At 38.9% G+C, this 57,671-nt stretch carries 39 protein-coding genes (2 of these 39 cut by a window edge); 1 reads left to right on the forward strand and 38 read right to left on the reverse strand.

Annotation, left to right across the window (positions count from 1 at the left end; all coding sequences use genetic code 11):
* The 16 genes from J4Q03_RS04535 to J4Q03_RS04610 form a co-directional block, all read right to left on the reverse strand.
* Nucleotides 1-418: the beginning of a SusC/RagA family TonB-linked outer membrane protein gene (locus J4Q03_RS04535; RefSeq protein WP_426047019.1), read on the reverse strand. Its footprint begins 2,912 nt before the window's first position; the window shows 418 of its 3,330 coding nt (coding positions 1-418); it begins with the start codon at nucleotides 416-418; its stop codon lies off the left edge, out of view.
* Nucleotides 419-424: 6 nt separating this feature from the next.
* Nucleotides 425-3,007 (reverse strand): zinc-dependent metalloprotease, encoded by a 2,583-nt coding sequence (locus J4Q03_RS04540; RefSeq protein WP_426047020.1) that lies wholly within the window; start codon nucleotides 3,005-3,007, stop codon nucleotides 425-427.
* A gap of 112 nt (nucleotides 3,008-3,119) precedes the next feature.
* Nucleotides 3,120-4,706, reverse strand: a complete 1,587-nt coding sequence (locus tag J4Q03_RS04545) for a histidine kinase (protein WP_426047021.1) — start codon at nucleotides 4,704-4,706, stop codon at nucleotides 3,120-3,122.
* Between the two features lie 533 nt (nucleotides 4,707-5,239).
* Nucleotides 5,240-6,157, reverse strand: coding sequence for a helix-turn-helix domain-containing protein (locus tag J4Q03_RS04550; protein WP_426047022.1), 918 nt, complete (start codon nucleotides 6,155-6,157; stop codon nucleotides 5,240-5,242).
* Between the two features lie 48 nt (nucleotides 6,158-6,205).
* Nucleotides 6,206-6,955: an SDR family oxidoreductase gene (locus tag J4Q03_RS04555; protein ID WP_426047023.1), complete on the reverse strand. Its 750-nt coding sequence runs from the start codon at nucleotides 6,953-6,955 to the stop codon at nucleotides 6,206-6,208.
* 179 nt (nucleotides 6,956-7,134) lie between these two features.
* Nucleotides 7,135-7,602, reverse strand: a complete 468-nt coding sequence (locus J4Q03_RS04560) for a DinB family protein (RefSeq protein WP_426047024.1) — start codon at nucleotides 7,600-7,602, stop codon at nucleotides 7,135-7,137.
* 119 nt (nucleotides 7,603-7,721) lie between these two features.
* The gene (locus tag J4Q03_RS04565; protein ID WP_426047025.1) at nucleotides 7,722-8,519 is read right to left on the reverse strand and encodes an HAD family hydrolase; all 798 of its coding nucleotides are present in this window, start codon (nucleotides 8,517-8,519) and stop codon (nucleotides 7,722-7,724) included.
* An 82-nt stretch (nucleotides 8,520-8,601) separates the two neighbouring features.
* The gene (locus J4Q03_RS04570) at nucleotides 8,602-9,651 is read right to left on the reverse strand and encodes a UDP-glucose--hexose-1-phosphate uridylyltransferase (RefSeq protein WP_426047026.1); all 1,050 of its coding nucleotides are present in this window, start codon (nucleotides 9,649-9,651) and stop codon (nucleotides 8,602-8,604) included.
* Complete coding sequence (galK, locus tag J4Q03_RS04575) at nucleotides 9,635-10,819, reverse strand: galactokinase (protein WP_426047027.1); 1,185 nt, start codon at nucleotides 10,817-10,819, stop codon at nucleotides 9,635-9,637. The genes J4Q03_RS04570 and galK overlap by 17 nt, the downstream gene beginning before the upstream one ends.
* A gap of 97 nt (nucleotides 10,820-10,916) precedes the next feature.
* The gene (fsa, locus tag J4Q03_RS04580; RefSeq protein ID WP_426047028.1) at nucleotides 10,917-11,570 is read right to left on the reverse strand and encodes a fructose-6-phosphate aldolase; all 654 of its coding nucleotides are present in this window, start codon (nucleotides 11,568-11,570) and stop codon (nucleotides 10,917-10,919) included.
* 115 nt (nucleotides 11,571-11,685) lie between these two features.
* Nucleotides 11,686-13,719 carry an alpha-glucuronidase gene (locus J4Q03_RS04585; protein ID WP_426047029.1) on the reverse strand — a complete coding sequence of 678 codons (2,034 nt, stop codon included), beginning with the start codon at nucleotides 13,717-13,719 and terminating at the stop codon, nucleotides 11,686-11,688.
* Nucleotides 13,720-13,826: 107 nt separating this feature from the next.
* Entirely contained in the window at nucleotides 13,827-14,795 is a 969-nt protein-coding gene (locus tag J4Q03_RS04590; protein ID WP_426047030.1) for a glycoside hydrolase family 43 protein, read from the reverse strand.
* A gap of 181 nt (nucleotides 14,796-14,976) precedes the next feature.
* On the reverse strand, nucleotides 14,977-16,098 hold the full coding sequence (locus J4Q03_RS04595; protein ID WP_426047031.1) for an endo-1,4-beta-xylanase: 1,122 nt from the start codon (nucleotides 16,096-16,098) through the stop codon (nucleotides 14,977-14,979).
* 179 nt (nucleotides 16,099-16,277) lie between these two features.
* Nucleotides 16,278-17,723: an MFS transporter gene (locus tag J4Q03_RS04600; RefSeq protein ID WP_115981992.1), complete on the reverse strand. Its 1,446-nt coding sequence runs from the start codon at nucleotides 17,721-17,723 to the stop codon at nucleotides 16,278-16,280.
* 33 nt (nucleotides 17,724-17,756) lie between these two features.
* On the reverse strand, nucleotides 17,757-19,661 hold the full coding sequence (locus tag J4Q03_RS04605) for a sialate O-acetylesterase (protein WP_426047032.1): 1,905 nt from the start codon (nucleotides 19,659-19,661) through the stop codon (nucleotides 17,757-17,759).
* Nucleotides 19,662-19,942: 281 nt separating this feature from the next.
* Complete coding sequence (locus J4Q03_RS04610; protein ID WP_426047033.1) at nucleotides 19,943-22,342, reverse strand: beta-L-arabinofuranosidase domain-containing protein; 2,400 nt, start codon at nucleotides 22,340-22,342, stop codon at nucleotides 19,943-19,945.
* A 525-nt stretch (nucleotides 22,343-22,867) separates the two neighbouring features.
* On the opposite strand from J4Q03_RS04610, the gene J4Q03_RS04615 reads away from it, so the two are divergent.
* Entirely contained in the window at nucleotides 22,868-23,554 is a 687-nt protein-coding gene (locus J4Q03_RS04615; protein WP_426047034.1) for an NUDIX hydrolase, read from the forward strand.
* Here J4Q03_RS04615 and J4Q03_RS04620 read toward each other — a convergent pair whose 3' ends face one another.
* From J4Q03_RS04620 to J4Q03_RS04725, 22 genes are all read right to left on the reverse strand, one after another.
* Entirely contained in the window at nucleotides 23,555-25,462 is a 1,908-nt protein-coding gene (locus J4Q03_RS04620; RefSeq protein ID WP_426047035.1) for a DUF294 nucleotidyltransferase-like domain-containing protein, read from the reverse strand.
* A gap of 4 nt (nucleotides 25,463-25,466) precedes the next feature.
* Nucleotides 25,467-26,111, reverse strand: coding sequence for an exonuclease domain-containing protein (locus J4Q03_RS04625; protein WP_426047036.1), 645 nt, complete (start codon nucleotides 26,109-26,111; stop codon nucleotides 25,467-25,469).
* A 312-nt stretch (nucleotides 26,112-26,423) separates the two neighbouring features.
* Nucleotides 26,424-28,151, reverse strand: a complete 1,728-nt coding sequence (locus J4Q03_RS04630; RefSeq protein WP_426047037.1) for a sodium:solute symporter family transporter — start codon at nucleotides 28,149-28,151, stop codon at nucleotides 26,424-26,426.
* Nucleotides 28,152-28,154: 3 nt separating this feature from the next.
* Nucleotides 28,155-29,312, reverse strand: a complete 1,158-nt coding sequence (locus tag J4Q03_RS04635) for an aldose epimerase family protein (RefSeq protein WP_426047038.1) — start codon at nucleotides 29,310-29,312, stop codon at nucleotides 28,155-28,157.
* Between the two features lie 21 nt (nucleotides 29,313-29,333).
* Nucleotides 29,334-30,830 carry an L-arabinose isomerase gene (gene araA, locus J4Q03_RS04640; RefSeq protein ID WP_426047039.1) on the reverse strand — a complete coding sequence of 499 codons (1,497 nt, stop codon included), beginning with the start codon at nucleotides 30,828-30,830 and terminating at the stop codon, nucleotides 29,334-29,336.
* Nucleotides 30,831-30,982: 152 nt separating this feature from the next.
* Complete coding sequence (locus J4Q03_RS04645) at nucleotides 30,983-31,681, reverse strand: L-ribulose-5-phosphate 4-epimerase (protein ID WP_426047040.1); 699 nt, start codon at nucleotides 31,679-31,681, stop codon at nucleotides 30,983-30,985.
* Between the two features lie 263 nt (nucleotides 31,682-31,944).
* Nucleotides 31,945-33,642 carry a ribulokinase gene (locus J4Q03_RS04650; protein ID WP_426047041.1) on the reverse strand — a complete coding sequence of 566 codons (1,698 nt, stop codon included), beginning with the start codon at nucleotides 33,640-33,642 and terminating at the stop codon, nucleotides 31,945-31,947.
* A 231-nt stretch (nucleotides 33,643-33,873) separates the two neighbouring features.
* Complete coding sequence (locus J4Q03_RS04655; protein WP_426047042.1) at nucleotides 33,874-35,847, reverse strand: alpha-L-arabinofuranosidase C-terminal domain-containing protein; 1,974 nt, start codon at nucleotides 35,845-35,847, stop codon at nucleotides 33,874-33,876.
* A 154-nt stretch (nucleotides 35,848-36,001) separates the two neighbouring features.
* Complete coding sequence (locus tag J4Q03_RS04660; RefSeq protein ID WP_426047043.1) at nucleotides 36,002-38,629, reverse strand: glycoside hydrolase family 3 C-terminal domain-containing protein; 2,628 nt, start codon at nucleotides 38,627-38,629, stop codon at nucleotides 36,002-36,004.
* A gap of 196 nt (nucleotides 38,630-38,825) precedes the next feature.
* Nucleotides 38,826-41,567: a T9SS type A sorting domain-containing protein gene (locus J4Q03_RS04665; RefSeq protein WP_426047044.1), complete on the reverse strand. Its 2,742-nt coding sequence runs from the start codon at nucleotides 41,565-41,567 to the stop codon at nucleotides 38,826-38,828.
* Nucleotides 41,568-41,713: 146 nt separating this feature from the next.
* Nucleotides 41,714-44,242 (reverse strand): glycosyl hydrolase 115 family protein, encoded by a 2,529-nt coding sequence (locus J4Q03_RS04670; protein WP_426047045.1) that lies wholly within the window; start codon nucleotides 44,240-44,242, stop codon nucleotides 41,714-41,716.
* Between the two features lie 177 nt (nucleotides 44,243-44,419).
* Complete coding sequence (locus J4Q03_RS04675) at nucleotides 44,420-46,363, reverse strand: glycoside hydrolase family 97 catalytic domain-containing protein (RefSeq protein WP_426047046.1); 1,944 nt, start codon at nucleotides 46,361-46,363, stop codon at nucleotides 44,420-44,422.
* 6 nt (nucleotides 46,364-46,369) lie between these two features.
* Complete coding sequence (locus J4Q03_RS04680; protein WP_426047047.1) at nucleotides 46,370-47,734, reverse strand: glycoside hydrolase family 43 protein; 1,365 nt, start codon at nucleotides 47,732-47,734, stop codon at nucleotides 46,370-46,372.
* 15 nt (nucleotides 47,735-47,749) lie between these two features.
* Nucleotides 47,750-48,643 carry an alpha/beta hydrolase gene (locus tag J4Q03_RS04685; RefSeq protein WP_426047048.1) on the reverse strand — a complete coding sequence of 298 codons (894 nt, stop codon included), beginning with the start codon at nucleotides 48,641-48,643 and terminating at the stop codon, nucleotides 47,750-47,752.
* Between the two features lie 91 nt (nucleotides 48,644-48,734).
* Nucleotides 48,735-50,354 (reverse strand): glycoside hydrolase family 43 protein, encoded by a 1,620-nt coding sequence (locus J4Q03_RS04690; protein WP_426047049.1) that lies wholly within the window; start codon nucleotides 50,352-50,354, stop codon nucleotides 48,735-48,737.
* Nucleotides 50,355-50,652: 298 nt separating this feature from the next.
* On the reverse strand, nucleotides 50,653-52,368 hold the full coding sequence (locus J4Q03_RS04695; RefSeq protein ID WP_426047050.1) for a glycoside hydrolase family 43 protein: 1,716 nt from the start codon (nucleotides 52,366-52,368) through the stop codon (nucleotides 50,653-50,655).
* A 59-nt stretch (nucleotides 52,369-52,427) separates the two neighbouring features.
* A complete protein-coding gene (locus tag J4Q03_RS04700) occupies nucleotides 52,428-53,702 on the reverse strand; it encodes an MFS transporter (protein WP_426047051.1) in 1,275 nt (424 codons plus the stop codon).
* The gene (locus tag J4Q03_RS04705; protein ID WP_426047052.1) at nucleotides 53,703-54,338 is read right to left on the reverse strand and encodes a bifunctional 4-hydroxy-2-oxoglutarate aldolase/2-dehydro-3-deoxy-phosphogluconate aldolase; all 636 of its coding nucleotides are present in this window, start codon (nucleotides 54,336-54,338) and stop codon (nucleotides 53,703-53,705) included.
* Nucleotides 54,335-54,700 carry a PfkB family carbohydrate kinase gene (locus J4Q03_RS04710; protein WP_426047053.1) on the reverse strand — a complete coding sequence of 122 codons (366 nt, stop codon included), beginning with the start codon at nucleotides 54,698-54,700 and terminating at the stop codon, nucleotides 54,335-54,337. Before J4Q03_RS04710 ends, J4Q03_RS04705 begins: the two co-directional genes overlap by 4 nt.
* Nucleotides 54,701-54,834: 134 nt before the next feature.
* On the reverse strand, nucleotides 54,835-55,650 hold the full coding sequence (locus J4Q03_RS04715; protein WP_426047054.1) for an SDR family oxidoreductase: 816 nt from the start codon (nucleotides 55,648-55,650) through the stop codon (nucleotides 54,835-54,837).
* A gap of 58 nt (nucleotides 55,651-55,708) precedes the next feature.
* The gene (uxuA, locus tag J4Q03_RS04720) at nucleotides 55,709-56,881 is read right to left on the reverse strand and encodes a mannonate dehydratase (RefSeq protein ID WP_426047055.1); all 1,173 of its coding nucleotides are present in this window, start codon (nucleotides 56,879-56,881) and stop codon (nucleotides 55,709-55,711) included.
* Between the two features lie 81 nt (nucleotides 56,882-56,962).
* On the reverse strand, nucleotides 56,963-57,671 hold the 3' portion of the coding sequence (locus tag J4Q03_RS04725; RefSeq protein WP_426047056.1) for a RagB/SusD family nutrient uptake outer membrane protein. 1,241 nt of this gene lie beyond the right edge of the window; the window shows 709 of its 1,950 coding nt (coding positions 1,242-1,950); its start codon lies off the right edge, out of view — the gene reads right to left on this strand; the stop codon is at nucleotides 56,963-56,965.

Below are 57,671 nucleotides of genomic sequence, written 5' to 3' on the forward strand. Positions count from 1 at the left end.
CGGCAGAGGTCTGTTTGCGTTTTTCAATTTTCTGGTATCCGGTAATGATGACTTCCTGAATTTTATTTTTGTCCGAAACTTCAGGAATCAGTCTTACCGTATAGTTAGTCTTGTCTTCACTGATCTGAATGATCCGGGATTCATAACCGGGATAGCTTATCAGTACAGATTTGGTATCTGCCGGAATTTCAAGGATAAATTTTCCGCTTTTATCGGTTACCGTACCTACGGATACACTTTCAATAATTCCTTCAAGGTCGGTTTTGGTGGAAACAGACTGTGTTTCTATTTTTACGGACGCTCCTACAATAACACCGGATGTATTTTCGTCTTCAATTTTTCCTGTAATGGTTTTCTTTTCCTGGGCCAAAGCAATCTGAGCCGCCAAAAGAGGTAAAAGTATTAGAGTTTTTTTCATAGCTGATTATTTGTTTAAAGCCTCTTTTATCCGGATGATCAAGTCTGCATAATGAGCCCTGGAAGCTTCATCTCCTTTATTGTTAGTTTTATATAGTAAATTCAGTACTTTTTGCAGTTCCGCTCTTTTATACGTGGTTACTTCGGATACTCTTTTCATGGATGAATAGTTGATATTCCTGAGACTGTGATCTTCTTCATGGAAGTTGCAGATCATCGGAACGTTCAGTGTATTTTCAACTTTTAAAGCTTTGACTGCTGTTTTTTCAAATAATTTATTGACGGAAACAATTAAAGCATCTACATAGTTTTTCTGGGTCATCTTTTCAAGGATAGTTAAACTCCCTTTTTTGCTGAAAATGGCTTCACGAACCTGGTTGAATAAATTTTCTACGGTGTAGATTTCTTCTTTTGAGCCGGAAACTTCATGTTTTAATTCATTTTCGATCATTCTGAGCAGTCGGTCATCCATCAACAGGGAGTAAATATTCCCGTACTGCATTCCTCTTGCTAAAGTATACGGAGTCTGCTCGAATGGCCCCATCGGGGAATTTTTAACCGGATAGGTTTTCTCTGAAATCGGATTGAAAAACAACCATTCCGGAAGTTCTATTGCATTTTTAATCAGATAATCTACCGCTCTTTTCTGAGTTTCAGCAGGTACTGCCTCATAGGCTTTTTTATTGCTCCCAAAAACCGTCTGGTTCAGGTAAATGCCTCCTACATTGGCCATGACATGACCTGTGTAGAGATCCCACTGCCCTATTGCTCCCAGATAGAGCTTTCCGGCATCTGTATAGCTTTTTCCGTCTTCATAAGTCCATGTCAAAAGATTCTTTACAACGGTCTTTAAGTTTTTGATCCCGTATTCACCGGCTTTCATGGCATCATCGCCCAGATCTTCAGACTGTGAGCGTGGGTCTATAGTTTCCAGATAATTCTGCTGCTCTCCATAGAAGTACATGGGATCATCCTGATGCTTTTCTATTAAATTCCTGAGTGCTTTTTTCTCGGATATCCCGTCCGGATACCAACGGTAGCCCCATTCAATAGCATATTTATCGTAGACTCCGATTTTTGGAGTGATCGCTGTAACTCCATCTTCCGGCTGAGCAACGTAATTGTACCGTGCATAATCCATAATGGAAGGCGCAGTGCCACCCATTTTATCAGTGAATTCTTTTGAACGAAGTGACTCTACAGGAAATGCGAAGGACGCTCCCATATTATGTTTAAGTCCGAAAGTATGCCCTACTTCATGGGAGGATACAAAGCGGATCGCTTCACCCATATGCTCATCACTGAACTTATTCCCTCTGGCTTTCGGGTCTATTGGTCCTGTCTGAATTCTCATCCATTCCTGAAGAGAAGTCATCACATTATGCCACCATATGATATCCGATTCAATGATTTCACCACTTCTCGGATCCACTACCGACGGCCCCATCGCATTGGCCTTAGGTGAGGCAGCATATGTGATCACAGAATATCTTACATCATCAATATCAAAATCTTCATCTTTTTCATCAGGCATTTTGGCGATAACGGCATTTTTAAAGCCTGCCTTTTCAAAAGCGGCCTGCCAGTCATAGACACCCGCTATGATCTTTTCACGCCATTGTTTTGGTGTTGATGGGTCTATATAATAAACAATCGGTTTTTTGGGTTCTACCAGCTCACCTCTTAAGTATCTTTCTTTATCTTCATCTCTGGGTTCTAGCCGCCATCTGGTAATGAGCTGCTTTTCATCCATTTTCTGCTGACGGTCGTTGAATGTCCAGTGCTTTTCACTGAAAAACCCCACTCTTGAATCGGCTGTCCTTGGCTGCATCGGTATTTTGGAAAGCAGAACAAGATTGGTAGTTACCCCAAGAGTTACCGGAAGATCCACACCTCCTTCATTGACGGATGTTGTCAGTTGAGACTTCACCACAAGGTTCTGGGGAAAGGTTTTTACTTTTTCTATGTAGGAAAGGTTTGATTTTACGGATCCTCCAAGGCCTACATTGGCCAGAACATCGTTGAAACTTTTCTGATTCCCGTCAAAAATTTTGTTGACCTTAATGGCTACAGAGGTAGAATCGTTGTTCTGGGCCTCAATATCAAAAACCTCAATCACAGATTCTGAAAAATTATCTTTAACAGATCTTGTAATGGCATCGTTTTCAGGTGATGAAACCTGTGGAACCACTGTTTTCACCCAAATCTTCCTGGCTACTGTATCGCGGTGAAATGAAATGACTTTGTTTTCATAGTTCATTCCTTTATTCAATCCGGCTTCGTTTACCTGCATAGGAACCTGTGACAGTTTATTGACTACCAGAAACTGACGTCCCATCAGGCTGTCAGGAATTTCGAAATATACATCAGTTTTTACCTGAATGGTATTAAGAAGGCCTTTTTTGTAAGTTCCTTTTTTGATCAGATCATCAATTTTCTTTGTCTTCTTTGATGAAGAATCTGTTTTCTCAGATTTTTCCTTATCTGTTTTTAAGGTGTCTTTTTTCTGTGCAAGTGCTGCCGGTGAGGCTAAAGCGAGTCCTAAGTACAGTGCCAGCCTGTAGTTCTTCATTAAAATAGTCCTATTCATTCCAAATTATTAGATTTCCCAGTTTCTGCCCGCAAAACTATAGGTAAAGAAATAATATCAACATTAATAGGGAGTGAGAGGTGTATTTTTGGGAGTGAGTGGATTTCATTTTTTATTCCAATAAGGGCAAAAAGCATATGAAATATTCACCATCTACTGAAATATTAACAGAATTATTTTTAAAATAATCATAAACCTGATTCAAATAATCAATTCCGAATTTCTCGCCCTGCACATTTTCTTCTGTCTTTGGCTGCCATGTATTTTTAATACTGATTCCATTATGTTCCACGGTAATGACTATGTCTAAAGGATGATCTATGGTAGCAATATTGTGCTTAATAGCGTTCTCCACCACCATCTGAAGGGATAAATACGGAATCCGCTTTTCCAGACTTTGGGAATCATTGATGATCAGATCAAAAGTAAGTTCCTCATCAAACCTGCTTTTCAAAAGGTCCATATACTGTTGAATAAAACTGATTTCCTGGGCAACAGGAACTATATTTTCTCTTGGAGGTACAATAAGATATCGGTAAATCCTGGAAAGGTTCATGGTAAATTTCTGTGCATTCTCTTTATTGATCCCGATGAGCATATAAAGGGAATTCAGCGAGTTGAACAGGAAATGGGGATTGATGTTATTTTTAAGCTGCTGAAGCTGGTTCAGGGCTTCTGCTTTATGCATTTTCTCGTTTTCAATCAACAGGAAATTTTTTTCAGACTGCATTTTTTCCTTTTCCCGGTACGCCAGAGCCGTAGATCTTTGAAACAGTATAAAAACAGTCACAATAAGAAAAAGAGCGGCCAGAAAGATGTAGATGGTGTAGGTCTTTGTTTTGTTAACACTTTCATCGATCAGGAAATTCACATGGTTTACCACTGTATATCCATCAAAGTTATCGGTCTTTAACGGCTTTATGAAGCGGGTTACATCTACATTCAGATATTCGGAGACCGTATTTCCTTCTGTATATCCTGCTTTTGTGTTACCTGCTAAGGTATCTTTTGGTTTGATGTTGGTAAACTCAAAAATATTTCTGCCTAAATATTTCTTTTCAGGATGCGTAATGCAGATCCCTTCTTTGGTGAAAACATAGGCATAATTATTCGGTGTTTTATCTAGATTAATGAAATATTCGTGAAGATCGTCCAGGCTTACCGCAGAGCCGTAATAAAGCCGGTCTTTACTGGGGAGCATAAGAGAGTCATAGCTTATCCAGTACATGCTGTCTTTACGGGTAGTGAGAAAATCGCTGAAATGTCCGGAGCCCTTATTTTCTATCCTTACATATTTCCCTTCTTTTTCTTTCTTTCTGAAGAGGTAAGATAAAGGGCTGCTGCTCTCAAATTTCCCGGAAGTATGGTCATAATAGGAATACCAGCTGTAAGGCAGCAGGTTCCGTTTTCTATTAAGATCATTTAAAACGGAGGAATATTCTTTATAGTTTTTCAGACCGTCTTTCTGAATCAAAGCTCTAAGCAGGTACTGATAGTCTTCTATGTTCCTGAATTCTTTTTCTATGGTTTCATATTTCCGAAAAAAAGTTTTCCGTGCAAATTCTTCATTATTTTTCCGGCTGTCATGAGTAATGAGAACGCTCAGAACGGCAAATGCGGCGGCGGCAATTAAACAGGTAGACAGAACTGCTATATAAATAGATTTCTGAGATACTATGTGCTTAAAATTAATATTCAATTCTTATGATTATTTTTATACTATTGATTTAATAATCATATTAATATTTGTTGGTTTCTGTTTTAAACGAAGACTGCTGTTGATCCGAGTAAACAAATTTTATTTGATGGTCTTTTTTGAAGCTCTCAATTTCACTGCGGATTCCTTTTAAGAATATAGGGTACGAGCAGCAATATAAAAAAGTAGTTCCATTAGAATTCTAACGGAACTATTTGACAGCTTTGGTTTCGCAATGCAAATATAAGAAATGATTATGAAAGGTTTACTTTTAAATAATGTCCTCAATAATTAATCTGAATTTGAGATAGAAAATACCTGAAACACCACTGTATTCTTAAATCACAAAGGCAAGCAAAGTAGATTTTTGGGTATGTTATTAAGGAAACAAGGGCATCTCATTCAGCAAGGTAAGACCATATATTTTCCTGTATTGCTTACCAATAAGTGAAACAGCTCTGTTTATCTTCAACCGAATGCTTTAAAGCTTTGTTGATCCTTGCGTTTATTTAATCCTTATCCTGAATTCAGGTTAACTAATCAAAAGACTTACGGAATTTCAGTGGACTCTGTTCGGTTTTTGTTTTAAATAATTTACTGAACGATTGAGGATGTTCAAAACCCAGTCCGTAAGCAATTTCACTTACTGATAAATCCGTAGTTGATAATTGATCTTTTGCTTTTGAAATTAATTTTTCGTGGATGTAGTGCTGTGTATTCTGACCTGCCGTTGAGCGGAGCATATCACTAAGATAACGAGGAGAAACATTCAGTTGTTCCGATAGGTACTGGACACTTGGCAGTCCTTGGGCTAATGCAGTTTCTTTGTTAAAATAGTCTTCCAGCAGGTTATCCAATTTCGCAATCATTTCATTATTTATCACTTTTCGGGTAATAAACTGCCGATTGTAAAAGCGGTTACTGTAATTCAATAACAGATCTATCTGGCTTACCAATACATCCTGGGTATACTGGTCAATATTATTATTGAGTTCTGATGCGATACTTTCGAATAAACCATCAATGACCTTCTGTTCCTTGTCTGAAAGAAATAGTGCTTCTGAAACCGAATAAGAAAAGAATCCGTATTGATTAATAACTTTCGCCAATGGATAATTCCTGATAAAATCGGGATGAAAATAAAGTGAATATCCTTCATATCCGCCTGCATCATCAGAAGAAATAACTATCTGTTGTGGTTTCAGGAAGGCTAAACCACCGCCTTGAAAATCATAATGCCCCTGACCGTATTTTACCTGACCGGTAAAACTTGTTTTAAATGAGATTTTATAAAAATCAATCGCAATTTTCTGTTGGCTACTGAAAGGCTTTACTGCCACATCATCATAGTTCACCAATGCAATAAGTGGATGCGATGGCGACGGCTGCTGAAGGTAATACATCAGCTCGGATATGTTTTTAAAATTCAGCACTGTTGAGCTTATTGGTTTCATTTCGTTATATAAATTTACAATTTATATCGTTGAATACATTTGGCAGCATTAATTTTGTCTGCTGGGACGAATAACAATATCACCAATTTCTACATCAGAAGGCTGTTCCATTGCATATATTACAGCATTGGCTATTGCAACAGGGCTTATGGCCAGTTTCTCCATATTGTCTTTAATAACGCTTTTCATCTGGTCATTTTTAATGCCATCGGCAAAATCTGTTTTTACAACGCCAGGAGAAATACCTGTGATGCGGATCTCTCCGTTCGACTCTTGACGGAAAACTTCTGCAATGGTTCGTACTGCATTCTTTGTACCGGCATAAACTCCCTGCATGGGTACTATTTTCATGCCCGAAGTTGAAATGATATTGATGATATGACCTGTTTTTTGTTGTTTAAATATCGGAATTGCAGCTGCCATTCCATACAGTACGCCTTTAAGGTTGATATCAATCATCTCATCCCAACCTTCAATATCTAAGTCATCAATTCTGCTCAGCTGACTGACGCCCGCATTGTTTATGATTACGTCCACTCTGCCAAAAACATCGGCTGCCTTTTGAACCAATGTGACCAGGTCCCTGGATTTGGTAACATCCGTTATGGAGTATTCTACATGATTATTCGATTCTTTAATCTTAGCAGCAAGCTCTTCCAGTTTATCTTTTCTTCGGGCACCCAACATCACTTTGGCTCCCTGCCCGGCAAGCGTTAATGCAATACAGGCTCCAATTCCACTGCTTGCTCCTGTGATTACCACTACTTTTCCTTCAATTTTTTCTTTAATTGTTTTCATATTCCAATTTTTATAATGAAATACAAAAATCACCTATTGCTCTTGACCAAATGTAGCCGAAATGGAATATTTTGTAGCCTAAGCAGGATCATCCTATTTTATAGAATACACCGTACTTTATCATGAACTGTGAAAGTCAATACCCGTTCCTTGTGAATCTTATCTGCTATGTTTTTTGCTTAATCCCAGATAAAAGGTCTTTGCACTCCCATAGCTCTCAGATAATATAGAAACTGTCCTGCATGTACAGATTCATGGTACGCAATTCTCAGAAGATAGTCGCCGAGAAGCTTTTTTGTACCGTTTCCGGGATGAATAATGATGGTTTCGGAGAGTTCTTTTTCAGAGAATTTCTCTACGCTTTGTAAAAAATTCTGGCGGTAAGGTTCTGCAAATTCAATTTCATCTTCAACACTGCTGTAGGGGCGGTCTTCCCAGGGTGTACGATAATTGCTCATATCTTCTTTATTGATGATCATATTCCAGCCATAGTCAGCCTGCAGAACATGTCTTATCATCTGAAGAGCAGTCGTGGCATCAGAATCCGGTTTCCAGTCATAAAAGTTCTCAGGAAGCCCATTCCATAAGAGTATACTGCGTCTTCTGGTTTCATTAAGATGATCGGTGATCAGTTGATTGCGGGTCATGGAAAAAGTTTAAAGCTAAATTAATCTTTTAATTGAATCTCCCTTTAAAAACCTGAGTCTGAAAGATAGCAGATGTAATTACTATTCTGCAGTTTGCTACTTTATGTGTAATAATGAAATCAGATTTTTAAATATTCACTAATCGTTTCTAAAACTCCAAAATCGTCATTTGAAAGAGTAGAAAAGCTGGCGGCAACCTTTACGGAAGGATGGGCATTTTCCATTGCGTAAGAATATTTCGATTTTTCCAGCATGGTAATATCATTCATATAATCTCCGAAAGACATAGTTTGGGATGGCGAAATATTCAGAAGATTCTGCAGCTTTTCCAGTGCATTCCCTTTATTGATATCTTTATTCATAATATCAAGCCAGTATTTTCCTGATACCACCACTTCCAGATTATTATCCCGGAACTTTTTCAGGAAAGGATAAAGATTCTTTTCAGAACCTTCAGAATGATAAACTGCGATCTTAAAGGCATCATCATTTACTTCTTCCCCCAGATCATTTACTTTTTGATTTTCAGTATAATATTTTGTAAAATAATCAACAAATTGCTGATCTTCACTTTCATAATAAGCCTTCTTTTTTGCAGACAAAACCGCTCTGGCACCCGGAATTTCCCGGACAGCCGCTGTGATATCAACAATAACCTGATGGTCTAATTTATCAGCGAAAAGCTCTTTATTTTTGTAAATAACATATCCTCCATTTTCTGCAATAAAGCCGATATCATTCTTAATGTCTTCAAAATATTGGGTAATACCCGGCATTTGTCTTCCGCTTGCAGGCACAAACAGGATATTTCTTTTTTTCAGCTCTTTAAAAACAGCAGAAAATTTGGGGCTTACTTCATAATTGGAATTGAGAAAAGTGCCATCCATATCTGTGACAATCAGTTTAATATCTGTCATAATAGTATTCTTTACCAAAATTCAAATGGAATCTTTGATTGTAATTCAATTAAATTTACAGTGCAAAGTTAAGCTCTTTTATTTATACATTTTTATAATGCTCCACTGAAATACCCTGCAATATTTCTGCACTCTGTTCTGGGGTGATGTCGCGCTGCGGTTCTGCCAGCATTTCGTAGCCGACCATAAATTTTTTCACTTCGGCGCTTCGCAGCAAAGGCGGATAAAAATGCATATGGAAATGCCATTCAGGATGTGGTTTCCCATCCGTTGGAGACTGATGAATTCCTGCTGAATAGGGAAAAGAAATCTCAAAAAGATTGTCATATTTTGTGGTTAAATCTTTCATTATTCCTGCTAAAGAAAACTTTTCGGAATCAGAAAACTGCAGAACATTTTCAGCTTTTCTTTTGCTGACAATCATCGTTTCGTAGGGCCAAACCGCCCAAAACGGAACTAAAGCCACAAAATCTTTATTTTCAAGAACGATTCTTTCTTTAAGCTCTAATTCTTTTTTAACGTAGTCTTCTAAAAGTGACCTTCCGTTCTTTCCAAAATATTTTTTCAGATTTTCCTGCGTTCTCAAAACCGTTGACGGAATAGAAGACTGTGCCCATATCTGCCCGTGCGGATGCGGATTGCTGCATCCCATCACACTGCCTTTATTTTCAAAAATCTGAACATGACTGATGTAATCTTCAGCTCCCAGTTCTTCATATTGCTGCTGCCAGACGTCTACAATTTTTTTGATATCATTCACTTCCATTTCCGGTAAAGTAAGGCTGTGATTTTCCGAGAAACAAATGACCCTGTTAATCCCGCGCTCAGGTTTTAATAAAAAAAAATCCGGCTGCTCATCAGAAAATCCGACATCTTCTTTCATCAGAGAACCAAAATCATTATCAAAAACATAAACACCTTTATAATCAGGATTCCTTTCACCATTGACTCTCAGATTTCCGGAGCATAAGTAACAATCGGGATCATGAGCCGGAAGTTTTTCTTCGGTAACTTTTTCGGTTTGTCCTTGCCAGGGACGGTTGGCTCTTTGCGGAGACACCAGAATCCATTCATCCAAAAGAGGATTGTATCTTCTGTGAGGATGCTTTTTCTGATTAAATGATAATTTCATTTCTTTTGTATTCATAGATTCCATCCGATATTTTTACACGATACACTTTCATTTCAATGTCGAAATCCGTCTTGTATTTTGCACTGATATTTTTAATGACTTCATCTACATTTTCATCTTTAATAAGATTGATGCTGCATCCTCCAAAGCCGCCACCCATTATTCTTGCCCCTGCAACATCTCTTTCCTTCAAAGTTTCCGCTACCATAAAATCAAGCTCTTCGCAACTCACTTCAAATTCAGTAGAAAGTCCGGAATGTGTTTCGGTAAGAAGCTCCCCAAGATATTTTACGTCACCTTCCGACAAAGCTTTTGCGGCTTTTTCAACCCTTTTGATCTCCTTTAAAAGATAAAGGCATCTTTTATAAGGTGTTTCTCCTATTTCGGCTCTCACTTTATCCAGCATTGAAAAACTGAAATCTCTGAACTTCTCTATTTCGGGAAACTTTTCCCACAATATTTTTTTCCCTTTATCAACATCTTTTCTCCTGTCATTATAGCCGGAAGTGAGATGCGTATGTTTTATGCAGCTGTCGAAAAGTACCAGACTGTAATCGTCCAGGTTAGCTTCGAAATACTGATGTTCCAGAGAATTGCAGTCCAGCATGATCACCTGATGTTCTTTACCGAAAACAGAGGCAAACTGGTCCATAATTCCACAGTTCACACCAACAAAGGTATGTTCGGATTTCTGGCCAATGAGTGCCAAATCTTTCTTTGTCAGATTTAAATCAAAAATATGGTTGAGAATAAAGGCAAATCCGCATTCTAAAGCCGCTGATGACGATAAACCGGAGCCCATCGGAATGGTACTGCTAAAAGCAATCTCTAAACCACCGACTTTTTTTCCACTTTCCTGAACAGCATTAAATACGCCCAGTAAATAATTTACCCAGACCTGTGAAACCGGAGTTTGCTTCTGGTTGATATTAAAACTAAAAGAATCGTCGAAATCTTTAGCAAAAAAGCTACAGGTTTCCGGATCATCCGCTTTTTTTACAGCAAAACAAATATGCTTGTCAATAGCCGCGGGAAGCACAAAACCATCGCTGTAATCGACATGTTCACCAATAATATTAATTCTTCCCGGAGCCAGAAAAATATGTTCCGGTTCTGAGTGGAAGGCCAATCGGAATGCTTCTGTTGTGTAATTGATAAGTTTCTCCATTATAGATGACTGCAGTTTTGCTTTTTGATGAATTGAGTCTTAAAATTTAATTTAGTTTGTTGTCAGGAATATTTTCGCAAACGTATGCGGCAAATAATTATTTCATTTTTTGTGAATCTTTGATAAACTGCTCCAGACCGCTGTCTGTTAACGGATGTTTCAGCAATGACAAAATCGGAGGCAACGGACAGGTAACGACATCTGCACCTATTTTTGCGCAATTGATGATATGCATACTGTGTCTTACGGAAGCTGCTAAAATCTGTGTCCCAAATCCGAAATTATCATAAATGGTTCTGATTTCTTCAATTAAATTTAAACCGTCTGTAGAAACATCATCCAGCCTGCCAAGAAAAGGAGAAACATAGGTTGCTCCTGCTTTTGCAGCCAGAAGAGCCTGTCCGGCAGAAAAAATTAAAGTACAATTGGTTCGGATTCCTTTTTGGGAAAAATATTTGATCGCCTTGATGCCGTCTTTAATGATGGGAACCTTTACCACGATCTGAGGATGCAGTGCAGCCAGCTCCTCTCCTTCTTTGATCATTTCATCATACGTAATTCCGATTACTTCGGCACTTACATCACCCTCTACAATATCGCAGATTTTAAGGTAATGATTCAGAATATTCTCCTTTCCGGAAATCCCTTCTTTTGCCATAAGAGAAGGATTGGTCGTAACGCCATCTAAAATACCCAAAGCATTGGCTTCTTCGATCATAGCAAGATTGGCTGTGTCTATAAAAAACTTCATAAAATATCGTGTTAAATTATTTAAGTGTCAAAATTCATTTATTAAACGATTTTTCTCTACTTATTTTAGAATAAAAACCGGGAAATAAGAAAGTAAGTGGGTCTAGTTAAGCATTTTAATTATGATGTCCCATATTCAGTTTAATCTTCTTTAAATCTTCCAGTTTGTGAACCGGTCTCTCAATGTCATAAGGAATCGGCATTTTCGAAAAAGTCTGGAAATAAAGCAGGCAGGCGTCTTTCCACCAGATAGCATCTTTTACCTGAATTTTTAATTTTGACTGAACGTTTTGAAATCTTTCTTCATCTACATAAGGCTGCATTTTATCCCAGACTTTCTGGTATTCGCGTACATTTTTTACGCCTATATCGTATTTGTAAGATAATCCTTCCCACAAAGTCTTTCCGTCTTTCATCTGATAATCCCACGGAACATGATGAAACCACAAAAGCAAGTTTTCCGGGCAGGTTTTGATATTTCCATAAATTTCATTTAACGGAGGAAAATAATCAGAAACGGCATTGCTTCCGGATTTTGTACGGTCAAAGCCAATTCCCTGGGCATTTGCCTGATGGTAATACACTGGCGACCAGTCGGGTCTTCCGCCTTTGTAATCTCCCCATGGCTCCGGACCGTAATGATGTCCCGATGCAAAAATATGGTGCAAACCAAGAGGCATCATATAATCCACTGCTGTTTCCCTTGAAGTGAGCATTATTTCTTTTACAGGACTGATGAATTTTTCATTATCCGTAAATGTCATTTTAATCCATTCATCGGCAATCTGCTCGGAAGTCAGATCATGATTCCAGGCCAAACGTCCGAAGGCGTACCAATTGGCTTGTGCAAAATGATGTCCCGTCCAGTTTTTATCTTCTCCAATGTTGGAAACTGCTGAGATCGCCGAAATCTTTGCCGGTCTTAAAGTTCCGTCCGTAATTTTAGCAATTGTAGAACCTTTTCCGTCGGAATAAGTATCACTGTCAAGTGTTTCCTTAAATAACGGAGCGAGATAAACGAGATGATTTGAGAATCCTAAATACTCCTGGGTAATTTGAAATTCAACCATTTCAGAAGTTTTTTTCAAGGCTCCAAAAAGTGGATTAAATGCTTCACGGGGCTGAAAATCAACGGGTCCGTTTTTGATCTGAATGATGACATTATCTCTGAATTTCCCGTCAAGCGGAACAAATTCCAGATAAGCCTGTTTTGCACGGTCTTCTTTACTTGGACTATACACAAAAGCTCTCCACATCACAATTCCGCCATAAGGTTTCAGAACATCCGCCATCATATTGGCTCCGTCTGCGTGGGTTCTTCCATAATCCTGCGGACCGGGTTGTCCCTCGGAATTCGCTTTCACCAAAAATCCTCCGAAGTCAGGAATTAATTTATAAATTTCAGAAGCTTTATCTTTCCACCATTTCTGAACATCTTTATTCAAAGGATCGGAATTCTGCAATCCACCCAAAACTTTTGGCGATGAGAAATTAACGGAAAGATAGACTTTGATTCCGTAAGGTCTGAAAATGTCTGCCAGGACTTTTACTTTTTCCAGATAATCTTTTCTGAGCATATTTGGAGAGGCATTCACATTGTTGAGAACAGCCGCATTAATTCCAATCGAAGCATTGGCTCTTGCATATTCTTCATATCTGGGCGAAATTGTTTTGGGTAAATCTTCCCATTTCCAAAGCGAATGTCCGGCATACCCACGCTCAATAGTTCCGTCCAGATTATCCCAATGGTTGAGAATTCGAACATCATACGAAGGTTTTTCGGTAATATTAAGATTTGTTACCGCTGATTTTGTCTGCTGCAATCGTAAAATATGATAGACTCCGTAAAGCAATCCGATTTCTTTTTCGGCGGAAATAACCAATTTGTTCTGAACCGATTTTATTGTATAACCGTCTTTTAAATTTTTTAATGATTTATCCTTGCGCAGTTCAATTTCCTGACCCTGCCAATGATTCATTAACTCTTTTTTGGCAATATTCAACGTCGGACTGTTTCCTTTAGAGATAATTTTATCTGCTGAAACTCCATTCTTCGCAGGAAACCGAAGCCAAAGCTGACTTCCGTCCTCGGCCAAAACCGTTAACGGAATCATTAAAAATAATAGGATGTATAATCGGAAATTTTGCATTGGTAAATGTTTCAAGTTGATTAAGTTTTGGCTAAGCCAAATTGTATATTGCATTTTAAACGGGCCCCTTCGACTCCGATCAGGATGACATTGCCCGTTCCTATTGATTATCCCTCTAGCCCTTCAATGGTTTTAATTTTACCATCTCCGTCATATTCAAGTTCAATGACCTTCATGCTTCTGAGCCATGTTTTTCCTTCACTCGGAACACAATCATGGAAGAACAGATACCATTTCCCTTTAAACTCCACAATACTGTGATGGGTTGTCCATCCAACGACAGGTGTCAGAATTTCTCCCTGAAAAGTAAATGGCCCATAAGGATTGTCTCCCGTTGCATAACATATCAAATGGGTGTCGCCGGTAGAGTATGAAAAATAATATTTACCGTTGTATTTATGCATCCACGAAGCTTCAAAAAAGCGGTGTTTGTCGCCGTGAAGCAAAGGATTTCCATTTTCGTCAAGAATCAGAACGTCTTTAGGCTCTTCCCCGAATTCCAGCATATCACCGCTCAAAACAGTAACCTTTGAAGGAATTGCCGGTTCATTTTCATTAGGAAGAATCGCAGATTCCAGAGCCTTATTGTTTCTGTAACGTTGTAATTGTCCACCCCAGATTCCGCCGAAATACATATAATGTTTTCCGTTTTCTTCGAAAATACAGGGATCGATGCTGTAACTTCCCATCATCGGATGTTTCTCCGGAACAAAAGGTCCGTAAGGTTTATCGCTAACAGCAACTCCGATTCTGAAGATGTCATTTTTATCTTTTAAAGGAAAATACATATAATATTTGCCGTTTTTATACGCTACATCGCAATCCCACAACTGCCTTCCCGACCAGGGAATATCTTTTACCGAAAGAACAGCTCCGTGATCAGTAATCTCACCGTTTTCAACGTCATCTAAAGAAAAAACGTGATAATCGTTCATATCAAAATGGTCGCCGTTGTCATTTTCTTCCATTCCACTTTCCCAGTCGTGGGACGGGTAGATGTACAGTTTGCCTTCAAAAACGTGTACGGAAGGGTCTGCCATATAATCTTTCGGGAATAGATATTTTGCTTTTTTCATTGTTTTAATATAGATATTTAAATAATAGACTGATAGATAATAGATTTCATTAAATTGAATTGAATTTCTCGCAGATCATTTAACTGAAGAATCTGCTTGATTTGCCAAATCTGCGAAATAACATTTTTTTAATCTTTTTAAACCTTATAGGTTTTGAAAACCTATAAGGTTTGAGAAGGTATTATTTTTCTTTTGTTAGCTGAATGATTTTTTCCACTACAGGTTTTGTCTGATCATTACGGTCGAAAAGTAATGGATAATCGGTTCTGCCTTTTACCGGAAAATCGTTTTTCCAGGATTGCGCATCGGTAGTGCCCCATAAAGTCACTCTTCTGATTTTATCCTGATGTTTGATGAATAATCTGAAAAAATCCAGATAACGGTTTTCCCATGCTGTTTTTACATTTTCGGGAAGACCTTTCGTGTAAGGATTCATTTTTGCCTGATATTCGACAGTATCGGAAACGTTGGCTGAAGTTCCCCAGGGTGAAGGAAGTGCGCTGATCTCCATTTCAGTAACATTCACTTTTACGCCGTTTGCTGCGTAGGCTGCAATGGCTTTTTCATATTCGTCAAGTGTTGGTGTATCGAGACCCACGTGAGTCTGCATCCCGACACCATCGATACGGATTCCTCTGGATTTCAGGTTTTGAACCATTTTGCTGACGGTCTGAACTTTTCCGGAATACCATTCGTTATAATCATTGTAATACAATTCCGCATTCGGATCCGCTTCCTGAGCATACTGAAAAGCCAGCGGAATAAATTCTTCACCAAGGATTTCGTAAAATTTGCTTTTACGGTAAGAACCGTCCTCCATAATGGCTTCATTGACTACATCCCACCCTTTTACGCGGCCTTTGTATCTGCTTACCACCGTGGTAATATGATTCTTCATTCTTTGTTTAAGGACTTCAGCAGAAACGTCTTTTCCGTCTTTATCAATAAAAAACCATTTGGGTAACTGAGAATGCCAAATCAACGTATGACCGATGATGAACATCTTGTTTTTCTCTCCAAACGCCACAAATTTATCGGCATCATCAAAGAAGAATTTCCCTTCCTGCGGTTGCAGAAACATTGATTTCATACAGTTTTCCGCAACAATGGAGCTGAACTGTTTTTTAATAATCTCAACAGATTTCACCTCTGTTCCGTGAATCTGCGGAAGACTCATTGCTGTCCCGATATAGAATTTATTTTTGAATGCATTTTTCAGGGTGGCATCAGAAGCTGCTGTGCCTGCTGTTTTACATGAGACGGTCAAGGTTAAAATTCCTAATAATGCTGCTATTTTTTTCATAAGATTTTATTTGATTTCAATCAGCCTTGTCAAGGTTTCGAACCTGGACAAGGCTTTTTTTTAATACGCCGAATTGCACGCAGCCCGGCTTGAACGGAGCTCTTTTTGTGGAGCGAAGCGGAACAAAAAAGCGGGAGAGGAAGACGGATTAAGCTGCCCAAAAAATTATATCTGATCAGTTATTTTCTTCTTTCTTTAAGCTCCTGTTCGATTTTGATTTCCATTTTTTTGTTTATTTCGTAAAACATCAGCAATCCACACGCTAAAAAGAACGGAATGGACGGAAATAGGCTGACCAGCATTTTCGCCCCAGTAGAAACGCTTTCCGGCTGAACAACACTCATTGCACCTTCTGACGAAATATACCCGTACTGCCCAATGATATAAGCAACTAATGAGCTTCCGATGCTTAATCCAACCTTTAAACCGACCATCATTGCCGAAAAAATAATGGCGGTTGCTCTTCGGTTGTTTTTCCATTCCGAATAGTCTGCGACATCGGCAATCATTGCCCAAAGCAAAGGTGTTCCGATCCCGTAAAAGAAACCGTGTAAAATCTGAGACAAGAACATCAATCCAACCGATTTTGGCGGATAAAATATGAATGCCAGCACAAATAAGGTTGAAATAAATAACGAAGCAATGAACGCATCTTTTTTGCCATATTGGTCTGCAAATCTTTTGGAGAAAGTAATCCCGACAATCATCATAATGATTCCCCCCGCATTGAAGAGCCCGAAACCTGCTGAACGTGGATCTTCACCAAAAAAGTTCATACCGATGGAATTGAAAAAATTGGTAATGGGTGATATAAACTGCTGGAGAGAAGCTTCATCCACATAATTATTGAAATAATACACATACGAACCACCTTTCATTGCCAATGTAATGAAAATCAAGGCAGTAACGATCAACATGATGATCCACGGCTTGTTTTTCTTTAAATCTTTTAAATCAGCACCCAAAGTCGATTCCTGCTCCGGTTTTGGAACCACTCTTTCTTTGGTTGTAAAAAACGTTATCAGTAACATGAGTGTTCCTATAATCGCCAGCCAGGTCATTACCACTTCTATTCCGGCTGCTTTATCGCCGTGTCCCGCAGATAAAATAATCGGCAGCATAAACACCTGAACGAAAAACTGTGCAAACATTACGGCTACAAAACGGTAAGAAGAAATACTGTTGCGTTCACCCATATCGCCTGTGATTACGCCACTTAAAGCAGCATAAGGTAAATTATTGGCTGCATAAAGCAACAGTAACACAGAATAAGTGACTGCCGCGTAAATCATTTTTCCTTTATACGAAAAATCAGGGGTACTGAATGCCAAAAGTGCCGCTGCCCCCAATGGAATGGCAGTGAGCAAAATCCACGGGCGGAACTTTCCCCACTTTGTTCGTGTCCGGTCTGCCAAAGCACCAATCAGGGGGTTGAAGACAAAACCAGCCAATAATCCGACGGTGAGGGTAATGATAGAAGCATCTTCCGGTTTTAATCCGTAAATATCTGTGTAGAAATAAGCTAAATACGTCACCAGAGTCTGGAATACCAGATTAGCCGCTAAATCTCCTAAACTGTAGCCGATTTTCTCAACGACGGATATTTTTGGGGATGAGTTGTTCATTTTAATAGTTTATAATTGATAAATGATAATTGATTATTCTGTAGTAAATGGTGAAGCGGGAAGTCCGGTTTTGTTTCTGAGGTTTCCGTCGGGATTGTCTGCCCAGTTGTATCTTACTGAAACGGGATTTGAAACGGAATCATTCCAGACAATGATTTTCTTGCCTTCAATTTTTGCTTTTGCCCATTGATAATTTCCGTCTTTCGCTTTGATGGCAAAACCTTTCAGTTCAGGCACATGTTCAAAATTATCAGTTTCTGGTTTGAAAGAGAGAATAATTTTATTTCCTTCTACCTTCATCGACTGATACACCGGTCCGTCTGCGATAATATTTTTCTTGTCAGCAACTTTAAGTGCCTGCAAAGCTAATCTGTCGCCAACCGATTTTTTATTTAAAGGATGAATATCGTTCCACTCCCCTATATCGATAATTACGGCAAGCCCGGTGTTGGGAACTTTCAGCGAAACCAGGCGCTGCTGGTCTCTCAATTCTGCCCAATTGCTTTCAATAGGCTGCGCTTTTGGTTCCATAAAATTTGCTAATTGTACTGTGAAAAAAGGCATATCTTTCTGGTTCCATTTGTTTCGCCAATCGGTAATCATTGTGGTCAGCAGATCTCCGTATTCTTTTGGTTTTCCAGTGTTGCTTTCTCCCTGATACCAAATGGCACCTTTGATATTATAATTGATTAAAGGATTGATCATTGCGTTGTACAATCCTGTCGGTTTCCAACGAATAAAAGTCTGTCCGGGAGCCATTTTTTCCATTTTGGCACCGATTTTATATTTCCATTCGGTTTTTAAATCGATTTTTTTTCCATCAATTTCGATGTAGTAAGGCTTGTCTGCGATGAACTGCCCCTTTCCGCTCCCGTTTGTAACCCTTACAGAGATAACATTTTTCCCTTCTTTTAAAATACCTTCCGGGATATTGTACCAGCGAGGCGGGTATTCGTAGGTTACGTTTCCTACTTTTACGCCGTTGATGTAGGTAACATCAGCATCTTTTATTCTTCCTAAATTTAAAAATGCAGCTTTTCCTGCCTGATTTTTAGTTAAATTAATTTCTTTTCTGAACCAAACTGTTCCTTCAAAAGAACCTTCTTTATCTTCCCACGAACCGGGAATATTCATTGTATTCCATTCAGAATCATTTAGATCGAAGTTTTCCCAATGCTGATTTAAACCAATATCACTCTGATCGAGTTCTGCGTACCACGCCTTGCTCAATGCCTGTTCGTTAGATTCTGTAGACTTTATCAACTCATCATTCTGCCATTTTTTGGCTTCGTCAAGATATTCGGGATATTTTTTCAGAGAATTTTCATCCATCCACGCCTGAATCGGAGAACCGCCTAAACTTGCGTGGATAATTCCGACGGCCACTTTATTTTTTTCACTCAGCTGTTTTGCAAAAAAATAGGCAACTCCGGAAAAATTAAGAATGGTCTGCGGGTTTGTAGTTTCCCATTTGCCGCCATCAAGCTCAGTTTGAGGCGATTTAAAATTATATTTTTGGGGAACCGTGAAAAAACGGATATTCTGATTATTTGCATTTTTTATTTCATCTGCATAAAGCGGAGTCAGTCTGCGCATCGGCAGTTCCATATTCGACTGTCCTGAAGCCAGCCAAACGTCACCGATGAGAATATCTTTTAATGTAATTTCATTGATAGTCATTGTGTATGGACCTCCGGCTTTCTGCTCTGGAAGCATGATTTTCCAGTTTCCGGCTGGGTCGGCGGTTGTATTGTATTTTTTGTTGAGGAATTTAATTTCAACTTTTTCTCCGGCATCGGCTTTTCCCCAGACATTCAGTTTTTGGTTTCTCTGCAAAACCATTCCGTCTGAAACCAATGCAGGAAGCTTAATTTTAGCTTCCATGAAAATGCAGAATGTACAGAGAAGCAAGCTTAAAATTTTTAGTTTATTGTTCATATTAGCTGAAAATATTTTTATTAGCCTTGTCAAGGTTTAGAACCTTGACAAGGCTGTTTAATTTAATAGAATTCGTTATTAGTTTTGGCTAAAGCCTTTTTCATTTTGTTTATTTAAGACGGGCTAAAGCCCGCCCCTATTGATATTATTAAATGTTAATTAATTCAAATCTGTTTAAACGTTGAATCTCTCACAGCCCGACTTGAGCGGAAATCCTTTTTTGCTGTGGAAAAAGCTTTGGAAAAAAGATTGGGAGCGGAAGGCGGATAAAGCTGCCCAAATCAAAACCTATATTTAGCTTTTTCATTTTTATTATCTGGCATTCTGGTCAGTAATCTTACCTCGATGATTTTCGGGGTAATCGATTTTTCATTTGTATTAAATTTTACATCAAGAATTTCTTTCCTACTTTCAGATTCAGGAATTGGGATTAATAATGACTGTGGAGAGCTGCCCGATTTTCCGTCGAAATTTTTAGAGATCACTTTTACTCCATTAATTTCTGTATTCAACGTGCGGTTGTTATTGGCATCGAAATAAAGAATATAAAGATATTTTGCATTTTTATCTTTGTTTCTGATCTGATAGCTGAACCAGCCTTTCGCCTCACGGAAATGGCGGTCTTCCATATAACCGGTGTTGGAATCTTTGCTGTCGATAAAATGGTCTGATTCGGGTTGCTGTTCGCCCAACTGGATTTTATCTGCCGTAATGCTGTTCAGTTTTCTGATTTCCTCTTCTTCTTTGGCTTTCTGTTTCTGAATCATTTCGATTTTATCCTGAGTCGCCTGCGGAAAATAAATAATGTAACGTTCTTCATGAATTTTATAAAACGGAACCAGTTCTAATCCGTTGCTGAATTTATTTTGAGGATATAAACCTCTCAGTCTGAAGGTTAAATCTTTTCCGTTAACGGTCTCCAAATGGCTTAAAACTGAAGCTGAGCTGCCCAAAATGGTAGGGATTTCATTTAAAGGAATCTGCGGTCCGTGGGCGATATGTCCACCTCTGCTGTCATCGGCAAAAAGTCCGTCCTGATTTTCTTTCCCGTATTTGGCAGCTAAAACAATCGGGCCATATTTAAATGCGAAGTAATCAGAATGATCCGGAAGCCGTTCTGCGGAAAGATGCATTGGCATTTTCATTTCGATAACATCGCCTTTTTCCCATTTTCTTTTGATGGTAAAATAGCCTTCTGCATCAACAGACACATTTATATTTTTACCATTGACTGAAATGTTGATTTCAGAAGCTTTCGCCCATTCCGGGGCTCTTAATTTTAAATTTATATTTGATTTTGAAGCAACATCGAAAGTAAGTTTTGTAGATGCTGATTCCGGGAAATTATTTTCCTGTCTCAGAACCATTTTCTTTTCAGACCATTTTAAAACAGAAGGAATAAAAAGATTAACGTACAGATCTTCATCAGAATATGCATAAATCATTTCTCCATATTTGGCGTGATTCTCCATTCCTGAACCTACGCAGCACCAGAAGCTGGTTTCCGGCTGAGAATATACTCGGTAATGACCGGGACGCATCGGCGTGAAATATACAAAACCGCCTTTCTCTGGATTTTGCGTGGAAAGAATATGATTATATAAAGCTCTTTCGTAGTAATCTATGTAAGATGATTTTGGATGGGTCGCATACAATTCTTTGGAAAGCTTCAGCATATTATAGGTATTGCAGGTTTCAGGACCTTCGATACTTTTAATCATTCCGCTGAAATCATTGATCGGGTTAAAATGCTCACTCACGCTGTTTCCACCGATAATTGAGGAACGTTTTTGTGTAACATTTGCCCAGAAAAAATCGGCGGCATTGCTCCATTCTTTATTATTTTCCAAATCTGCAATGCGTTTAAAACCAATCACTTTTGGAATCTGTGTATTGGCGTGAATTCCCGTCAGCTTGTCTTCACCATTCAACAGTGGGTTCAAAATGGCTGGATGTGAAAAACGATGGGCAAGTTTGAGATACTCCGGATTTTTTGTAATGTCGTAAACATCAGCAAAAACTTCATTCAGACCGCCGTGCTCACTGCGAAGCATATCCTGGATCTGCGCATCGGAAAGTCCGGAAACTTCATCAGCCATCCAATCTGTGAGTTTTATCAGCATCTTTTTTGCTTTCTCACTATCTGCATACCAATAGGCATCGCGTAAACCTGAATATATTTTATGAATATTATATAAAGGAACCCAGCGGTCATTCAAACCGAAAGTTGCGGCACGGATATTTCCGTCGGCAATTTCTTTCCAGGCTTTTTTACCGTTCGGAACTCCTGATAGATAGCCGTTTCCTGAAAGATTCTGGCAACGTTCCAATTCATCAATCATATAATCCAGACGCTGCTTGATTTTGCTATCACCTGTAGAAGCATACATCAGGGACAAAGCAGAAATGTAATGTCCCCCGATATGACCATCCAGTCCTGTATTTTCCCAATTGGGATAGTTTTCTTTTTTCGGTTTTAATCCCGCTTCTTTCAGATAAGGGGCAAGAAGCCGGTCTGCATCCATCGAAAGGATATATTTTTCATCGGTCTGCATTGCCTTGCTGAAAACACTTTCAGACAAATGAACCCTGTTGAGCGGAAAGTAGCTAACATTTTTCTTCACCTGCCCAAAAGCCAGCGAAGTAAAGCCCAAAAACAATATCAGTGATTTTTTATTCATTAATAAATGTTATTTCTACATTTCTAAAATAAAAGAAAGCAACCAGATATCAAACAATTTTCATCGTCTAGCGGTAAGCCCTATTGAAAAAGCTTTGTGAAATAAGAAAAAAAAGCTTCAAGAACGACTACCTTATCATAAAAAACAAGAATAGGCAAGCAATAGAATATCAATTAAATAAATGTAATTTCTTCATTATCAAAATAAAAGACCGCAGGTTCATAAAAGACATGAAAAATTAATACCCGGACTTATCGTATTTTAATAATATCCCCCGTCAAAATCTGAATAAAACCCTCAAACTGAATTTTAACATATTTTTAACATTGTATTCATATAGTATTCACAGTAATTTCTGCAAATAAATCATTTAAATGATAAAAATAATTCTCCAAAAGTCCACTCAAACTAATTAATTTTCAAAAAGAGTTAAAAAAATAATATGAAGTGTGAAAGATACATTTATTTGTTTTTCATATTATAATCTACCTTAAAAAATTTAACTTTGTATAAAATCATTTCCTGATGGAAGAAAATTATCTTAATTATCCTAAACATTTTGTGGCAGTTGACTGTATTATTTTCGGTTTTGATGGTGAAAATCTTAAAATTCTATTAGTAAAAAGAGATTTAGAACCTAAAAAGGGCGAATGGTCACTTATGGGTGGCTTTATTGATGATAAAGAAAGTTCCGACCAGGCTGCCAATCGTGTTCTGAATACTTTGACCGGACTGGAAAATATTTACCTCGAGCAATTGAAAACCTACACAGAAATTGATCGTGAACCGACCACTAGAATTATGTCGATTTCGTATTATGCTTTAATTAATATTCAGGATAATATTCAAATCAATGAAAAATACAGTGCCCAATGGTTTGATCTGAATGACCATCCCGATCTTATTTTTGACCATAATGTGATGGTAAAGGATGCTGTTCTGAGACTGAGAAGAAGGGCAACGACAAGACCTATCGGTTTTGAGCTCCTGCCGGAAAAATTCACGATGAAAGACCTTCAAAACCTTTATGAGGCTATCTTTAACGAAAAATATGACAAACGAAATTTTACCAGCAAAATAAATGCTTTGGATGTTCTGGTAAAAACCAATGATAAAGATATGAGTTCGTCTAAAAAAGGGTCTTTTCTTTATACTTTTGATGAAGAAAAATACAATAAAAAAATCTCCGAAGGCTTTATGTTTAAAATTTAATTAGAAACTCCCGGTAAATTTCACCTTAATTCCTAACTGGAAATTGGCAATAGTCTTGAAAATCTCGATTAAGGTCACCCGTTCTATTCTGGTCAGCTTACTGATTTCTATATAGTTATCAGGATTCTTTTTATCAATATTAATCTGATTTGCCTGATTTCTCAGCCGAAGCGCCATCAGATAATAATAAGACTGATGCATTTCGTTATACTGCTGCTGCGTGAAAACACCAATTTCCGTCAGTTTCTTCATTCTTTCACCGGTATTTTCTATTTCCAGATGACTTTTCAGTGCATAGACACGAACCAGATCTACAATTGGAGACATTGCCGTTTTGATATCGAAAACCTCTGATTTTCCGATCGTCTGAGTTTTTATTTTTTTGAAAAAAGTAAGAGGAGGTTCGTATTGAAGTGCATTTTTGGCGATGTGTGCAAAAAACAGCTGATTGGGTGAAACCAGTTTTTCTTTGATAAATGCTCTCAGCTCACGTACAATATTTTCGTCACCGTAAATAAAACGGAAATCAAAAAAAGTAGAAAATTTCATTGCATTTTCCGGGACTGATTCTTCAATCCATTGGAGATAATTTCTTTTCCAGTGAGAAAGAGAATGGGTCCATTTCGGATTACTTGCCATAAAACCACCTTTGCAGTATTCAAAACCAATCATGTTGAGATCGTCTGAAACTTTTTTAGCAAAATCCAGAAAATATTCCCGCACCATTTCCCGCTGTTCATTGGCTTTATCTTCGTAGATGATTCCGTTATCCTGATCGGTGCTCAGCGTCTGCTCTTTTCTACCTTCGCTTCCGGTGACAATAAAGGCAAATTTTGCAGGCGGTTTCCCTATTTCCTTTATCACTTTCTCTATTACTTTTCCGGTTATCGTGTCGGCAATCGTGGTAATAACCTGGCTGGCAATTTCACCGTGCACCCCTCTTCCCAAAAGCTGACTGATAATATCCGGAACCTGTTTCCATTTTTTACGAAGCTCTTCTGTATTTTCTGCCTGCTTTACAGACTGGATGAACACCAGCGGGCTTTGCGCCTGCTCACTCAGCAAACGGTTTCTGCTTAGAAAACCAACATATTCTTCTTTATTCTTCACCAAAAGATATCTTGATTTGGTTTTGAACATCATCAGAACCGCCTCATATAAATAGGCATCACTGGAAATGCTGACAATCGGATTGTCCATTACCTCCAAAATGGCTGTTCTTGAATCCAGACAACGGGCAATCACGTTATCCCGCAAGGTAATATCAGTAGCATAACCAATAATCTCGTCACTCCCAGATTCTTTTATGAAAATACAGCTTACCTTGTTGACAGCCATTAGTTTAGCAGTTTCAAAAATAGGTGTGTTTGCGTCGCACGAAACAATACTTTTGTAAGCAATTCCTTCAATTTTCCTTGAATACAGCTGGTCAGCTGCAAAATAACTTTCTTCGAAGGTTGCAGGTGTTTTTACAAAATGTGAAAACTCCTCATCCAGCATCCTTTTACCAAAATCTGAAGTGAAATAATGAAAAAAATCTTCGTATGCATCGCACAATTCGTAAAACTCTTTTCGGGGTAAGGTGTAAACAACAGTTCCTTTTTTGGCAATGGCAGACTTCAGCGCACGAACTCTGTTCAGAACTACCGAAATTCCGCCAAAACAGTAAGGAGAGTGATGTTTCGTCAAACATCTTTTATTTTCAGCAGCATCAAAAAAGAAAGTTTCATATTCTCCCGATGAAATAATATCTACACCTGCCATCTCCGTCACTTCCTGACGATAAACCAGGGTATCTTTGGAAAACTCAGTTTTAATCAATGTTTCAGAGATTTCAGCAAGAACCGTTTCTGGTAAAAGATGAAAAGGCTCCGTTATTTTTAATAATGAAATAATTTTTTCTTCCATATGATTATTTCATTTTATCTGTTAAAAATTTTAATTTACATTCTATTTCGTGATGAATTTTCTGAAGCTCATTTTCCGAAATTTCTCCACGGGAACGGATTTCAAAGAAACATTTTGCTGTCATTTCCGCATCAATCATAGCATCGTGGGAGCGTTCCATCTTTTCATTAAAAAGGAAATTGTAAAGTTGCGGCAAGCGAAAATAATCAGCTTCAGGATTTAAAATATAGTCTTTGCTTTTTAGCATCGTGCAGTAAAAATGACTCTGGTGAAAAGGATTTTCCAAACCCGCCCTGTAAAAATCGCAACTCAGCGTATGAATATCGAATTCTGTAAAATGTCCTGTAATCAGCGGATGATATTGCTGAATGTCTTCTGAAAGTTTTTGCAGCACAAGCTTTCGTGTTTTGCCATTTCTGCTTAAAAATTCCTTGGTAATTCCGTGGACACTGAATGACGATGCACTTATTTTCAAATCTTTATCATCAATATAAAGATTTTCTCTTTTAACTTCCCTACCGTTTTGATCATATAAAATCCACGAAACCTGAACCGCTGAAGGCCAGTTGTCAGTTTCGGAATAAGGCAGATTCCATCGTTTCGGGATTGCTGTTGTTTCGGTATCGATAAAAAGGAGATATTTTTTCAAAACTTATTTAAAATTACAAAATCATTGGAATTCTTAACAAAGAACTTGATTAAACTTTTATTTTAACCACAAAAGAGACAAAAGATCTAACACATTGGTTATTTAAGTTCATTACTAAACTGAAATAAGAACTCATAAGTTAAAAAAATCTTTGATTTTATTCTTTTGCAGGCTTTTGTTTTCAAAATAGCAAAACTTTAAATAGTTCAATAATAGCTTTTGTCTCTTTTGTGGTTAAATTTTCAATTAGTTTAAACAAACTTGAAAAATAGGACGCCAATAACGACATCCTATTTTTAACTATTTTTAAAATTACCAGAATCTCACATAAAGTGCGGTCAGTAAAAGAACTGTTACTACAATCATAACCAATGTTCTGGAATCTACCTTAAACATTGTCGCATCTATAGCGAACGCTTTCGGATTTACTTTCGGGCCAGCCAAGCTTATCATCACCATCACGGCAACCGTAATAAAGAATGACCATCCCATATTAATCAAAAACGGTATTTCTGTAATCGTGTGAACCACTCCATTTTCTAGTTTCTCATACGTAAAAGCAGTGTACAGCCAAGTTTCTTTCCCGAAAATATCGACTGCAAAACTGTTGAAGAAAATCGCCAGTAAAAATCCCAGAAGAACACCAACCAACGCTGCCGTTCCTGTTGTTCTTTTCCAGAACATTCCCAAAAGGAACATCGCAAAAACCCCAGGACTGATAAATCCGGTATATTTTTGGATAAATGTGAAACCTCCTTCTCCGCCTATTCCCAGAACATCCGTCCATGTAAATGCCAGAGCAACAGCCATTGCAATAATAATTGCCCATCGTCCTGTTCTTACCATCTCGATTTCGGTCGCATCTGCTTTCAGGTATTTTTTATAGATATCTAAAGTGAAAATCGTTGAAATACTGTTTACTTTTCCTGCCAGAGATGCTACAATTGCTGCAGTAAGAGCTGCCACCGCCAAACCTTTGAGACCGGAAGGTAAAAATCCTAGAATGGCTGAATAGGCGCCGTCTTTTACTCCGTTGAAACCCGGTAAATGTCCTTTTGTATATAAAACATAGGCTGCAATTCCCGGAAGCATAACGATAATCGGCATAAATAATTTCAGAAATCCTGCGAATAAAATTCCGGTTCTTGCTGTTTTCAAATCAGCTCCCAAAGCACGTTGCGTGATGTACTGGTTGCATCCCCAATAATTCAGGTTGACAATCCACTGTCCTGCAAAATACATGGCCAAGCCCGGTAAAACCACATATTTCTGAACACTCAGATTTTCCGGCATTGCCAAAGTGGTTGTTGTAACTGTCGGTTTATCAAGCATTAATTTAAAATGTTGCGGAGCTTCGTTCATCAAAGTCTGAAAACCGGCAAAAGCATTTCCTACAGCTGCTCCGTTGATTCTCTGGTCAACAATCTGAAGAGCCATATAAACCGTTGCAAAACCACCGATAATTAAAACTGCCACCTGAATAACATCGGTGTATCCGATTACTTTCATTCCGCCTAAACCAATCAGTAAAGCCATCAGAAGCAATCCAACCATAATAATATGAAGATTATCTCCACCCAGCAAAGTATCGATTGCTAAAGCTCCAAGATAAAGTATCGAAGTAAGATTGACAATTACATAGAGAAACAGCCAGAAAACCGCCATAATCAGTGAAACCGATTTGTTGTAACGGGTTTCCAGGAATTGGGGCATTGTGTAAATTTTATTTTTAAGGTAAATCGGAATAAACCAAACGGCGATGATAATTAATGCAATTGCTGCAATCCATTCGTAAGCTGCAACGGCAATTCCCACGAAAAAACCTTCACCACTCATTCCTATAAACTGTTCCGCCGAAATGTTGGATGCAATTAAACTGGCTCCAATGGCCCACCAGGTGAGTGAGCCTTCGGCCAGAAAATAATCCTTACTGCCCGTGGCTGCAGACTTTTTTCTGTTGTAAATCCAAATTCCGTAACCGGCTACCACCACAAAATAAACAAGAAATATGATGATATCAATTGTTGCTAAGTTTCCCATAATTTATTTTTTAACTGAGAATTTATAAATCGTTTTAGACTGATATTTTTGTCCCGGCTTCAGTTCTGTTGAAGGGAAAGAGGCCTGATTCGGAGAATCCGGGAAATGCTGCGTTTCCAGGCAAAAACCTGTTCGGAATTCATTTTTTCCACCGGTTTTAGTGTCAAATTTTCCATCAAGAAAATTTCCTGAATAGAACTGAACGCCCGGCTCATCGGTAAGAACCTCCATCACTCTTCCTGATTGCGGATGATATACTTTGGCAAAGCTTCTCAATCCGGTTCCATTCAAAATCCAGTTGTGATCGTAGCCTTTTCCTTTTTTCAGCTGGTCATCATCTGAATTGATATCTTTCCCGATTGGTTTTGAAACGGTAAAATCAAACGGACTTCCTTTTACCGCTTTCTGTTCGCCTGTAGGAATCAATGTTTCATTAACAGGTAAAAATTTATCTGCATTGATTTGCAATTCGTGGTCAGTAATCGTTTTTGTGAAATTCCCTGAAAGATTGAAGTATGAATGTTGTGTAAGATTAACAACCGTTACTTTATCCGTTGTTGCTTCGTAAGAAATCTCCAAAGCATTGTCGTCTGTCAGTGTGTATAAAACCGTTACAGACAGTTTTCCCGGATAGCCTTCTTCACCATCTGCACTGGTGTAAGTCAGCCTTAAAGTTGGAAATTCGGCATTTTTTACAGATTCAACGTTCCAGAATTTGGTATGAAAGCCTTCTTTTCCACCGTGAAGACTGTTCGGTCCGTCATTTTTATCAATATCGTAGGTTTTGTTTTCCAGAGTGAATTTTGCATTGGCAATTCTGTTCCCATAACGGCCAATCAATGCTCCGAAATAATAAGGATTTCCATTAAAATAATCTTCTGGTTTTGTAAATCCTAAAACGACATCTTCATATTTCCCGTTTTTGTCGGGAGCCGTGAGTGAAGTGATAATCCCCCCGAAATTGATAACTTCCACCTTCATTCCGTTTTTATTGGTTAAGGTATATTTTTTAATGGAATCGCCTTTTGCCGTCACTCCGTAATCTGAAACCTGTAAGTTTTCCATATCTTTTTTTTGAGACTGATTATTGTTTTCTTTTTTGATGCATCCAAGAACACACAAAAGCGCAATAATAATCAAATTGAAGTTTATTATTTTCATAGTTTGAATGATTTTGCAAGATTAACGATAATAAATTTTATTCCAGCGAAGATTGTTTTTAAAATCACGGATTTTTGTATCTTCATCAATAACCAATGACTCGATGCCTGCCATTTCTGCAAAATCTTCCAGCTGTTCAGCACTGATATTCTCACTGTAACACGTATGATGTGCTCCACCAGCCAGAATCCACGCTTCTGCAGCCGTGTATAAATCCGGAAGCGGCTTCCAAAGAACCCTTGCCACAGGAAGTTTTGGTAATTCTTCTGTGATCTCCAATGCTTTTGTTTTGTTGATTAACAGCCTGAAATGATTTCCAAAATCCATTAAAGCGGCGTTCAGGGAATCGATATTTCCTCTTGAATTGAATACCAGACGGACAGGATCTGCCTTGCCACCAATTCCCAACGGATGAATCTCACAGGAAGGTTTGTCAACCGCCAAAACAGGGTCGACTTCCAGCATATGAGAGCCTAAAACCGAAGGATTTGAAGGATTAAGATGGTAAGTATAATCTTCCATAAAGGCATTACCGCCTTCAAGACCTTGCCCCATTGTTTTCATGGCACGGACTAATGCTGCTGTTTTCCAGTCGCCTTCTCCGGCGAATCCGTAGCCTTTTTCCATAAGCCTCTGAACGGCGATCCCCGGAAGCTGTTCCAACCCGTGAAGGTCTTCAAAAGTATCTGAAAAACCTTTAAAATTTCCGTCTTTCAGGAATTTTTCCAGCCCTAATTCTATTCTTGCAGCTGCTTCGAGTGATTTTCTGTTGCTTCCGCCGGATAAAAGAGATTCTGTCACCTTGTAAGAGGCTTCATATTCTTCCATTAAAGCTTTCACTTCGCCATCTCCAATTGAGTTGACAACGCTCACTAAATCTCCGATTCCCCAAGTGTTTACCGAAAATCCGAATTTTGTTTCTGCTTCTACTTTGTCGCCATCTGTCACGGCAACATATCTCATATTGTCTCCAAAACGGGCAAATTTTGCTCCCTGCCAATCATCCCAGCCTGCTGCAACACGGCTCCAGTCACCGATTTGTTTCTGAACTCTTTCCTCGGCCCAATGTCCGACAACGACTTTTCGGTTTTTGCGGAGACGGCTTACCATAAATCCGAATTCACGGTCTCCGTGAGCAGCCTGATTAAGGTTCATAAAATCCATATCCATCGTAGACCAAGGAATATCCTGATTGAACTGTGTATGCAAATGCAGCATTGGCTTTTGTAAAGCCGTCAAGCCACGAATCCACATTTTTGCAGGTGAAAACGTGTGCATCCAGGTAACAATACCGATACAGTTTTCCGCATGATTGGCAGCCGTTAATGTCTCAAAAATTTCTTCGGTAGATTTTACGGTTGGTTTAATAATGACTTTTACAGGAATTAATGATGACTGATTAAAAGCTTCAACAATTTTCTGTGAATGTTCTGCAACCTGAGCCAATGTTTCAGGTCCGTATAAATGCTGGCTTCCGGTGATGAACCAGATTTCTTTGGTATGGAGAGGTGTTAACATATTGTAATTGATAATTGATAATTGATAATTGATAATTAATTATTTTTATTTTTTCCACAGGTTTTACCTTGTGGATATTGAGTTTTTTTCTTGAAACCTAACAGGTTTTAAAAACCTGTTAGGTTTGCTAACGCTAACTTATCAGAAGCTATTTACTGTCCGTAGTAGGCATTTTTGCCATGTTTACGTTCGTAGTGTTTTTTGATGAGAGCATCTTTCAGGCGTGGAGCATCCGGGTTGATTTGTCTTGTACGATAAGCCATTTCTGCAATCGTTTCCAAAACTTTACTGTTGTAAACGGCTTTATCAGCATTTTTACCCCAGGTAAACGGTCCGTGATTTCCGACAAGAACCATTTCTACTTCTTCGTAAGACAGTTCTTTTTCTTTAAAACAATCCAAAATCTGAATTCCGGTATTGTATTCGTAATTTCCTTCAATTAAATCATCCCGCATCGGCGGTGCGCAGGGAATATCTGCCGTTAAATGATCTGCGTGGGTGGTTCCGAAAATCGGAATATCCATCTGTGCCTGAGCCCAAGCTACGGAATAAATGGCATGCGTATGAGAAATTCCGCCAATATTTTCCCAGTTTTTGTAAAGATAAGCGTGGGTTTTTGTGTCTGATGATGGCCTTAATTTCCCTTCAACCACATGGGCTTCATAATCCAGAATAACAATATCTTCGGGCTTTAGAATCTCATAAGGAACACCGCTTGGTTTGATGGCAAAAATTCCTTTTTCACGGTCAACGGCACTCACGTTTCCGAATGTATAAACGACAAGCTTCAAGGCATCCAGCTGCATATTGGCTTCGTAACATTCTCTTTGAAGTTCTTTATAAATGCTCATTTTATTTAATTTTAATTTTTTAACGCAAAGAGCGCAAAGTTTTTTTTGACTACTCACTGTTTTTAAGTTCGCAAAGGCGTTTCACTTAGCAAAGTTTATAAGGTTTATTAATTTTTATTGCGGTGAATTGCACACAGCCCGACCTGAGTGAAGCTCTTTTTGTGTAGCAATGCGAAACAAAAAAGCGGGAACGGAGGGCGGATAAAGCTGCCATAAAAATTTTAGTTATTAGTTGATGTTGTTAGTAATGATATTTCTTTTAACTATAAGCTGTCAACAATCAACTTCTTTTTTGCTTTGATATTCTTTTCAGTAAAGTCGGCAAGGATCTGATATTGATTCATCAATTCTGCATATTTTTCCACCTGATCTGCCTGAGGGAAATATTCCGCTTCGAAATCGGAACCCATTTGCCGGCTTGCTTCCTGAACATTCGGGTAAATACCTGCCGAAACTGCCGCATAAATTGCTGCTCCTAAAGCCGGAGCCTGATCAGATGCAGCTACAACGATCGGCCTATTCAGAACGTTGGCCAACGTCTGCATAATGAATGGGGATTTTCTGGCCACACCGCCAATTCCGATGACTTTATTGATTTTTACACCTTCTTCTTCGAAACGATCGACGATTTTTTTCGAACCGAAACAAATGGCGTTGACCAATGCTTTGAAAATATGCGGCGCTTTTGTACCGAGCGAAAGATTACTGATCGCGGCTTTGAGCTCCTGATTGGCATCCGGCGTTCTTCGTCCGTTGACCCAGTCCAGGGCAATTGGAACGGCTTCGGAAAGAGGAATTTTTTCTGCTTCCAGGGTAAGGCTGCGGATGAGATTATTTTCTATTTCTTCTTTTAACAATTGTTTCTGATGGTCGTCAATCATGTTGGAATTCATAAGAATATTGTGAACAGGCCAGGTCAGAATATCTTTGTACCACGCCAATGCATCACCAAATGCAGACTGCCCGGCTTCAAGACCTATTAAGCCCGGAATAACGGAACCATTGACCTGCCCACAGATTCCTCTGACGGTTTTCTCCTTAATAATTTCGTTGGATGCGACCATAATATCGCAGGTAGAAGTTCCCATAATTCGGATCAGTGTATTTTCTTCCACTTTTGCACCGACTGCTCCCGAATGGGCATCGAAAGTTCCTACGGCGATCACAGTGTTGGTTGTTAAACCTAATTTTGCTGCCCATTCCTGATTCAGATTTCCTGCCACTTCATCTGAAGTATATGTTTTTTCGTAGAGCCTGTCGCGAAGTTCGGCCAAAGACGGATCTAACAAACTGAGAAACTCTTTTGACGGCAGTCCGCCCCATGATTCGTGCCACATGGCTTTATGACCGGCTGCACAACGGCTTCTTTTAAAAGTTTTTAAATCCTGATGCTCGGAAAGTAAAAAAGTAATGTAATCGCAGTGTTCCATCCAGCTGTAAGCCGAGTTTCTCACTTTCTCATCTTGCCTGTTGATGTGCAGAATTTTTGCCCAAAACCATTCGGAAGAATAGATTCCGCCTTCAAATTTGGTGTAATCTTCGCCGCCCCAGTTTCTGGCAAGCTGATTAATTTCTTCTGCCTCATCGATGGAAGTGTGGTCTTTCCACAACACCATCATCGCATTAGGATTCTCTTCAAACCCGTGAGTTAGAGACAATGCTATTCCATCTCTGTTCACGGGAATTGGCGATGAGCCTGTGGTATCGATACAGATGCTTACAATACTTTCAGGAGCTACTCCACTTTCTCTTACTACATCAGAAATGGTTTGTTGCAAACCTTCAATATGGTCTGAAGGGTGTTGGCGAAACTGATTTTCTTCAGGCTGACAGAATTTCCCCTGCCTCCATCTTTGATAATAACTGACGGATGTCGCAAGTTCGGTTCCGTTTTCTGTATCAATCAGTACTGCGCGCACGGAATCTGTACCATAATCCAACCCGATAACATATTTCTTCATTTTTATAATGAATTAAGTTTAATAATATTTTCATAGACCCATCGACAAGCTCAGGATGATATTTCTGCTAAATGCTTAATCTTAGATTTAATTTGATGATTAAAAAGAATCATTTTTAATTAAACCTTAACAAATCTGTTTTTGAGATAAAACAAATATAAGATTCTATTTTAAATAAATGTACAAAATACACTTAATTTTATTTTTCCCTTTTTTGGATACTTCTGAGGCTTATTTAATCTTTAAAATAACTAAAGATTGAGCAGGAATTTCCACTGAAAACATTCCTTTTTTAATGACCGAATCCTCTTCAACAGGCTTTATATTTTCTGTTTTAAAATTATTTTCAGTAGAAAGTACAGGAGCTGTTAGGACCGTTCTTGTTAATTTTTTTCCTAGCTTTATATTTTTAGGATTGATTTCAATTGACCTTTTCTGAGAATCTGTGTTGACAATTTTGATCATGACTTCATTATTTTTACCGTCTTTTACTGCAGTTGCATATAATTTGTCCTGTCCGCTGACTGAATTTTTATTGTGGTAAATTCTCAGTAAATCGGTTCCTTTATTATTTGAAAATAATTTCTGAACATAATAATTTGGCGTTGCGTAGGACTGCAGGTTATTAAACCATATCAAATCCGGAGTCCATTGCCAGCCATCAGCATGAGCAAATAACGGTGCATAAGAAGTCATCGTTACCACATCTGCATTTCTTTCCAGCCCGGTCATAAAAGCGGCCTCCGAAAGTGCCGATTCCCAGTTATTTTTATTATCAGGACTTACTACTTTTACTGACTGAACAGCATATTCTCCGGCAAAAACTTTAGGTCCGCTTCTGTCGTATTTATCGTATCTCGCTGCATTTTCCTGAAACCATTTTGCCGAGTTGTAGTAATGCTCATCGACGATCTGTGCATTGAGTTTTTTCAGTTCTTTCCAGCCGTAATCGAAAAATTCTCCGTCAGGCGAAGGCCCGCTTCCAGAAATGATTTTAATCTCGGGATATTTTAAATGAATGGCTTTTTCAAAAATTTTGTACCGTTCGATATAATCTTCGCCCCACTGTTCGTTTCCGACACCAATATATTTCATGTTAAAAGCTTTGGGATGTCCCATTTCTGCACGAATCTTGCCCCATTTGGTATTGATATCTCCATTGGCAAATTCAATTAAATCCAAAGCATCCTGAACGAAGGGATTTAATTCTTCCAGATGCACCAGTTCACCTGTATTGAACTGGCACGCCATTCCGCAGCTCAGAATCGGTAAGGGCTCAGCACCCAAATCCTCTGAAAGCTGGAAATATTCATAAAAACCTAATCCGAACGACTGATAATAATCGGAAGCAAGACGGTGCGCGAATCCCGAGCTCCATTTATTAATGAGATATTCTCTGTCGGCTACATTTCCCAATGTTTTTTTCCATTGATATCTTTCAGCAAGCGTTCTGCCTTCTACAATGCAACCTCCCGGAAAACGTAAAAAGCCAGGTTTCAGATCATATAATTTCTGAACTAAATCTTTTCTTAAACCGCCTTTTCGTCCTTTCCAGGTATCTTGTGGAAAAAGGGAAATCATATCCATATTTACCACTCCGTTTCCTGTAAAAGTAAGCTGCAGTTTTGCTTTTTCAGCCGTTTGTGAAGGAGAAAAAACAGTTATATATTTTTGCCAGCCCTTTCCTTTAATGATTATAGGAACCGTGGAAATGACTGCTCCTTTTTCGTCAACCAAACTTGCATTGACGGCAGAAATATTTCCAGATATATAGGCCAGGTCGAAACTGAAATCATACCTGTCGCCTTTATGAAGCCCGATTCCCCGGAAACCTTCATTTTCCAAGATGTACTTTTTATCATTGTGAACGGTAATTCTTGCGTAGTTTTTATTGGTTTTGGAATGATCAGAATAAATGGTCAAGAACCCGGAATCCAGATTATGGGAAAGGGTTTGTGTATTCTGTTGCTTCCAACCTGCTAAAGGCTCATCGAACTCAAAGCTTCGGTTTTTGATAAGCTCAGCATAAATTCCGCCATCGGCTGCAAAATTGATGTCTTCGAAGAAAATCCCGTACATCGTCGGCTGGATTTTGATGTTGGTAGGACTTCCATCCAAATCTAAAGTAAACTTTGAAGTTTGTGCAGATGAAAATGCAACACAACTTGTGAGAAGAACTGAGAAAATTTTATTCTTAATTTTCATTGATAATTTATTTTCGGAATTAATCCAACCAGACACTTTGACTACGTTCAGTGTGACGTGTCTGATAGTGGACTTTTGAATTGAATGGTATCATTCTGTTTGATAAACCTTATAGGTTTTTAAAACCTATAAGGTTTCCTACATTGAGAATAACTTATTTAACTTTCAACTGAATACTTTTTAAATCTGAGCTTTTTGAAGTTCCGCCGTAAAAAATGGTATAATCACCAGATTTTGAAATTAAATCATCCGCTTTTTCGTCATAAAATTTGAATGAATCTTCTGAAACAGTCAATTGGATATTTTTTGTTTCTTTTGCTTTAATCAAAACTTTTTCAAAAGCTCGCAATGTTTTTACGGGTACTAAAGGATCATTATTCCTTCTCACATACACCTGCACCACTTCTTCACCGTTTCTTGCTGAAGTATTGGTGACCGGAATGGTTATCGTAACGTTTTCATTAGAACTGATGCTGTTTTTGCTCAATTTAGCATTACCAAAAGTGAATTTTGAGTAGCTCAAACCGTGGCCAAATGCATATAACGGATCTTCGGTCATATAGCGGTAGGTTCTTCCTTTCATATCATAATTCTCAAAACCCTGATGCTTGCTCGTTGTCGAGAGTGCATTATCCAACTGCTCGAGATTCTTGTAAAAAGTAACCGGTAATTTTCCGGAAGGATTATAATCTCCCGCCAGAACGTCGGCAACGGCAGTTCCACTGGATTGTCCGCCGTACCAGGCATTCAGCAAAGCATCATAATTTTTTTCATCCTGTTGTAAACCAAGCGCACTTCCTGTGCACAGTACGAATACAACGGGTTTTCCTGTTTTTTTCAGCTCAGCCAGCAATTGACGCTGAACTTTCGGAAGTTCTATGGATGTTTTATCGCCACCTTTAAAACCTTCTGCATTCACCAGCATTTCTTCTCCTTCAAGACTTGGGGAAAGTCCGCCGACAAAAACAATCACCTCAGCATCTTTTACTTTTTCTTTTACTGAATTGAAATTCACCGGATCTTTTCGGTATACTTCAAAGCCAATGCTTACATATTTTCCTTTCTGGCTGTGTCGAAGTTCTACCCAATATTCTTTTCCTTTCTCCATTTTCACAGGAAATTCCGAAGGATGTCTGGCGTCAGGACCTTTTCTTGTGGCAATTTCTTTTCCGTCGATCAAAAGCGTGTAAATATCTGATGTTGAAGCAGAAAATATCACTTCACCGGAATAGCTGCTTTTAAAAACACCTGATATTCTTGCCGAAGTATTTTCCCGGGCAACTCCCGGTGCAAGCTGGGTTCCGCCAAAACTGTTGTAGGTAATTCCTGTTTTATTGACTGAAGTATTAACCGGTTTTTCTTTGAATTCATTATTATTAAAAAACTCAACCTTCATTCCTTTTTCACCATTTTTCTGACTTACAAAATTCTGGTAAAGGGATGTTCTTGATGACGGATCAGCCACCTCGCTTCCTTTTTCGTAAATAATTTCAGCATTTGGAAATTTGGTTTTAATTCCGTCCAAAACCGTGACCGTTGAAGAAGGTGTTCCGTTATAATTTCCCAGCTGCATGATTCCGTCATCGGCATTGGGGCCAACAACAGCAATTTTTTTAATATTCTTATCTAAAGGAAGGACATTTCTTTCATTTTTCATCAGTACAATAGACCTTTGAGCCATTTTTAATGCCTGTTCTTTATGTTCTTTAGAATCTACTGTAGAATAAGGAATATTGTTCCAGTGAACCGCAGATTTGGGATCAAGCATTCCCAGTTCAAACCAGCCTTTCAGGATTCTGCGCATCGAAATGTCGAGGTCTTTTTCTGTAATCAATCCGCTTGCCAGGGATTTATTAAGATTATTGTACGTATCACCGCATTCCAGATCTGTTGAATGTTTTAAAGCATCTGCAGCGGTAGTTTTTTCGTCGGGATGTGTTCCGTGGTATTTTTCCTGATAGAAATCTGCCAAAGCCCAACAGTCTGAAACCACCATACCATCGTACTTCCATTTGCCGCGAAGAATTTCATTAAGCAACGTATTGTTCGCACAGCAAGGCTGACCGTCGAATGCATTGTAAGCGCACATCACTTCTCTCACATTACCTTCTAACACCAGTGCTTTGAAAGCCGGAAGATAGGTTTCATACAGATCTCTTTTGGAGATTTCAGCGTTGTAGGAATGCCGGTTCCATTCCGGACCGCTGTGAACGGCAAAATGCTTGGCACAGGCGTGAGTTTTAAAATATTTGGGATCATTTCCCTGCAGGCCTTTTACAGCAGCAACACCCAAAACAGAGGTTAAATAAGGATCTTCACCATACGTTTCCTGACCTCTTCCCCATCTTGGATCTCTGAAAATATTGATGTTTGGAGTCCAGAATGTAAGACCTTCATAACGTCCGGTTTTACTGGCTTCATCAAAAGATTTATTGTATTTCGCCCGGGCTTCGTCAGAAATCATTTCATAAGTTTTAAGATGTTCCGGAACGTCCCAGGTTGCCGCCAATCCGATCGCCTGAGGAAAAACGGTAGCCGTTCCTGCCCTTGCAACACCGTGAAGTGCTTCATTCCACCAGCCGTAAGCAGGGATTTCCAGTCTGGGTACAGCTTTAGAATTATCCATCATCATTCCGATTTTCTCATCAACTGTTAACAATACCAGAAGATTTTCAATTCTTTGTTCAACCGGAAGATTGGGATTCTGAAACGGATATTTATAGTTCTGGGCAAAACTAAAAGTATAAACTATTATTGATATGGTTAATAAAATTTTGTTCATATGATTGATTTTAAAGCATTTTTTTATTGAAACACATTAAATATTACCACTGAATATTGCTTTGCAATGCAACAAATACAAATATAAGATTCTATTTATAATAAATGTATATATTACACTTAATTACGGAAATAAAGCTACCGGAATGAACCGGTAACTTTATTAAAAAGCATATTCTAGTTAGATTTGATCAAGATTACTGTTTTATAAATTTAGTTTTGACGCTTTCTTCGGAACTGGAAATTTCTATAAAATATAGCCCTGCCGGAAGTTTTGAGATATCAATCCTGTTTTTACCTCTGGTCATTTTTACGTTAGAAGAAGTTGTACTTCCTTTTGCATCAATAATTGAATAAACTGCGTCAGAAGACTTCCAATCAATAAAAATTTCATCTTTAGCGGGATTTGGATATAAGACAAGATCATTTTTCACTTCTGTTACATTGCTTACTTTAAGTGTAGCAAAGCTCAATGGAAGAAAGTTATTCGTATATGTATTGTTTTCAGTAAGATATCCCTGAAACGAACTGATTACCGGTTCATTACCCGTTATTACTTTATAAAATCCTGTAACCCCGTTTTCTGTTTTCAATACATATCCTCCTGCACCTACTTTTATAGACTGATAAACCCCGTTGATCTGATTGGCCGTAATGGCTTTCGGTGTAGATACAGTCCCTGATCCTGTGAATGTTTTACTTCCTGTAGCATTGATTAGCACAGGAATATTGGCAGGAATAACCCCATTGGAAATCTGAGTACAAATCACACTTCCTGAATTTGGCTGCATTGTATATGCCGTAGTTCCCGAAGGAATGGCTGACTGAAAAGGTAAAAGAACGATCCCGTAGCCATTGAAAGTTCTTGTATAGGTTGCGGAACTTGCCATGAAATTAAAAGGTACCTGAAAATCTTTACCTAAATCAGAAAGACTAAGATTCTGACAAGAACTACCAGAAATAACATTGACATTACTGTTGCTGACACTTCCGTTCACATAAAAAATACTGTTACGATTGGCAGAAGCATTAATCCAGGTATCTGCCGATGTGTTTCCTGTAACATCTTTGAAATCTACGGATGTATAATATTCATTTTCAAGAGCATCCATAAGATTACTGTCGGTAAGCGAGTAAGCCGCCGCAAATTTTGACGCTCTTTCATTGCCTATATTGAAATAAACATCACCCAACGTGAGGGTAAGAATGGAGCTGTAATTTCCGCTTCGAAGCCCGATAATTCCTTTGCAGCCATACGGAAGAACTGTTCTGGAAATATCAAATACCAAATTGAAACTTCCGGAACCCGGTGCAGGAAATGCTACACTGCCATAATTATGATTTCTTACCGTTCCGTTGGCATCAACATAATATAATGTCGTATTGGAAGAAGTCGGTAAGTTGCTAGTTGTATAGCTTAACACATTAAAAATTAACTTATTATAACGGTCGTCAAGATTTAAATATCCGCTGTTGGCGTCTGTGTTTGAGCTTATCAATGGAGTGGAATTATAGAACGTAACCGTTTTTCCACTCAGCTGATAATTTGTCCCAAACGCTGAATTGGTCGGGATCTGAGTTTCAATTTTATTATAATGAACATCACCGCCTGTCATTAATGATATCGGTCTGTCACCACTTTTATTAAAAACAAAAGTCATTACACTGGAAGGAGCCACCTGAACTGTCGGACGGAAACTCGCCGTACTGAAAGAGAAAGGTGATGAAGCCATATTCAGGGATTGCGACGTAGTAGTCTTTACTCCTGAAGTTGTAAAGAACGGCAAATCAACTTTAAGATCATACGTGCTGGACGAAGAATTGATAACGACAAGGGTGATTTGGTTGCCGTCCAGCGAAATATAAGACGAACCTTCCAACGTACCGCTTGAGGTCTCCCATTTTGCATCAATTCTGGTTTTTCCTGTGGTATTTTTGGCATATTGGGATAAGATATATCCTCTTTTGGTCATTTCCCCGGCAACGGTTCCGTATGAGCCGTCTCCCATCAGTCCGTAATATCTTTTTGAGGCATAATGAATCCATGCATTTATGTTTCCTAATAGCGCATTATTGACGCTTCTTGCGAACGTGAAGCCATCGGTATTCCATAAAAAATCTCTTGGAGCCGAGCTGCTTGATGAGTTCCAGTTGATCAGATATTCCGTCTGCCATATTTCTTTGTTATGATTCTGAAACTGCTTATAAACAGACTGCATAGAACCATACTGATGGCCTCCGTACACCTCAAAATTTGCCATTACCAAAGGATCTAAGAAGGCATTGGCAAAATTATCGGTAAACCCAACACTTTCCGGCGCAATGACCTTACAGTTGATAAGTTGTCCGTAGTTTTTAACAAAGGTTGCAATTTGGGCAGGCGTCCATATACAGCCCTGATACTGAGCCATTTCGTCGGGCTCATTTTGTATAGATATGTAATCCAGTGCAACACCGTTATTTTGCAAATAGGTTACAAAACTGTTGAGATACAGGGCATAATCCTGATATTTTTCCGGCTTAAGATAACCGATTTGCTGTACACCATTTGGATCGGTATATACTGCGTTCACGTGGTTGTTGGTTTTCCAGTCTGCAGGCATCGTCCATGGGCTGGCGAATATGGTAAGTCCCATAGATTTTGCCAGTTGGGCTGTCGCAAGGGCCGCGCTCCAGTTGCTGCTTTGTTCGGGAATATAAAGACGCATGATATTATACCCTCCTTCACTGCCTGCACCCCAAAGTTTCTGGATTTCTGTGGTCGTCATGTGGTTGTACCCAAACTGCGGACTGCAGACAAATCCGCCGAAGCCCGTTATTTTTTGGTAAGCAATACTCTTGTCTATCTTTACTTTCGCCTGCAGATTTTGTGCATTCAGCTGTCCTGAAACTGCAATACCTGTAATCATTACAAGTATTAATTTGAAGATTTTTTTCATAGTAATAAGTTGTTTAATTTGTGATATTAAATGGGTCTAATGAATAGATTTAGGATGATCGTTAATTAATATTTCAGCTTCATTTTCTGAAAATTATCCCTTCATTAGATTCACAGTCATCAATTTTCAACAATTACCCTCTTCATTTATTTTCCTGAATAATCACTTTGAGGAGCTCCCAGGTAACTTGGCTTAAGGCCTCCCGTATCAATCAGTATTTTCTCTAAAACAATTCCCGGTTCCAGCACCCTGAATCTCAATGTATGTTTGCCAGGTTGTGAAATCTGATGTGTTGTCACTGATTTAATGATGTGTTCCGACTGCCATTTCCCCAATTCTCCACGGTAGTGTCCGTTGAAATTGACGGTCTCCGGTTTTCCTCCGTCAAATGAAATTTCATAGCGTAATCCTTTATTATGATTGAAATTTAAAGTCGGTGCCAACAGGAGCTGAACTTCAAAATTCCCTTTAGATTCAAAATCAATATCATATTCCAGGTAAATGTTTTCATCGGATTTTGGATAGGCGTTTTGTGGAAAAGTAGTTATCCCGGATTTTGTCTTCCCGAAATCTGGAATAATTTCCCAATGAATCCTGTCTGAATTACCCATTCTTGCAAAATTTTCCGCTTCAATAGAAACACAGCCGTTTTTTTCTGCAAATGCTTTATCTTTCGCTACATCGGCCCCGGAAATATAAGTCACTTCAGGCATTACATTTTCTTTTCCGTCTGCCCAGCTTTTGTATCCTATTTTCATCTGATCCATCATATGTGTCCATTTTCCGTCGGCAATTTCATTGTTGTATTTGTGGTCGAGATAGGCATTTCTTTCAAAACATTCTTTTACTTTATCTGCATAGTAATTGGCGTGAATATCATTTTTAGCAGCCAGTTCTTTGTTTTTGGCAACAGCGTAATACATTTCATATAAATTACTGCACGCATCGATCGGATAAAGAACCAACTGATAATAGGCATCCTGATATTGTGCAGGAATCCGGTCTTTCAGACGTAACGCATCTACTGCCAATGCTCTGTAATCGTTCAGCACCGTTTCAAATTCATTATAATTTTCAAGGCTGAATGTTTTGCTGTCAAGCGTTTCAGGCGTCACCCGTCGGTTGTATTTGGCATACAGGTTAATCATTCTGGCAATTTCCTTTGAATATTTTTCTCCAAACTGCTGTGCAACCCATTTTTTGGTATATTCCAGAAGGTTTTTTGAGTTAAACTGTTTCGGATTCCAGGCCATTTCAAGGAAAAAACTGATCGGGAATTCCATCGGTTTTAAATCACCCACGTTGACTACCCAAACTTTATCAACTTTATGCTCGTACGAAAGATTCATCTGTTCCCAAACCCTTTGAATCGGGCTGATATTGATCCATTTGGAATTTCTCGGCCCGCCTACATAATCAAAGTGATAATACATTCCGTACCCGCCTTTATGGAAGGGTTTTGAAAGATCCGGAAGCTTTCTCACATTACCCCAGTTGTCATCACAAAACAATAGAATTACATCATCCGGAACTCTCATTCCTTTATCGTAATAGTCCTGGACTTCTTTGTATAATGCCCAGACCTGAGGCGTTTTGTCCGCTTTTTTACCGGTTACCTCAGCAATGATTTTGCGTTGGTCTTTTACGATATTTTCGAGTAGAGAAATGTTGGTTCCCTCTCCCATCGCTTCGTCGCCATCGCCACGCATTCCCACTGTGACCAGTTTTTCCCAGTTTTTACTTCTTACCATTCCTGCTTTCCAGAATTCCTGCAATACTTTTGCATTTTTAGAATAATCCCAGACATTCGGAAGGTTATTTCTTTTGATATACCGGTGCCAGTCGGTTTGCGCCTGAGCCATCGGCTCGTGATGTGAAGTTCCCATTACGATTCCCATTTCGTTGGCTAAAGGTCCGCTCAAAGCATCATCGTCATAAAATGCTTTTCCCCACATGGCAGGCCACAGATAATTGCCTTTCAGACGAAGGATCAGTTCAAAAACCTTTTCATAAAATTTAGAATTAATCCCACCAAAAGTGGTTCTTGCCCAGCCTCCGAGTGAAGGTTCTTCGTCATTCAGGAAAATTCCGCGGTATTCTACAGCAGGCTCTCCATCGGTATAAATTCCTTTTTTGAAATATAAATTTTCTTTCGTTTCAACCGGAACATCTGCCCAGTAATTCCAGGGCGAAACGCCAATCTGCTGCGACACTTCGTAAATTCCGTAAATGGTTCCTCTCTTGTCACTACCTGCTATCACAATGGCTTCCGAAACACCCGGAAACGGATTACTTACATTCTGGATGATGTACTTTTCTGTTTTTCCGTTTAATGATTTCCCATCGATCTTTTTCTGTTTGATTAAATCGTCAATCACCGATTTTGTTCCGACGGTTCCGATGATAATTAAAGGAGAATTGATTCCGGAAATCCGGTTCAGCATATTCGGCTGTTCACCGGTTACTTTCTTAAAATCGGACTGCAGGTTTTTGACCGCTCTTAATATTCCGGCATCAATATTATTGTTTGTAAATAATGAAATCTTCACTGATTTGTCTTTCAGTAGAATGGCATCATTGTTTTTTTTCGTTGTGATAAATGGTTCTGTTGCCTGTACATTTAAACAAGCACCAAACAGAAGTACAAAGAGAAATAGTATCGGTAATCTGTTCATAATCTTTATATTTTATTGAAACCTTATAGGTTTTGAAAACCTATAAGGTTTAGTTTAACATTTATCGGTTGCGAATTGCACGCAGCCCGGCTTGAACGGAGCTCTTTTTGTGAGGAGGAACGACGAGCAAAAAAGCGGGAGTGGAAGACGGATAAAGCTGCCCCAATTATTCCGGCATTACTTCTTCAATACAAACCCACCATTGGACTGAATTTCAATCTGGTACGATCCATTTTTATTGATGGAAACCTGTTTTGTAAATGTGATTCCAGATTGATCATCATTGATGAATTCTACAGTTTTACCTGCCAGCATCGGGAGATGTAGGGTAAGCTTTTTCACAGTTTTTTCTGCATTCACTCCTGCCACGTACCATTGATCCTGATGTCTTCTCGCAATGACCGAATATTTTCCCGGGTAGCCGTCGATGAAAACCGTCTCATCCCAAAGCGTCGGAATATCTTTCATAAAATCAAGCTGGAATTTTGGAACATCTGTCAGGTTATTTGGCATTACCGCAAACATCTGAATGGGATTCTGAAAAAGAACGGCTGTGGCTAACTGAAATCCGTCGGTTGTCAATCTTTTGTTTTTTTCTTTATTGGATTTGGTTAAAAATTTATTGAGAAAAGTTCCGCCAAATTCCATACTTCCGACCGTATTTCTGATAAACGGATGCAGGGTGGCAAAAAACGCTTCCTGCTTGCGGACATCTTCTGAAAAATAAAGCATTTCCGAGGCTAAAACGGCTTCACTTCCTGCATAATTCGGGTACATCACTTCCCAACCTCTCGGTAAAGTGCCCCCGTGGAAAATAATCGTCAAACCAAAATCGTTGGCATCAGATAAAATATCTTCGTACAGACGCATGGTTTCCTGCTTGTCGCCTCCGAAGAAATCGACTTTCAGGCCTTTTACACCGGATTCTTTCAGCCATTTCATTTCTTTTTTGCGTTCGACAGAAGTACTCATTTTGTTTCTCGGTCCCATCGGTGCATCATTGGCGGCTCCGTTGGAATTGTACCAAAGCATTACCCCAACATTTTTAGATTTCGCATACTGAATGAGTTCTTTCATTCTGTCTTTCCCAATATTTTTATCCCAAAGCGCATCAATTAAAATGAATTCATAACCGAGTTTTGATGCCAAATCAATAAATTTAGCCTGGTCATCGTAGTTCATACTGTTATCCTGCCATAGAATCCAGCTCCAGGTAGAACGTCCGAACTGATAGTTCTGTGAAGGCTCGTAAAGCGGTTCTACCACATCAAAAGGAATGGTAGTTTCCACAATAGGCTTCAGCGAATCTCCAATCGTAATCGTCCTCCACGGTGTTTTTCCCGGCAGGGAAATTGCCGCGCCTGAACTTCCGAAACCGTTGTTTTCTGCCATATCCGGATAAGCAACTCGGTAAAGATTTTTATCTGAAGTGGTTTCAAGATGAGAAGCACAGTACAAACTGTTCACGCCTGTCTCCGAAAGTAAAACCCAGCCCTCGTTTCCGATATGGAAAAGTCCGGGGAAAACGTAACCATAATCGGCTTTCGTTCCCAATTCCGCATCGGCTTTATAACCGCTTTCGTAGCTTGGTGCTGTTCGGGCAAAACCAGTCATCGGCTTCATCATCGGCGAGAGGAATGTTGTGGTTTGCGATGCAAACCTGTATCCGGTAACTTCCGATTGTACAACAGCACTGAAACGGTCTTTCATGGGCGGAATGTCATATCGGAAGGCAATATTGTTATCGCTAACCTGAAACTCAATTCCGATATTGAACTGATCTGCATTCATGAAATTGACAGTCAACGTATTCGCTTTGTACTCAATGTCAGATTTTTTTATTTTTTTGTTGCTGTACTTTTTGGAAATTAAATCCTTTTTACTGTTGATGAATTTTAAATTCTTAGAAAAATCCGATTCATTGGTAATCAGTCCCAACGGAGATTTGTCGAGCATTGTTTTTCCCTGAAAACTTACAGAGTACATTGCTTTTCCTTCTTCTGAAAATACATTCAGCTTCAGCTTACCGTCCGGACTGGAAACTTCGGCAACCTGCGCTTTAACTTCAGATAAAAGAAAGAAGCTTATGAATAATAGAAATACGAGTGCTATTTTTTTCATTTTAAATTATTTTGAAAACATCCAATAATCAAAAAACATGATATCTTTTTCCGCTTTACCATTGAAGACGAAATAAAGATTGTGAAGGCCTGTAACTTTGTTGGATACGTTAACTGTAACCGTTTCAAAACGATCGTCGCCACCGGTCAGGGGAACTTTTACAGTTCCTATAATTGGACCGTCCAGATTATCTAAACGAACATCCATGGTGACACCGCTGTTGTGTGTAGTCCCTAGTCTTGCAGAAAAATTTGTTGCGCCATCTTTTCCGAAATCAACATTTTTCACACTTGAGTAAGCACCGTTTTTCTTTGCTTTGATGAAAACTCCCGCCGTTTTATTTTGATACGATTTTATATTTTCCGACCAGGCTATCATTTCTGCCTGATTGAATGCATAAGGATTAACAGTTTCAATGGCTTTCATAATGCCATTGGTCATTTTAAAAGGTGAAATGGAACCGTCTTTATTAAAATTAAGCTCCTGAACACTTACCGATCTTGTAAATCCGCTTCCTCCCGGCAATGCGCCGTTGTGATAGAAAAAGTAGGTTTTTCCCCTGAAATCAATAACTCCGGGGTGATTGGTAAAAGATTTTCCTTCGGCAGGCATTATAATTCCGCCGTATTTCCACGGACCCTGTGCACTTTTGCTTGTCGAATAGCCGATAAATTCGGGAAGCGGACCGCCCGGCCAGAACAGATAATATAAATTTTTGCGTTTGTACAGCCACGGACCTTCTTCATATTTGGTTGGTCTTTCGGGATTTCCTTCTCTTTTGCCGAAAGCTTCTTCAGTCATCGGAACCTCAACAATATTGCCGGAATAAGAAATCATATTTTCATGCAGCTTCACATATTTAAGCTTCGGATTTCCCCAGTACATATGCGCCTGACCATCATCATCAATAAACACTGTGGGGTCGATATCGCCCCATTCACTCTGAACCAACGGCTTTCCTAGCGGATCGTGGAATGGTCCGAACGGGCTGTCAGCAACCGCTACTCCAATGGCGCCTTTATTATTGGTTTTGGAAATCATCGGCACATACATGAAAAATTTCCCATTTCTTTCGATACACTGTGCTGCCCAGGCATCGCGTTTTGCCCAATCGAAATCGTTGTAGGAAAGAATCACGCCGTGGTCTGTCCAATTGACCATATCATTGGTGGAAAACACCTTCCAGTTGTTCATGGTAAACCATGTAGAATCGTCTTCGTCGTGTGTTGTATAAACATATAATCGATCGTTGTAAACCATCGGGGCAGGATCTGCGGTATATGCGGTCTGAACGATAGGATTCTGGGCAGAGAACGATAATCCTGTTAAAAGTAATCCGATATTCAGAGTGTTTAAAACCTTTTCCTTCATGACTTTGATTTTAGATTAATGCTTTACTGATTCTCCATGATTTCCCACGGTAAACTCAGAGAATTTACTTTTCTCAATAGGCTTAAACAGCAACTGCGAAAAAATATACAAATCGTTTTTCCAGACTTTGAAGTCGTGGCCGCCCGGTTCTACATAAAAAATGTGAGGAATATTATTTTCCGTGAGATAGTCACTTGTCCTTTTGCTGAAAGGCATCAGTCTGTCCTGATCACCGCAGGAAATCCAAAGCAGCTTTAATTCTTTAGCTTTGGCAGGATCTGGGAGTAATTTTTGAGGTTCTTTGGTATTGGGAGCAGATGAAAAGCCTCCCACCCAGGCAAATTTGTCGATATTTCCTAAACCAAAATTCAGGGCTTGTCCGCCACCCATTGAGAGTCCGGCAATCGCACGGTTTTCTCTGTCTTTTTTAACAGGATATTTTTTTTCGATGAAAGGAATAAGATCGTTCAGCAAATCTTTTTCAAAGGCTGCAAAAGCTTCTACTTTGTCTTTTGCCATAATATCACCGGTCGCTCTGTCGTCCTTCATCGCTCTGCCATTAGGCAAAACAACAATCATCGGTATCAGTTTCCCCTGAGCATACAAATTGTCGAGAATAATCTGAGGTGTTCCGTTTTTAAACCACTCTTTTTCATCTCCGCCAATGCCGTGAAGCAAATATAAAACAGGATATTTATTGCCTTTTTTATAACCCGGAGGTGTATAAATCAAAGCTTTTCTTTGAGTTCCTACCGTTTTTGATTCATAGGTGACGGTATCAATTTTCCCGTGGGAAATTTCTTTCCTTTCAATGTCAAAACCCTGCGGTGCCTGTTTATCAAAGTTTTGTGCAGAAATGAACATTCCTGACAAGATAAAACCTAAAGCTAATACAACTGATTTATTCATAAACTTTTTATTTGTATTTTTAACACTTATTAATTTAGATAAAAAAATAACGGTCAGTAATTATTTCATCATTTTATGTCTTAATCGTATTTTATTTTATGATTGAGGAATCTGTTATTCTGAAAAAGTCAACATCAACAAAACCTCCTGTACTTTTTGTGGCATAATTAAAAACCGCGAATTTAGATCCCATAAATAACCTCCTGTAATCGAAAATCATCTTATATCCTTTTTCCATAACCGTCCAGTTTTTTTGATCGGTGCTGTACGAGAAATCGGCGAGATCTTTTCCAAGATTAAAATCAGCTTCAATACGAAGATAAATTATGTCTGAAGTTAACAGAATACGCTTCTTTTCTTCCTTTTTAACACTTAAAATTGCTTTTGTTTTATGATCAAGGCTGACTTCATTGGCAGAAAAAGTAATAAATTTTTGATTGCCTTCTTTTATTACTGAAATCAACCCGGAATCCCCATTAAATGCACTGAAACCAGCAACATCACCATCTTTCATTCTTTTTATATCTACAGCAACAACAGCACTGGATTTCGATCCGGTCATTCTTTGCGTCAACGTATTCGGAGCAGCGTAAAGGTTGTCCACCAAGCGACTCGTTTTTAGCCTCATAAAACCTTTTCTTTCAGATAATGACCAGGCTTCGTTTACAGGATTATGGTTCCACTGCCACTGGATTTTCAATTTTTTATCTGAAAATTCGTCACTTTCTACGATACTATTTTTCGGTTTAAACAGAGGAAGCGGAACTTCACCATTCAAAGGGACTTTCCCGTTATCACCCAAAACCGGCCAGTTGTTTTCCCATTGTACCGGAATCAAAAGCGGAACGCGCCCCACTCCGCCTCTATCCTGAAAAATAAGCGAATACCAGTTAGCGTTTTTATCATCGATCAAAGCACCCTGACCGGCGTAAGAGAACCCAAGAAAATTGTCTTCAAGAATGACTTTTTTCTCATAAGGCCCAGTTACTTTGTCGGCTCTGTAAACTACCTGGCGGCGTTTTCCACCTTTAGGCCAGGAAATCATCATCATATAATATTTCCCATTTCTTTTAATAATCTGATTGCCTTCCAGAAGCCCGGTTTCCGAAGAATCTTTCTGAAAAGCTACCGTTCCTTCAGGATTTCCAATGATTTGTTTAAAATCAGGACTTAATTCAAAAACTTTATTGGATGTGAAAACATAGACCCTGTCGTCATCATCAAAAAACAAAGAAGCATCGTGAAAATGTCTGGCTCTGGTCATCAGTTTCCAGTTACCTTTTTCAGGATTGTCCGTTACATAAAAATAGGATTTGAAAGGCTCATCATTGGGAGAAAACAACACGTAATATTTTCCTTTGTGATAGCGGATGGAAGATGCCCATTGTCCGCGGCCGTAAACCGTTCCCTCGATCAAATCATATTTGGAATTATCATTCAATGTATTGAAGACGTAGCTTGCCATTTCCCAATGTACCAGATCTTTCGAATGCATTACCGGAGCTCCCGGCATTAAGTGCATGGTGGTACTGATGAGATAAAAATCATCGCCGTTTCTGGTAACCGATAAGTCCGGTGCATCTGCCCAAATGATCGGGTTTGTAAATGCTGTCTTCTGCTGTTCCTGAACAGGATTTACCTGGGCCGAAAGGAGATTCAGCCCGATAAATCCGTAAAAAGAAACTATATAAAATGATTTTTTAATTTTCAAAACTTTAATATTTTGATTGATTATCTTAATTTTTCTCCCGCAGATTTTACGGATTTAGCAGATGATTGTGTTATTAAATCTGTGCAATCTGTGCAATCTGTGGGATTATCATTCTTTAAATTTTTCTCTCGCGGATTTTACGGATTTGGAAGATGATTGTGTTATTAAATCTGTATAATCTGTGGGATTATCATTTCTTTTATTTTTTCTCTCGCAGATTTTACGGATTTGGCGGATGATTGTGTTATTAAAATCTGTGTAATCTGTGTAATCTGTGGGATTATCATTTTTTTTAAAATTAAGGTTTAATATCGTTAGACGAAGTGCTGTACAAACCAATCAAGCTTCCGGTAAATCCACCTGCAACATCGGTAGAAAGAATGTCTCCGGAAACCGGACCTCCAAGATTTTTGAAGTTTTTGCCATCCAGAGAGTAATTAAAATGATATTCATCTTTCTCACCAACTACCTGTAATCTAACCGATTTTGAAAGTGAAATTTTTTCGCTGCCAATCAGTTTTGATTCTCCTTTTTCGGTTCTTTCCAAAACAATGTAAAAGTCATTATCTTTTTTTGTAATTCCGAATACATAGTTGAATCGTTCGCTTTGGTAGCAGGTAATTCCTGCCAGTTCTTTTTCGGATTTCGGTTTGAAATCCAGTGTTACAGAAGTTTCAAAGTCTTCATGCTGCAATCTGTGAAATAGTGCTGAAACCGGTGCGAGAGCTTTAATATTCGTTTCAAAAGAATTGACTTTTACTCCATTTTTAGAAATACTGATGAAATTTTCACGCGGTCCACGCATCGCGATCCATCGGTGATCCAGATTTTTATCGGTCAGCTTGTCGGAATATGTAAAGTTTCCGTTTGGGAAAAATCCGTTTTGTCCGGTTTGATTTTTCACACCTTCAGGTAATTTTAATTTTGGCTTCATCGGAACCAGACCGTTTTGGAAAACAGGATACTTTCCACTCCAGTCTACGGGAAGGATGAACGTTTCTCTTCCATGATTCACACGTCCTTTTTCGTTGGGGCGAATGGCTAAAAATACTCCGAAATATTTTCCATCAGGAGTTTCCACCAAGTCGGCGTGACCCGCCCAATCCACTTTATCTTTTCGGTCTTTCGGAAAATATCGCTGCGTCAAAATCGGATTATTTTTCGCTGGAACAAACGGACCTTTCGGAAAATCTGACATAAAAATAACTTCGCTGTGATTCCCTCCTGTTCCTCCTTCTGCACACATCAGAAAATATTTTCCGTTCTTTTTATATACATGCGGACCTTCTATCCAGATTGGTTTTTGGGAAAGATCAACACCTCCATTCACTATAATTTTATCTGAACCTGCAACTACCTGGTCTTTTTCCAAATCATAATCCCACATTTTGATGACACGGTGACCATTGTATAGCTCAGTTCCTTTTGGTGGCGCATCATTGTGAACTATATAGGCTTTACCGTCATCATCAAAGAAAATCGAAGGATCGATACCGTCAAAATTAAGCTTTTGAACCTCACTCCAGCCTTTTGCAGGATCTTTGGTTTTCACAACCATATTCCCGATTCCACTTGCAATCTGCGTGGTGATCATATAAAAAGTATCATTATGCTTATTATATTTGATATCCGGAGCATAGATTCCCTGTGAAACACCTGATTTCTCGACTTTCAGTTGTGAAGGTCTGTCCAGAACGTGGCCCACCTGTTTCCAATTGACCAAATCTTTGGATATAAAAATAGGAACACCGGGAAACATTGAAAATGAAGAATTTACCAGGTAATAATCTTCTCCTTTTCTGGTAATACTCGGATCCGGATAGCATCCCTGAAGAATAGGAGAATAAAATTCGTCTTCTTTCAAAGGATTGTTTGTGTATATTTTATCATTTCCACGGTAGGAAAAATCTGAGAAAGTCTGTGCCGAAATGCTGCCAAAAGCTAATAAGGCAACAGCAGCCATCAACGTTTTTTTGTTTTTTAAAAATATCGGATTCATTATTCTCTGTCTCATAGTATATTTTTTAGTTATTTAATTTTAATGTATTAAGTTTCAAAATGAAGTTTGATCTTTTAAACTGGTTTTTTCCTGTTGATCAGCCAGATAATTCCCCAGGCGGCAACATAAGAAATACCGGCAATAAAAAATATGATGTTGTAACCTCCGTTGATGTTTCCTGCTTTTTTGAAGGTATCCAAAACAATTCCGATGAAAAGTGGGAAAATAATTCCTGCTGCCGAACCGAGCATTCCGCCAAATCCAATGACAGAGCTTACATAATTATTGGGTAATCTATCTCCAACTGTTGTCATCAGATTGGCTCCCCAACCCTGATGCGCTGCCGTTGCCAAAGCAATAATGATGGTAATCATCCACATATTGTCTACATATTTTGAGAACATTACCGGAACGACCATCAATGCAAAAAGCAGCATCGTAAAGCTTCTTGCTCTTCCGATTGCCCAGCCTTTTTTAATTAACAATGAGGAAAGATAACCGCCACCAATACTGCCAATCGTGGTTCCGCTGTAGATAATAATCAGCGGAATGGAAGGTTTCGTTAAATCCATTTTAAAAACATCTGCAAAATAAGCGGGCAGCCAGAACATAAAGAAATACCAAATGGGGTCTGTAAGGATTTTTCCAATGGCAAAAGACCAGGTTACTTTGTATTTTAATAATTCTGATAATGGAACTTTGGACTGTTCGTGTGTTTTTCCGTCCTGATCACTTTTGATATACTGTAATTCTTCCTGGCTCAGATTTTTGGCTTTCTCCGGAATTTTATAGAATCTCCACCAAAGTATAATCCATAATAACCCAAGGGCACCAATCCAGACGAAGGTTTCCCGCCATCCGTAATGTCCCAGAATAAACGGCACAAGAAGCGGTGCTAAAATAGCTCCAACCGTGGCCCCGGAGTTGAAAATCCCCGTTGCCAACGCTCTTTCTTTTTTCGGAAACCATTCTGCGACCGATTTTATTGCTGCCGGAAAATTTCCTGCTTCGCTGATTCCGAGTGTACTTCTTGCTATTAAAAATCCAACTGTGCTTTTGACAAAACCATGTCCTATCGAAGCCAGGCTCCAGACAATCAGCGAAACGGCATACCCGATTTTAGTTCCTACCCTGTCGATAAATCTTCCCATCGCAAGATATCCGATAGCATAGGTGGTGGTAAATGCCATCACGATATAGCTGTAGTCTTTTTCGTCCCAGCTGAACTCTTTTTCAAGAACAGGTTTCAATAATCCCATGACCTGACGGTCGAGATAATTGATGGTGGTAGCTAGAAAGACCAAAGACAGCATGAACCATCTTATATTGTGGTTTTTAGGAGCCTGCATTTAGTTTTGATTAAGTTGTTGTAGTAGATTCTGAACTTTTTCTGTCAGCTCCTTTGCTGAAAAATCTGTTTTGATAAGTGAACTGCCTAATCCGACTGCAACAGCGCCACCCCCAAGCCATTCTGTAATATCATCAAAATCAGCATTGATTCCTCCGGTCGGCATACAATTCATTCCCGGAAAAACGGGTCGAAGGGATTTTATATAATTTTTACCCAAGGCATCTGCCGGGAAAATCTTCACTAACCGAAACCCATTCTGAAAAGCTATATTAACATCAGACGGAGTAAAACAGCCCGGAATCAAGCTGATATTTTTTACGGCAGAATGTTTGATAAGCTCTTCGCTAATGACAGGTGTAATGATAAAATCTGCTTTTGAATCAGCATAATCATCCATCTCTTTTACATTTTTCACGGTACCTATTCCTAATAAAAGTTCCGGAAATTCTGTGGAAGAAATTTCTTTCAGCCTGGTAAAGTTTTCCAATGCCTGACTTCCACGATTAGTGTATTCTATCACACGAATTCCTCCTTCGTACAAAGCTTTTATGACTTCTCTTGAGATCTCAAAAGATTCGTTGTAAAACAGCGGAACGATTTTCTGGTCTTTTATTTTTTGTAATATTACACTCATAATTTTTCAATATTAATGCGGTCATTAATGGTATCGCCTTTTATAAAAAGCTTTTTGAAAGCCACTTTTGTGGCATCTTCTAAAATTTGCTGTGCAGGATTTCCTTTTAATGTTCCGTGAATCAAAGCGGCCATAAATGCGTCACCACTTCCTACTCTTTCCTCAATTTTATCTGACTGGTGCTGTTGCGAAATCAAAAGTTTTTCATCAGTAAATAAAGTCGCAAAGTAATTAACCTCTTCGCCACTCGTGAAGCGGAATGTATTGGCTATTATTTCAACATTGGGATATATTTTCTGAATTTCTGATGCTGATTTTTCTGCCTGTTTTAAAAGGTTTTTATCATCAGAATTTCCATTCAATTCGTATTCAACAGGAATATCCAGGAATCACTGCTTATTAATTTTCAGATAAAAAATTTAAAAACAAGACCTTAACTGAATCAGTTAGATCATTTAAGGCCTTGCCACTATATATGAAGAAAAAACAATTCATCTTAAACACCGCTGAATGCGCTGAAACCGCCATCAACAGGCAGTAAAGCACCTGTAATAAAGCTTGCGGCATCTGAACACAGGAACTGGACGGCTCCGTTGAGCTCATCGGCATTTCCGAAGCGTCGCATTGGGGTTTTAGCAATTACCTTTTGGCTTCTCTCGGTTAAAGAACCATCCGGATTTAATAAAATCGCACGGTTTTGATCTCCTATAAAAAAACCCGGAGCGATAGCATTAACCCGGATTTTATCCCCATATTTCAAAGCCAGATCGGAAGCCAGCCATTGTGTAAAATTGGTAATTGCAGATTTGGCTGCCGAATATCCTGCTACTCTTGTAATGGCGGAATATGCTGCCATTGAGGAGATGTTTACGATACTTCCGCTTCCCTGTTCTGCCATCACTTTTCCGAAGACATAGCTTGGGTAAACCGTTCCGTTGATGTTTAAATCGGTTACTTCATTCCAGGCTTCCATTTTGAGGTCGAAAAAGGATTGGTCGGGAGCTAATGTCGCGGCAGGAATATTTCCGCCGGCAATGTTGAGAAGAATATCAATTTTACCGTATTTTTCAAGGATTTTCTGTGAAGCCGATTCAAGACTTTCCATATTCATTACGTTGGCCTCTACAGCGAAAGCGTTGCCTCCTAAATCTGTCAGTTCTTTTACTCTTGTATCGAGTGTCTGCTGATTCCTTCCCAATGCAACAACTTTTGCTCCGGCTTCATTGAAACTTTTAGCCAGACTTCCGCCCAATACCCCTGAAGCTCCTGTAATGACGGCTACTTTATCTTTTATGCTGAATATGTCGTTCATAATTTTTATGATTGATGATTAATCAATGATATCGAACCCTTTGGGCTCTTGTTCTTTATTAATTTGACAGTTCGTTTTGTACGGCTGCCATTACTCCTTCAATTTGCCCTAAAGCAAGCATTCTTCCTAAAAATGAATATCCTGGATTATAGCCTTTATCAATATCATCAGTCAAAAGTCTGCCGTGATCCACACGCATTGGCAAATCTGAATTCTCTTTCTCAAAGATTTTGATTACTTCGATCAGTTTTCCTCTTCCACCCAAATGGTGCGCTTCGATAAAATCGCCGTTTTCAAAAACATTGGTACTTCTTAAATGGACAAATTTTGTCCGGCGAGCATATTTTTGGGCAAGTTTCGGAACATCATTCTGGAGACCGGCACTTAGAGAACCGGTACAGAATGTAAGCCCGTTGTGAGGATTATCAACAGCGTTTAAGAGCCAGTCGATATCTTCTTCGTTGGTCACTATTCTGGGCAATCCTAACAATGAAAACGGCGGGTCATCGGGATGCACGCACATCTGGATATTCCATTTTTCGCAGACGGGCATTATTTTTTCCAGGAAATATTTCATATTCTGACGGAGCTGATCTTTATCGATCCCATCATATAATGACAATAAACTTTTGAAAATGGCTACCGGGTTTTGATCTCCTTCCTTTATATTCCCGTTAACAAACCCCTGTGTTTTTACAATGATTGAGTCTATCAAATCATTATTATCGTCTTCCGTTAAAGTATTTTTTAGCTGTTCTACTTTTTGAAGAATCTCTGAATTATAGTCGTTTTCTGCACCTTTTCGATGCAGAATATGAATTTCAAAATAAGCAAATTTAGCTTTATCAAAGTATAGTGATGACGAGCCGTCTTCCCACTGATAAAACAAATCTGTACGAGCCCAGTCCAGGACCGGCATGAAGTTGTAACAAACCGTTGTAACGCCTGCTTTTCCCAGATTTTCAAGACTCTGAATATAATTTTCTATTAACTGATCTCTGTTTTCCCCTCCATATTTTATGGCTTCACTTACGGCCAGGCTTTCTACAACAGACCAGCGAAGACCGAAACTTTCTATATTATTTTTATAATCGTTAATTGCGTCCAACGGCCACACTTCTCCGTTAGGAATATCGTGAAGCGCAGAAACAATGCCTTCAACTCCAATCTGGCGGAGCATATTTAATTTTATTTTGTCATTTTTACCAAACCAACGCCATGTTTTTTCCATAAATTTTTATTTTTCATTAAAACAAAGCAGATGTAACAGATACATCTACTTTGCTTCTGTTAACATGAATGTATATGCCTATTAATTGTAACCGGGGTTTTGATATTTGGCCTTGATATCTGCAGACACTTCCATGGCATCAAGCTGTCCCCGCGGAATTGGTCTCAGATAATGAAATTTCTGAATAGTACGGGTTACAGTCTGAGGGTTGTGGTCCCCATAAGCAGTACCTGCAATTTTATAAGTTGCTGCATATTCTTCCCACTTCTGCGTACGCACAAGGTCATACCATCTGTATCCCTCGCCATAATACTCTCTGGACCTTTCTGCCAGAATGTAATCTATTGTAATTGTATTAGGGGTAGCAGCTATCATTGCTGCACTGTTATCCTGTACTTTTGCAACGTTTCCACTAACACTCCACACCCACTTTCCGGCTCTGGTTCTGATGACGTTAATAAGGTCTCTGGCACTAACAGATCCGGAAGCTCCTTTAACTGCTGCCTCAGCTGCCAGGAAATAAAATTCCGAAAATTTGGCGGCTACAAACGGGCGGGTTAAACTTGGATTTGGATATCCTAAACCGTTGCCGTTATCTGTACGGTAGGTTCCGATTTTCCATATACCCGGATATACCACTCTGCTGATACCGTTTGGTGCAACGACCCAGTCTGCTCTTCCCGGAAGTGTGCCTGCTCCGATATTACTATTTCCAGCATTGGAGGAATACGTTGGTGATACAGAATCATCATTAAGGAAGGTTAAGATGGCATCACCAGGATGTACAGGA

This window comes from Chryseobacterium sp. NFX27 (genome assembly GCF_049887855.1).
Classification (GTDB): Bacteria; Bacteroidota; Bacteroidia; order Flavobacteriales; family Weeksellaceae; genus Chryseobacterium.

What these genes read in the sequence shown, in the direction of transcription:
- J4Q03_RS04540 (WP_426047020.1), bottom strand. Translation starts at nt 3,007, where the DNA reads ATGAATAGGACTATTTTAATGAAGAACTACAGGCTGGCACTGTACTTA.
- J4Q03_RS04550 (WP_426047022.1), bottom strand. Translation starts at nt 6,157, where the DNA reads ATGAAACCAATAAGCTCAACAGTGCTGAATTTTAAAAACATATCCGAG.
- J4Q03_RS04555 (WP_426047023.1), bottom strand. Translation starts at nt 6,955, where the DNA reads ATGAAAACAATTAAAGAAAAAATTGAAGGAAAAGTAGTGGTAATCACA.
- J4Q03_RS04560 (WP_426047024.1), bottom strand. Translation starts at nt 7,602, where the DNA reads ATGACCCGCAATCAACTGATCACCGATCATCTTAATGAAACCAGAAGA.
- J4Q03_RS04565 (WP_426047025.1), bottom strand. Translation starts at nt 8,519, where the DNA reads ATGACAGATATTAAACTGATTGTCACAGATATGGATGGCACTTTTCTC.
- J4Q03_RS04570 (WP_426047026.1), bottom strand. Translation starts at nt 9,651, where the DNA reads ATGAAATTATCATTTAATCAGAAAAAGCATCCTCACAGAAGATACAAT.
- galK (WP_426047027.1), bottom strand. Translation starts at nt 10,819, where the DNA reads ATGGAGAAACTTATCAATTACACAACAGAAGCATTCCGATTGGCCTTC.
- fsa (WP_426047028.1), bottom strand. Translation starts at nt 11,570, where the DNA reads ATGAAGTTTTTTATAGACACAGCCAATCTTGCTATGATCGAAGAAGCC.
- J4Q03_RS04585 (WP_426047029.1), bottom strand. Translation starts at nt 13,719, where the DNA reads ATGCAAAATTTCCGATTATACATCCTATTATTTTTAATGATTCCGTTA.
- J4Q03_RS04590 (WP_426047030.1), bottom strand. Translation starts at nt 14,795, where the DNA reads ATGAAAAAAGCAAAATATCTATTCCCGAAAGATTATATGGCAGACCCT.
- J4Q03_RS04595 (WP_426047031.1), bottom strand. Translation starts at nt 16,098, where the DNA reads ATGAAAAAAATAGCAGCATTATTAGGAATTTTAACCTTGACCGTCTCA.
- J4Q03_RS04600 (WP_115981992.1), bottom strand. Translation starts at nt 17,723, where the DNA reads ATGAACAACTCATCCCCAAAAATATCCGTCGTTGAGAAAATCGGCTAC.
- J4Q03_RS04605 (WP_426047032.1), bottom strand. Translation starts at nt 19,661, where the DNA reads ATGAACAATAAACTAAAAATTTTAAGCTTGCTTCTCTGTACATTCTGC.
- J4Q03_RS04610 (WP_426047033.1), bottom strand. Translation starts at nt 22,342, where the DNA reads ATGAATAAAAAATCACTGATATTGTTTTTGGGCTTTACTTCGCTGGCT.
- J4Q03_RS04615 (WP_426047034.1), top strand. Translation starts at nt 22,868, where the DNA reads ATGGAAGAAAATTATCTTAATTATCCTAAACATTTTGTGGCAGTTGAC.
- J4Q03_RS04620 (WP_426047035.1), bottom strand. Translation starts at nt 25,462, where the DNA reads ATGGAAGAAAAAATTATTTCATTATTAAAAATAACGGAGCCTTTTCAT.
- J4Q03_RS04630 (WP_426047037.1), bottom strand. Translation starts at nt 28,151, where the DNA reads ATGGGAAACTTAGCAACAATTGATATCATCATATTTCTTGTTTATTTT.
- J4Q03_RS04635 (WP_426047038.1), bottom strand. Translation starts at nt 29,312, where the DNA reads ATGAAAATAATAAACTTCAATTTGATTATTATTGCGCTTTTGTGTGTT.
- araA (WP_426047039.1), bottom strand. Translation starts at nt 30,830, where the DNA reads ATGTTAACACCTCTCCATACCAAAGAAATCTGGTTCATCACCGGAAGC.
- J4Q03_RS04645 (WP_426047040.1), bottom strand. Translation starts at nt 31,681, where the DNA reads ATGAGCATTTATAAAGAACTTCAAAGAGAATGTTACGAAGCCAATATG.
- J4Q03_RS04650 (WP_426047041.1), bottom strand. Translation starts at nt 33,642, where the DNA reads ATGAAGAAATATGTTATCGGGTTGGATTATGGTACAGATTCCGTGCGC.
- J4Q03_RS04655 (WP_426047042.1), bottom strand. Translation starts at nt 35,847, where the DNA reads ATGAAAATTAAGAATAAAATTTTCTCAGTTCTTCTCACAAGTTGTGTT.
- J4Q03_RS04660 (WP_426047043.1), bottom strand. Translation starts at nt 38,629, where the DNA reads ATGAACAAAATTTTATTAACCATATCAATAATAGTTTATACTTTTAGT.
- J4Q03_RS04665 (WP_426047044.1), bottom strand. Translation starts at nt 41,567, where the DNA reads ATGAAAAAAATCTTCAAATTAATACTTGTAATGATTACAGGTATTGCA.
- J4Q03_RS04670 (WP_426047045.1), bottom strand. Translation starts at nt 44,242, where the DNA reads ATGAACAGATTACCGATACTATTTCTCTTTGTACTTCTGTTTGGTGCT.
- J4Q03_RS04675 (WP_426047046.1), bottom strand. Translation starts at nt 46,363, where the DNA reads ATGAAAAAAATAGCACTCGTATTTCTATTATTCATAAGCTTCTTTCTT.
- J4Q03_RS04680 (WP_426047047.1), bottom strand. Translation starts at nt 47,734, where the DNA reads ATGAAGGAAAAGGTTTTAAACACTCTGAATATCGGATTACTTTTAACA.
- J4Q03_RS04685 (WP_426047048.1), bottom strand. Translation starts at nt 48,643, where the DNA reads ATGAATAAATCAGTTGTATTAGCTTTAGGTTTTATCTTGTCAGGAATG.
- J4Q03_RS04695 (WP_426047050.1), bottom strand. Translation starts at nt 52,368, where the DNA reads ATGAGACAGAGAATAATGAATCCGATATTTTTAAAAAACAAAAAAACG.
- J4Q03_RS04700 (WP_426047051.1), bottom strand. Translation starts at nt 53,702, where the DNA reads ATGCAGGCTCCTAAAAACCACAATATAAGATGGTTCATGCTGTCTTTG.
- J4Q03_RS04705 (WP_426047052.1), bottom strand. Translation starts at nt 54,338, where the DNA reads ATGAGTGTAATATTACAAAAAATAAAAGACCAGAAAATCGTTCCGCTG.
- J4Q03_RS04715 (WP_426047054.1), bottom strand. Translation starts at nt 55,650, where the DNA reads ATGAACGACATATTCAGCATAAAAGATAAAGTAGCCGTCATTACAGGA.
- uxuA (WP_426047055.1), bottom strand. Translation starts at nt 56,881, where the DNA reads ATGGAAAAAACATGGCGTTGGTTTGGTAAAAATGACAAAATAAAATTA.